Below are 56761 nucleotides of genomic sequence, written 5' to 3'. Positions count from 1 at the left end.
GGGTGATCGCGCTGGCCGGCGTCGCGGTCGCGGCACTGGTCGCCCTCGGGCTGCGGGAGGGCCCGGAGAGCGGGACCGCCGACGGGGCCGGCGCTGCCGCCGCCGGGCCGCGCCCGCCCGTGCGCCGGCAGATCCGCGACTCCTGGCAGGAACCGGGCACCCGGCTCGGCATGTGGGTGCACTTCACCACCGCCTTCCCCGCCTCGGCCTTCGGCCTGCTCTGGGGGCTGCCCTACCTGGTCGAGGGCCAGGGCATGAGCCGGGGCGAGGCCGGCGGACTGCTCACCCTGCTGGTGTTCAGCAACATGGCCTTCGCGCTGGTCTTCGGCCGGCTGGTCTCCCGGACACCCGCCGCCCGGATGCCGATCACCCTCAGCGTCATCACCGCCACCGCGCTGTGCTGGGCGCTCGCCCTGGCCTGGCCCGCCGGACACCCGCCGCTGTGGCTGCTGGTGGTCCTGCTGGTGGTGATGGGCAGCAACGGCCCCGCCTCGCTGGTCGGCCTCGACTACGCCCGCTCGTCCAACCCGGCGCAGCGGCTCGGCACCGCCTCCGGCATCGCCAACATGGGCGGGTTCATCGGCGCCATGCTCACCCTGCTGGGCATCGGCGTCCTGCTCGACGCGTTCTCGGACGGCGCCGGGTACACCGCGGACACCTACCGGTGGGCGTTCTGCTGGCAGTTCCTGCCGCTCGCGGGCGGCACGCTGATGATCCTGCGGCTGCGCCGGGCGGTCAGGCGGGCGGGCCGGCCCGCCTGACCGCCCGCCCGACCGACCGCCGGCGCACGGTCCGGGGTCTACAGTTCGCCGGCCTCGCGGAGCAGGGCGGCGATGCCGGCGGCGTCGCCGTGGATCCGGGCCCGGCCGAGCTCGCAGGTGAGCGGGCCGGAGCGGTGGGGCTCGCGGCCCGGCGGCCGCGGCGAGGCCAGCCGGCGGGCCAGGTCCACCATCTTGAGCCGACCGCAGCGCACCAGCGCCCGGCCGCCCCGGATCCCGACCCGCTCGACGCTCCGGCACTCGTAGTACGGGCCGAACGGCGGCCCGCTGTCCTCGCCGGGGCCCGGGACCACGAACGCCATCTCGCCGTGCCGGCAGTGCACCGTCCCGTCCGAGCGGAGGTGGACGCCCTCGTGGCCCTCCCGGTCGACCTCCGCCAGGATCTCCACCCGCCGGCCCACCGCCTCGGCGAGGCTCTCCGCCATCCGGTGCCGCTGCCGCCGGACGTCGGTGTCACCGCGCCGGATCGACGGCAGCAGCTCACCGGTGACCCAGTCCTGGAACGGCCGGGCGGCCGGCTTGTCGGAGCGCATGATCAAGGTGAAGAGGCCCGCCTCGCTCACCAGGTTCAGCGCCGGGTTACCGCGCCCGTAGGGTTTCCCACCTGCGGTTTCGTCATTACCCTCAGTCAGGTCTAGGGAAATCACGCGCCCGTTGACGGTCCGGGTCGCACCCGGTCCGGCGATCTTGCTGGCCTGGCTCGGGTTCGTCCTCCCCAGCACCTTGCACACGTCCGCCGTGACGAACCACGGCTCGCCGTCGATCATGACGACCCGGATCGGCTGCCCGGTGACCGGGAAGCTCGTCCTCACCAACACCATCTCGGCGTCGTTCATCCGCCGCCCCTCCTTCACTCGTGGTGACGGGCCGACCGGGACAACGAGGCCGAACGGACGGCGTACCGGCACCGTGCGGACGAACGGGAGTGCGGAGCGCGGACCCCGGCGTGCGGCCCGGGGCGTACATCCGGCCGGATGTAACGGCCGGTGGTGGGGACGATCAGGGCGTCAGTGCGAAGTTGTCCAGCACCCGGGCGGCCAGCTCGGTGTCGCCGTTGACCCGGACCGCGCCGCCCACCGCCTGCGGCCGGACCCGCCCGCAGGCGAGCCGGACGTAGGTCTCCCAGTCGAGGGTGAGCCGGACGTCCGGGGCAAGGGTGACCGAGGCGTCGACGGCGGCGCGGCCGCCCTCGTCCACCCGGACGGTGCGCTGGAACTCCAGCGGTCCGGTCACGTCGACCACGACCGCGGCGCCGGCCGGCGCCCCGGCCAGCTTGGCCACCACCCGGGGCAGGCCCTCGACCAGGAAGTCGCGGGTGACCGCGGCCGCGGGCGAGTCCAGGTTGCCCGGGACGCCCAGTGCGCGGCGCAGGTCCTGCTCGTGCACCCAGACGTCGAACGCCCGGGTCCGCAGCAGCTGGCTGTAGGGGACGTCCCGGGAGAGCGGCCCGGCCGGCCAGCGGACCAGGTCGTCGGGGCCCTGCTTGGCTCCCCGCAGGGCCCGGCTGCGCCGGATGACGGTGTACTCCAGCTCGCCGGTCAGCTCGACCGGCGTGTGGCAGCGCCGCTTGTCGACCGGCAGCTCCATGTACCGGGCGAACTCGCCGGTGACGTGCCGCAGGTCGCGCGGGAGGGAGTGGATCGGCCGGGGGTCGCCGAGCAGCTCGGACTCGACGCCGATGATGTGGGAGACCACGTCCCGGACCGACCAGCCGGGGCACTCGGTGGGCCGGTTCCACGCGTCGGTGGGCAGCGCGGCCAGCAGTTCGGATATCGACTCGATGGAGTGGAGCCACGCGTCGGTGTACGCCTGCACGGTCTGGTTCTCCGTCACGGGTATCTCCGGTCCTCCGTCAGCTTCCGTCCCACGCGGCCCGGGAGGGGGAGACTCCTGAGCTTCCGGGCGCACGCGCTACCCGCACGTTACGCTGCCGGGTGACAGCAGGGCAGCGCTTTCGGGTGATGATCGTAGGACTCTTGCCGTGGACGGTGGTACTGTGCGCGCTTCTTTGATCCAACTCGCGGTCTCCGACTCCGAGCCGGCCGCCGAACGGCGGGCCAGGGCCGCTGCGCTGGTCCGGGCCCAGGAGGGGGCGGACCTGGTGGTCCTGCCCGAGCTCTGGCCGCTGGGCGGGTTCGCCTACGAGTCCTGGGGCGCCGGGGCGGAGACGCTCGAGGGCCCGACCGTGGAGACCATGTCGGCCGCCGCCGCGGCGGCCGGGGTCTGGCTGCACGCGGGTTCGATCGTCGAGCGCGATCCGGACGGCCCGATCTACAACACCTCGCTGCTGTTCGCCCCCGACGGCGAGCTGGCGCACACCTACCGGAAGATCCACCGCTTCGGCTTCGACAGCGGCGAGGCGGTGGTGATGGGAGCCGGTCAGGAGATCGTCACCGCCGCCACCGACCTCGGCCGGCTCGGCCTCGCCACCTGCTACGACCTGCGCTTCCCCGAGCTGTTCCGGGCCCTGCTGGACGCCGGCGCCGAACTGCTGGTGGTCCCGGCCGCCTGGCCGGCCCGCCGCCGCGAGCACTGGACCCTGCTCGCCCGGGCCCGCGCCGTGGAGGAGCAGGCGTACGTGCTGGCCTGCAACACCGCGGGCACCCACGGCGGGGTCGAGCAGGCCGGGCACAGCCTGGTGGTCGACCCCTGGGGGCGGGTGCTGGCGGAGGCGGGCACCGAGGAGGAGGTGGTCACCGTGGAGTTCGACCCCGCGGAGGTGGCCAAGGCCAGGTCGGAGTTCCCCGTGCACCGCGACCGGCTGCTCGGCATCCCGGCACCGGTCCAGCGCTGACCGACCGTCCGGCGCGGACCCCGCGCCCCTGACCCTGCGCCCCCGACCGTCCGGCCCCGACCGCGGGTACCGGCCGGGGCGCCGCCCGGGGCCCGGGCCGCTCCCCGCCGTGCTTGACATGCCCGGCCGGGGTGTGCGCAACTTCTGAGAAGGTGAGCCTGCGTCGCGTTCAGGCCGGTGGAGGAGGGGGAGGTCGGGGTGCCCGAGTCGAGCATGTCCGGGTCCGGCCCCGGCCGTACCCTGCCGGGCTTCGGCGTACCGGGCTTCGGCCTGCCCGGGGCGGGCCTGGCCGGCGGCCCGGACGGCCGGGCCGCGATCAAGCGCAACAGCCTGCGCGAGCAGATCGCGGAGGCGCTGCGCGAGGAGATGATGGCCGGCCGCCTCCCGGCGGGCCGCAACTTCACCGTCAAGGAGATCGCCGACCTGTACGGCGTCTCGGCCACCCCGGCCCGGGAGGCGCTGGTCGACCTGGCCGCCCAGGGGCTGCTCCGGGCCGAGCACCACCGCGGCTTCACCGTCCCCGAGTTCGGCTGGGCCGACTTCCTGGAGATCTTCGAGGCCAGGACCCTGCTCACCGACAGCGCGATCCGCCAGCTGCTGGTCCGCGCCCCCGGCTACGACTGGAGCCGGCTGCCCTCGCTGCGCCGCCGGGCGGTCGCCGCCACCCAGGCCTCCCGGGCCGGGCAGCTGGACGTGCTGGTCGGGTGCGACCTGCGGTTCTGGCAGGAGGCGGCGGCACTGCTCGGCAACGCCCGGATCGCCGAGTACCTCGGCTGGCTGCGGGTGCAGTCGTGGATGTTCGCGGCGCCGTACCTGCGGGCGGCGGGCGACCTCGGCGGCGTCTGCTGGGACCGCCACGGCGAGCTGGTGGACCGGATCGAGGAGCGGGACGTGACCGGCGCCCAGCGCGTGGTCAACGAGTACAACGTCTTCACCGTCGAGCTGCTGGCCCGGCTGACCGGCCAGCCGCTGGAGTCGGTCTCGGTGCTGGCGCTGCTGCGCGACGCCCCGGCCACCGCGCTGTCCGGGCGCCCGCCGGCGGCGGCCGGAGCCGAGCGGGACGGGCGGGCGGAGCCGTCCGCCGGCCGGGCCGGGCCCGGCCTCGGCCGGGTGCCGCAGCCGCGCTTCGTCCCGCCGGGCCGGTTCGGGCGCCCGCTGCGGCTGCCGCAGCCGGAGAACGGGGAGCCGGCGCCGGGCCGGTAGGGTGGGCCGTCATTGTCCGCCCGCCGACGGTGCCCCGCGCACCGGCGCCCGCCCACCGGAGAGGGTGAGCCGGCCCATGGCCTGCGACCTCTGGCTCGTCCCGCTCGTGGACGTCCTGACCAACAGCCCCGAGAACCCGTTCCGGGACGACCTGGTCCGCTACAACGCGGTGCTCGCCGCCCACGGACTGCCCGAAGTCCCGGTCTACCAGTACGTACCGGGGATCAGCGGGGAGGTCGAGCCGATAGCCGCGTTCGACTACGACTCGCTGCACTTCCTGCGCCGGGCCTACATGCTGGGCCTCACCGGTTTCGAGATCACCCCGGTGGACGCGCTCGGCGGCGACTACGAGCAGCTGCTGGAGATGTTCGAGTCCACCGCCGAACAGTCCCACCTGGTCTGGCACTTCGACCACGCGGGGGCCTACGTGCCGGTCGACTTCCAGCTGCCGCTGGTGGACGACGGCCTGCTGGTGGCCGGCGGCCCGCTCGGCTCCTCGTTCGGGCTGCTGCGCGAACTCCAGGCGGTGGCACCGGTGCTGGGCATCGACGTGCTCAACCCGCCGGCCCCCACCCGCCCGCTCGGCCCGACCGAGCTGCAGCAGCCGTTCGGGCCGCCGCTGGACGACCTGCACCCGTACGCCCGCGAGCGGCACGCCTGGGCCGGGCTGTACGCGGCCGCCACCCGGAGCGTCACCCAGGGCTCCATGGTGGTCTTCGCCTGACCGGCCGGGCCCGGACCCCCGGGCCCGCCGTCGCGCGCCCCGGCCCGGCCGGGGCACGCGGCTCAGCGCAGCGGGCCCTCCGGCGGCCGCTGGCGCGGCATGGTCGGCCGGGTGCCCGGCGGCGGCAGCACCCGCACCTGGGCGCCCACCCCGATCTCGCTGCGGCCGCCCCACAGGCCCGGCGCCTGGGTGGGCAGCTGGGTCATCGAGGCGCGGAACTCCAGCATCCACTCCGAGGTCTCGCTGCGGACCATGTCCGAGACGTCCTCGCAGAACCGGCGCAGCACGCCCAGGCAGCGCTCGGCGGCCTCGCTGGCGGTGCCCTCGGTGGGGCCGAGCACCTCGCGGACGCACTCCGAGGCCCAGTCGAACTGGAAGGCCTCCAGGCGGCGCTGGAGCGCCTGCGCGGTGGAGACGTCCCGCATCCAGCCCGAGGTCAGCCCGAAGGCGCGGTCGGCCAGCAGGCAGGCCGCCGACAGCGCCAGTCCGACGTACCCCCACTCGGCCGCCCGCTCCAGCACGCCGGTCAGCGCGACCAGCGGGCCGCTCACCCCGGCGACCGCGAAGGCCGCCGCGCCGAAGCGCAGCAGCCGGGCCCAGCGGCGCTTCCAGACCCGGTCCCGGCGGTACCAGTCGATCGCCTCGACCGCCCGCTCCTCGGACCAGCGGTAGAGCTCCTCCAGCCGCTCGGCGGGCTCGCCCCAGTCCCCGAGCGGGAACTGGCGCGCACTCAGGTCGGCGCGGCGGCGCGTGGGGGCGCGCCGCGCGGTGACGGGCAGGGCGGGCTGGTCCTCCTCGCCGACGTCCTTGCCCCAGGCACTCTCCTCGGGCTGCATTTCCGGCTGGCTCACCTGTGGCGCTCCCTGTGGCGGGGTGACTGCGGCGGTCCGGAGGGTACCGGGACCGACGGTAAGTGGATCTGATGCTGCATCGGTCCGACGGCCGGTCCGGCCGGTCCGGGCCGGGCCCGGTCCGACGCCGCGTGCGGGTGCGGGCCGCCCATGGTGTCGTGTCCCGGCGCGCGGCCGGGCATCGGTCCAACAGCACTTCTTACCGCCAAATGGCTGACCGTGGGGGCGCTTCGGCGGTGATCGTTATCGGAATTCACCTCCGGAACACGAGGTGGGAGGGTTGCGGCGGGTGGCGAGATTTCACCCTTCCGAGCGAGGCGTGCGCGGCGCCGGTCACTGACCTGGGGGCCTGCCGGGGCCGCCGGACTGGAGGTTCGCACAAAAGCGGGGCCGGAATCGCCCGTCCGGTTCGGAGCTTCGGACGGAGCCGGGAGCGGCCGCCGAACGGCCACCGACTACCCTTCCAGACGTGAAGGTCCTCGTCATCGGCGGCGGCGCCCGCGAACACGCCCTGTGCCGCTCCCTGTCCCAAGATCCCGCCGTCAGCGAGCTGCACTGCGCCCCGGGCAACGCCGGGATCGCGCAGGTGGCGACGGTCCACCCGGTCGACCAGCTGGACGGGGCGGCCGTCGCCGCCCTGGCCCGGCAGCTCACCGCCGACCTGGTCGTGGTCGGCCCGGAGGCCCCGCTGGTCGCGGGCGTCGCCGACGCCGTGCGCGCGGCCGGCATCCCGGTCTTCGGGCCCTCCGCGGCCGCCGCCCGGCTGGAGGGCTCCAAGGCCTTCGCCAAGGACGTGATGGCCGGCGCCGGGGTCCCCACCGCCCGCGCCTACGTCTGCGCCACCCCCGCCGAGGCCGCCGAGGCCCTGGACGCCTTCGGCGCCCCCCACGTGGTCAAGGACGACGGCCTGGCGGCCGGCAAGGGCGTCGTGGTCACCTCCGACCGCGAGGCCGCCCTCGCCCACGCCGCCGCCTGCGGGCAGGTGGTCATCGAGGAGTTCCTGGACGGTCCCGAGGTCTCGCTCTTCGCGATCACCGACGGCGAGACGGTGCTGCCGCTGGTGCCCGCGCAGGACTTCAAGCGCGCGCTGGACGGCGACGAGGGCCCCAACACCGGCGGCATGGGCGCCTACTCGCCGCTGCCGTGGGCCCCCGCGGGCCTGGTCCAGGAGGTCCTGGAGACGGTCCTGCAGCCGACCGTGGACGAGCTGCGCCGCCGCGGCACCCCGTTCTCCGGCCTGCTCTACGCGGGTCTCGCGCTGACCTCGCGCGGCACCCGGGTGATCGAGTTCAACGCGCGCTTCGGCGACCCGGAGACCCAGGTGGTGCTGGCCCGGCTGGAGACCCCGCTGGCGGGCGTCCTGCTGGCCGCCGCCACCGGCACCCTGGACACCCTGGAGCCGCTGCGCTGGCACGACGGCGCCGCCGTCACCGTGGTGATGGCCTCCGAGGGCTACCCGGCCGACCCGCGCACCGGTGACGTGATCGAGGGCCTGGACGAGGCGGACGCCGCCGACGGCACCGGGTACGTGCTGCACGCCGGGACCCGGGCGGACCGGGACGGCCGGGTGCTCACCGCGGGCGGCCGGGTGCTGTCCGTCACGGCGGTCGGCACCGACCTGGCCGAGGCCCGCGACCGGGCGTACCGCGAAGTGGCCCGGATCGGCTTCAAGGGCGCCCAGTACCGCACCGACATCGCGCGCGAGGCGGCCGCCGGCTGACCCGCACCACCCGCGCCGACCAGGGCGCCGTCACCGGGCCACCCGTCCGGCGGCGGCGCCCTGCGGATTTCCCGGAGCCCGCCCCGGGCGCGGCCGGCGCAGGATTTCCCCTCCATCGGGTGACTCCTTGGGTATCCGGCTGACGGGACGCCGCGGACCGCCGTAGGGTGCGCTGGATCGCCGCGACCTGCTGGGAGCCGCTGCGGACGCCGCCGGTGGCGGCACCGTGCCGGGGGGATGCTGGGGGCCGCCGGTGTGCGGGCGCCGTCACCAGGACGGGTGGAAACCCGGGCGATCCGGAACACGCAACCGCACGCGGGCGTCAAAACTGTCAGAAGTGCCGCACAAGATGCACAACCGGGGGCCGGCTCCGCCGTTTCCCGTTCGGATATTGATCGTTTCCGAGAGGTCTCGGGTGCCCCGACCGATGGTCCCCCGGACCACCGGCCGACCCGGCAGCCGAGCGCCGCGAAGGGGGTGTCGCGCCGTATGGCCGCTGCTCACGCTGCCCGCGCACGTGCCCAGGCCGTGCTGAGGGTCCGTGGACTGGCCCTGGGCGCCGCCGTGCTGCCCGCCGCCCTCGGCGCGGTGCTGCTCGCCGGCCGGACCACCGGCCGGATCGGGGCACCCGGCTCGCCGGACGCGCCCTGGTGGGACGCGATCCGCTGGGCCGTCCTCGGCGTCGCCGCCGTCACCCTGCTGCTGGCCGGCCTGGTGGCCCGCTCCCAGCGGCGGGCCGAGCCGCCCGTCACCCCCGCCGTCCCGCTGCCGCAGACGGCCGCACCCGAGCTCCACCGCCTGATCGGCGAGCTCGCCGACCGGCTCGACGTCCCGGCCCCGTCCGGCATCTCGCTCACCCCGGACTGCGACAGCTGGCTGGAGGACGGCCGCCCGCCCCGCGGCGGACGCCGCGCCACACCCCCCGCCCCCGTCCTGGTGATCGGCTCGCCCTTCCTGTGGTGGATGCGCGCCGCCGAACTGCGCGCCCTGCTCGCCCCCGTGGTGGCCGGGGCCGCGGCCTCCGCCGACCCCGAGATCGCCGCCGCCCGCCGCTTCGTCCGCGGGCTGGACGCCGCCCTCGGCACCCGCCACCGCGGCCCCGCCGCCCTGATCGACCGGATCAACCGCCTGCTGCTCGCCGCCTGCCGCCACCACTCCGCCGAACTCGAGCGGGCCGTCGCCGGCTGGGCCTCCGAACAGGCCAAGGCCGTCGACTACGGCCTGCGGATCGCCGCCCAGGAACAGGTCGGCCTCGCCTACGCCGGCTGGGACCGGCTGCTCACCCGGGTCGCCCTGCCCGCCTGGCGGCTCGGCCGCCACCCCGCCCACCTGAACGCCGGCGTGGTCTCCGCCCTCACCGAACTCTCCCGCCGCGACCGCCTCGCCGACGGCTACGGCAGCCGGCTCGGCGACCGCCCCGCCTGCGACCTGCTCGAGGAGCCCGGCCTGGTGGACGAGGCCGTCTCACTGGTCGCCGCCGGCCTGCTGCACGAGCCGCCCGAAGGCGGCTGGCAGCCGCTGGACTGGGCCGACTACCCGGCCGAGGTGGTCGACCGCGGCTGGCGGGCGCAGGCCGTCGCCCTGCAGGCGGCGCTGGACGGCGCCGGCCCGGCCGGCCCCGCCGCCGCCCCCACCCTGACCCGGCTGCTGGCCCGGCTCGCCGCCGGCGGGAGCGAGGCGCTGGCCGCCGCACTGGCCGGCCAGGTGGCGCGCGCCGCCCGGGTCGCGCCCCCGCTGCCACCCGTGCGCAGCGGACGCGAACTGCTGGTCGAGCACGTGACCGCGATGGTCTGCTGCGCCGCCGTCGACACCGGGGTCGCCACCCCGGGGCTGGACTGGCTGGACGGTCCGGTGCTGGTCATGACGGGTGGCCGCCGCGGCGAGCCGGCCGCGGCGGTGGCCCGGGCGGTCGAGCAGGGCGAGGACAAGCCGCTGCGCGCCTGGCTGGAGGCGGCCGGGGTGCGGCTGGAGCGCCCGGTCCGGCTGCCCGGCTGACCGGCCCCCGCGGCCGGGGACACTCCGGGCCACCGGGTTCCCGGCCACCAATTGCTACCGTTGGGTGACACAGCGCCAGCATTGTGTGGTGTGCTGGACCGCACGCACATCCGCATGGCAATTGCCACACGGGGGGGTGTGCGACTCGCTGGTTGGGGAGGGCGCGTGGGGAGAGAACTCGACCGCCGCTGGGAGTCCGCCACGCTGGCGCACAGCGTGTCCGACCCCTTCGGGCAGGGGCCGCTGCCCTGGCTGCGCAGTCCGGACGAGTACCTGGCGGGCGTCGAGGCCGCCGTCCCCTGGTACGTCAGCGTGGACGCCCCCGGCCAGGAGCCGCTGGCCGGGCCGCGGCCGAAGCCGCCGGTCGGCACCCCGAAGAACTCCGACGACGTCGACCAGCAGATCAAGGGCTTCGCCTCGGCCGGGGTGATCCGCCCCGGCGGCTCGGTCGACTTCCGGGTCACGGTCAACCCGCCGCGGGAGTTCACCGTGGACGTCTACCGGATCGGCCACTACGGCGGCGACGGCGCCCATCTGATCACCTCCAGCCCGCTGATCGCCGGACTGGCGCAGGCCGCGCCGCTGGTGGTCGGCCGGACGGTCTCCTGCCACCACTGGTGGCAGTCCTGGCGGCTGCAGGTCCCGCCGCACTGGCGGCCCGGCGCGTACGTCGCGGTGCTGACCACCGCGGACAACCGGCACCGCAGCCACATCCCGTTCACCGTGAGGGACTTCGCGGACCGGCCGGCCCCCGCGGACGGCGCCGCCGGCACCGCCGCCGACCTGCTGCTGATCCTGCCGGACGTGACCTGGCAGGCGTACAACCTGTTCCCGGAGAACGGCAGCACCGGCGCCAGCCTCTACCACGCCTGGGACGGCGCCGGCCGGCTGGTCGGCGAGTCCGAGGCCGCCGTGACGGTCTCCTTCGACCGCCCGCACGCCGGGGCCGGGCTGCCGCTGCACGTCGGCCACGCCTACGACTTCATCCGCTGGGCCGAGCGCTACGGCTACGACCTCTCCTACGCGACCGCCTCCGACCTGCACGCCGGTCTGATCGACCCGGACCGGCACCGGGCGCTGGTCTTCCCCGGGCACGACGAGTACTGGTCCGAGCCGATGCGCAGGGCCGTCGAACGCGCCCGGGACGGCGGCACCTCGCTGGTCTTCCTGTCCGCCAACACCATGTACTGGCGGGTGGACCTGTCGGCGGGCCCCTCCGGCGAGGCCAACCGGCTGCTCAACTGCCGCAAGCGGCAGCGGGTCCCGGGCGGCGGCCCGGTGGCGGGGGTGCCCGGGGCCGCCAGCGCGCTGTGGCGGGACGCCGGCGAGCCCGAGCAGCAGCTGATCGGCGTCCAGTACGCGGGCAGCGTCCCGGCGCCGGTCCCGATGGTGGCCCGCAACACCACGCACTGGCTCTGGGCGGGCACCGGCCTGGCGGAGGGCGGCGAGCTGCCGGGCCTGGTCGCGGGCGAGGCGGACCGGTACTTCCCCAAGGTGCCGCTGCCCGAGCACACCGAGCGGATCCTGCTCGCCCACTCGCCGTACCGGGACTCCGAGGGGCGTCCCGCGCACCAGGAGACCTCGCTCTACCGGGCGCCGAGCGGTGCGTACGTCTTCGCGGCCGGCACCTTCGCCTGGTCGCCGGCGCTGGACCGGCCCGGCCACACCGACGAGCGGATCCAGCGGGCCACCGCCAACCTGCTCGACCACCTCTGCAAGGACGGCTGAGCGCCCGGCGGCCCGGGGCGGGCGGGGACGGGCCGCCGGGCCGCCGGGCGGGCCATGACAGACTCGGGGGCAGTGACCTCCCCTTCGCGGCCTGCCGAAACGCGAACCACCCCTGAGGACTGAGACGACCTTGAGCGGATTTGTCACCAAGCCCGAGCCGGTCCAGGTACCCGGCCTGGTCCACCTGCACACCGGCAAGGTGCGCGACCTCTACCGGGCCGAGTCCGGCGACCTGGTGATGGTGGCCAGCGACCGGACCTCGGCGTTCGACTGGGTGCTGCCCAACGAGATCCCGGACAAGGGCCGGATCCTCACCCAGCTGTCGCTGTGGTGGTTCGAGCGGATCGCCGACATCGTGCCCAACCACGTCATCTCCACCGAGGTCCCGGCCGGCGCCCCCGCCGACTGGAAGGGCCGCACGCTGATCTGCCGCAGCCTGGAGATGGTCCCGGTCGAGTGCGTCGCCCGCGGCTACCTGACCGGCTCCGGCCTGCTGGAGTACCGGGAGGACCGGACGGTCTGCGGCATCGCGCTGCCCGAGGGCCTGGAGGACGGCTCCGAGCTGCCCGCCCCGATCTACACCCCCGCGCTCAAGGCCGAGGTCGGCGAGCACGACGAGAACGTCTCGTACGAGGAGACCGCGCGCCGGATCGGCGCCGAGCTGGCCGCCAACCTGCGCCAGACCACGCTGGCCGTCTACGGCCGGGCCCGGGACATCGCCCGCGAGCGCGGGATCATCCTGGCGGACACCAAGTTCGAGTTCGGGCTGCTGGACGGCGAGCTGGTGATCGGCGACGAGGTGCTCACCCCGGACTCCTCCCGCTTCTGGCCGGCCGACCGGTGGCAGCCGGGCCGGGCCCAGCCCTCCTTCGACAAGCAGATCATCCGCGACTGGCTGGCCTCGCCCGCCTCCGGCTGGGACCGCCACGGCGAGACCCCGCCGCCGGTCCTGCCGGCCGAGGTCGTCGAGCAGGTCAGCGCCAAGTACGCCGAGGCCTACGAGCGCCTCACCGGCACCGCCTGGGTCTGACCGGCCCGGCACCGGGAGAGGTCCGGCCACCGCGGCCGGACCGCTGCCGCCGCCCGGTCAGATCCAGCCGTGTTCGCGGGCGATCCGGACGGCCGCGTGGCGGTTCTGCGCACCGAGCTTGGTGGCGGCCGCGGAGAGGTAGTTGCGGACCGTACCGGGGGACAGCGCGGCCCGCTCGGCGATCTCGGTGATCGAGGTGCCGTGCGCGGCGAGTTCCAGGACGTCGGTCTCCCGGGGGGTCAGCGGACTGTCGCCCGCACTGATCGCGTCCGCGGCCAGCTCCGGGTCGACGTACCGGCCGCCCGCCCGGACGGTGCGGATGATCCCGGCCAGGTCGGCCGCGGAGACCGTCTTCGGCAGGAAACCGCGGACCCCGGCCGCCAGCGCCCGCTTGAGATGGCCGGGCCGCCCGTGCCCGGTGACGATCATCACCCGGCACTCCGGGACGGTCCGCCGCAGCTCGGCGGCCACCTCGATGCCGTCCAGCCCCGGCATCTGCAGGTCCAGTACGGCGACGTCCGGCCGGTGCGCCCTGGCCATGGCGAGCGCCTCGGGGCCGGTCGCGGCCTCGGCCACCACGGCCAGGTCGCTCTCCAGCCCGAGCAGCAGGGCCAGCGCCCCCCGGATCAGGTGTTCGTCGTCGGCGAGCAGGACGCGTACGGGTGCGGTCATCGGGCGGCCACCTCCGGGGCCGGCGCGGGGCTGGTGAGCGGGAGCGTCGCGGTGAGCCGGAACCCGCCCGGGGCCGCCGCCGGGAGCGTCAGGCCGCCGCCGTGCGCGGCCAGCCGCTCGCCGAGGCCGGCCAGGCCGGTGCCGGGCTGTCCGGTGTCCTTGCGGCCGGGCGGCACACCGTCGTTCTCGACCTCCAGCACGGCCAGGCCGCCGGTGGTCCGCAGCCGGACCGTGCAGTGCCCGGCCTCGCTGTGCCGCAGCACGTTGGTGGTCGCCTCGCGGACCACCCAGCCGAGCACCGACTGCGCGACCGCGGGGAGGGCGGCCGGGTCGGGGCCGAGGTCGACCGTGCAGTCGACCCCGGCGGCGCGCAGCACCGACCGGGCGCCGGCCACCTCGGCCCGGAGGTCGGCGGTGCGGTAGCCCCGGACCACCTCGCGCACCTCGCGCTGGGACTCCTGGGCGATCCGCTGCACCTCGGTCATCTGGTCGGCCGCCTCCGGACGGCCCCGGCGGGCGAGCTGGACGGCCAGTTCGCTCTTGAGCGCGATGGTGGTGAGGTTGCGGCCGAGCACGTCGTGCAGGTCGCGGGAGAACCGCAGCCGCTCCTCGGCGACCGCCAGCCGGCTCTGCCGTTCGCGGGCGCCGTCGAGTTCCCAGACCACCGCGGCCAGCCAGGCCGAGCAGCGGCAGGTGACGGCGATCAGGGCCATCGAGAGGCCGGCGCCGGCCAGCAGGCCGGCCGCGGTCGCCGGGGCCGTCCCGGACAGCAGCAGGGCGGGGGCGGTGAGCAGCAGTGCGCCGGCGGCGGCCAGGGCGGCGGCGCCGCGGTCGGTCAGGGCGATCGAGACGGGGGCGAACCAGAGCACCAGCGAGGTGGCGACCAGCGCGGTGTGGGGCGGCGGAGCGCCGTCCGGGGCGGCCGGGCCGAGCAGCAGCACCGCCCATGCGCAGCCGACCGTCAGCACGGTGGAGGCGGCCACCCGGCCGGTGGGACGGGCGGAGCGGCCCAGGTAGTGGGCGAGCGCGGGCCGGAACAGGGCCACCGACATCACGGTGCCCGCCAGCGAGGCGGTCAGGGAGGCCGCCAGTACCGGCCGGGGCAGCGCCGAGCCCTCGGGGTTGCCGAGCAGGGCCAGTACGGCCAGCGGCTGGATCAGCGCCATCAGGTAGAGCGACCAGCGGATGTAGATCTCGGTGCGCTGCGGTTTGCCGCAGGCCCGCCAGCGCTGCAGCGGTCGCCGCAGGTCCATGTCGTCCCCTCCCACCCGCACGGTCCGGCCCTCTTCCTACCCCGGCGGGCCCGCGCGGGGCCAGCCGCGCGGGGTGCAGCAGTGGGGTGCAGCAGTGGGGTTCAGCGGCGGGGCTCCCAGCGGAACCAGCGGCGGGCGGCCCACCAGGCGGCGGCCGCCCAGAGCACGGCCAGGCCCAGCTGCGGGGCGGCCGCACCCCAGCTGCCGGCGAAACCGGTCGCGGGCGCCGAGCCGTCGGTGCCGGACCAGCCGATCCGCAGCAGCAGGAACGCCGGGGTGGTGGGCAGGGCCCGGCACAGGTCCGCGAGGCCGTCCGGCATCACCTCCAGCGGGAACATCAGGCCGGAGCCGAACTGGGCGACCAGCAGCACCGGCAGGGTGGTGACGCCCGCGCTCTCCACGGTCCGGGTGTACGCGCTGCACAGGGCCGCCAGCCCGACCAGCAGGACCACCGACAGCCCGAACCCCGCGACCGCCAGCAGCGGGTTGACCGGCACCGGCAGGTCCAGCAGCACGGCCCCCGCCACGCCGAGCGCCGCGCACTGCACCAGGGCCAGCAGCACCGACGGCAGCGCGGTGCCGGCCAGGATCTCCAGGTCCCTGGCCTCGCCGGTGCGCAGCCGCTTGAGCACCAGTTCGCCGCGGCGCGCCACGTAGGCGGCGGTCAGGTTGTAGTGGACGACGAACAGCAGCACGATCCCGGTGACGCCGGTGACCATGGCGGCGTCCACGTCCAGTCCCGGGGAGGTGGCGGCTTCCTGCTGCAGCACTCCCCGGACGGCGGCGACCAGCGGGAACGGCAGTGCGACGGCGGTGAACATCGCGGTCCGGTTGCGCAGCAGCAGGGTGCCCTCGGCCCGGCCCAGGGCGAGCAGCCGGCGGGTGGTGGTCGTGGGGGTGGCCGCGGCGGTCCCGGCCGGTGCGGTGGTGGCGGTCATCGGGCGTCTCCGATCGGCGAGGCGGCGGGGGCACCGGCGGTCTCCGGGGCACCGGCGGCCGGGGGAGCACCGGCGGACCCGGCCGCGACGGCCAGGAAGGCCTCCTCCAGCGAGGCGCTGCGGGCGTCCAGCCCGGCCAGCGTGATCCCGTGCCGGGCGGCCCAGCCCAGCAGCGTGGTGAGGACGGTCTGCAGGGCGGAGGTGCGGACCGTGATCCGGCGGCCCTCGGCGGTGACCTCGGCGCCGTCCAGCGCCGGCAGCCCGAGCGTCCCGTACGGTCCGCAGCGCTCCGGGAGCTCGAAGGTGATCCGGGCGGGGTGTTCGGCGATCACCTCGGCGACGGTGCCGCCGGTGACGATCCGGCCGTGGTGCATGATCGCCAGCCGGTCGGCCAGCTCCTCGGCCTCCCGGAGGTCGTGCGTGGTGAGCAGTACGGTGGTGCCCCGCTCGCGCAGCCGGCGGACCAGCTGCCGGACGGCGGCCCTGGCCTCGGGGTCGAGCCCGCTGCCGGGCTCGTCCAGGAACACCACCTCCGGCCGGCCCAGCAGGGCCACCGCCAGGTCCAGGCGCCGCCGCTCGCCGCCCGAGAGCTGTTTGACCCGTACGTCGCGGCGGTGCCGCAGACCGACCAGGTCCAGGGCCTCGTCGACCGGCCGGGCGCCGCTGGTCAGGCCGGCCCAGCTGCGGGCGGTCTCGGCGACCGTGAGGTCACCGGGGAACCCGCTCTCCTGCAGCATGATCCCGATTCTCGGCCGCAGTGCGGCCCGTTCCCGGTACGGGTCCAGGCCCAGCACCCGGACCCGGCCGGCGGTCGGCGCCGCCAGGCCCTCCAGCAGTTCCATGGCGGAGGTCTTGCCGGCGCCGTTGGTGCCGAGCAGCGCGAACAGCTCGCCCCGGCGGACGGTGAGGTCCAGGCCGTGCAGGGCGTCGAAGCCGCGGTCGCCGGCCGGTCCGTAGCGGCGGCGGAGCCCGGCCGCCTCGATGACGGGCGCGGGGTGACTGGTGTCGGTCATGCGTCCAGCGTTCCGCCCGCCGGGCCGCGCGGGCAGTGCGTCCCGTCACCGGCCGCCGGTGCGGATCCACGGACCGGCGGTGACAAATGTCAGACGGCGGCGGGCGGGGGACGGCGGAGGGCGCGGAAACGCCGAAGGGCCCCCTCGTCGAGGGGGCCCTTCGCACTGGAGCGGACGACGAGATTCGAACTCGCGACCCTCACCTTGGCAAGGTGATGCTCTACCAACTGAGCCACGTCCGCATGCTGTGAAGTTGTCCTGCACGGTACCGGGTACCGGTTACTGCTGCTGTGTCCGGGGACACTGCGAGCGGACGACGAGATTCGAACTCGCGACCCTCACCTTGGCAAGGTGATGCTCTACCAACTGAGCCACGTCCGCACGGCGCCTGGGCGCCGGTCGCCTCTTCGGGTCTTCCCCGTTGCGGCGACGAGAATTACTCTACAACATCGATCGGAGTGCTCGCCCCACCCTTCCCTCCGGGGAGGCCGGGTGGGGCGGCGGCCGGTCTCAGTTGGCGTCGGCGAACGCCTCGTAGACGTGCTTCGGGATGCGGCCGCGGGCCGGCAGCTCCATGCCGTTGGACTGGGCCCAGGCGCGGACCGCGGCCGGGTCGGGGGTGAGCGCGGTGCGCCGGAAGGACTTCCCGGTGCGGCTCTGGCGGCGCCCGGCCGCGACGAACGGGGCGAGGGCCTCCCGCAGCTTTTCGGCGTTGTCCGCAGACAGGTCGATCTCGTACGACTTCCCGTCGACGCCGAAGTGGACGGTTTCCGCGGCGGCGCCGCCGTCCAGGTCGTCGGAGAGCGTGACGACTACACGCTGAGCCATGGGTGTCAATCCTCTCGGGCAATTCGGCCGCCGGGTGTCGGAAGTGCCCCGGGTGCCCCGGTGGCCGGTGGAGCGGGCGTAGGAGGGCAGGCTCGCAGCCATGCCGATACGCCGCACCCGCGGCTGCCGGTCGCCCTATTCTGCACCCAAAGGGGGCTGAATACGAAGGGCTGCGGATTCCTTTTTCCGGAAATTCACGTGATGCTCGCGAGGGCGGATACCCGGCGGATAGGGGTGGTCGATCTGTCCGGAGTGCGGGTATTCGGGTGTTCTCGGCGAGGGGCGCCGCGGGGCATTAACCGGCCGGAAAACCGGCCGGTACGCGGGGTGCGGAGAGGCCCGGAACCCTTGTCGCGTAAGGGTCGATGGTCTACGCGCGTCGCTATGTCCGGGCCGCAATCACGCCCGAAAGCCCAGGTAGTCTGAAGGTCCCCCCGCCTTCACGCACGACACCACCGGGAGTGCCAGTGGCACGCGTCGTAGTCGACGTCATGCTCAAGCCGGAGATCCTCGACCCCCAGGGACAGGCGGTGCAGCGTGCGCTGCCGCGTCTGGGATTCGACGGGATCGCCGACGTCCGCCAGGGCAAGCGTTTCGAGCTGGAGCTGGAAGGGCCGGTGGACGACGCCGCCCTCGCCCGCATCCGCGAAGCCGCCGAGACCTTCCTCGCCAACACCGTGATCGAGGACTTCACCGTCCGGGTCGAGGAGGAGGGCAAGTGACCACCCGCGTAGGCGTCGTCACTTTCCCCGGCTCGCTCGACGACCGCGATGCCCAGCGCGCGGTGCGCCTGGCCGGCGCCGAGCCGGTCGCGCTGTGGCACCGTGACAAGGATCTCCATCAGGTCGACGCGGTCGTCCTGCCGGGCGGATTCAGCTACGGCGACTATCTACGGTGCGGCGCCATCTCCCGCTTCTCGCCGGTGATGGAGACGGTCATCGAGCAGGCCAGGCTCGGAATGCCGGTCCTCGGTATCTGCAACGGCTTCCAGGTGCTCTGTGAATCCCACCTGCTGCCCGGTGCGCTCACCCGCAACTACTCGCTGCACTTCGCCTGCCGCGACCAGAAGCTGCGGATCGAGAACGCCACCACGGCCTGGACGGGTGATTACTCGCAGGGCCAGGAAATCGTCGTCCCGCTGAAGAACGGCGAGGGCCGCTACGTCGCGCACGAGCATGTCCTCGACGAGCTGGAGGCCGAAGGCCGGGTGGTCGCCCGTTACCTCGAGGTCAACCCGAACGGTTCGTACCGCGACATCGCCGGTATCACCAACGCCGCCGGCAATGTCGTCGGCCTGATGCCGCACCCCGAGCACGCGGTGGAGCCGCTCACCGGCCCGACCACCGAGGGCCTGGGCTTCTTCACGTCCGTCCTGAAGCAGCTGGTGAACGCCTGATGTCCCTGGATACCGTCAAGAACGCCGAGCAGACCCCGGACTCCGTCCAGCCCTGGGCCGAACTCGGCCTCAAGGAGGACGAGTACGCGCGGATCCGCGAGATCCTCGGCCGCCGCCCCACCGGCGCCGAACTCGCGATGTACTCGGTGATGTGGTCGGAGCACTGCTCGTACAAGAGCTCCAAGGTCCACCTCAAGCAGTTCGGCGAGAAGGCCCCGGCCAGCGACGCGATGCTCGTCGGCATCGGCGAGAACGCCGGCGTGGTCGACGTCGGCCAGGGCTACGCGGTCACCTTCAAGGTCGAGTCGCACAACCACCCGTCGTACATCGAGCCCTACCAGGGCGCGGCCACCGGCATCGGCGGCATCGTCCGCGACATCCTGGCGATGGGCGCCCGCCCGGTCGCCGTGATGGACCCGCTGCGCTTCGGCGCGGCCGACCACCCCGACACCCGGCGCGTGCTGCCCGGGATCGTCGCGGGCATCGGCGGCTACGGCAACTGCCTGGGCCTGCCCAACATCGGCGGCGAGGTCGTCTTCGACTCCTGCTACCAGGGCAACCCGCTGGTCAACGCGCTGTGCGTGGGCGTCATGAAGCACGAGGACATCCACCTCGCGCAGGCCTCCGGCGCCGGCAACAAGGTCATCCTGTACGGCGCCCGCACCGGCGGCGACGGCATCGGCGGCGTCTCCGTGCTGGCCTCGGAGACCTTCGACGCGACCGGCCCGGCCAAGCGCCCGGCCGTCCAGGTCGGCGACCCGTTCCAGGAGAAGCTCCTGATCGAGTGCACCCTGGAGATCTTCGCCGAGAAGCTGGTGCTCGGCATCCAGGACCTCGGCGGCGCCGGACTCTCCTGCGCCACCTCGGAGTTGGCCTCGGCCGGCTCCGGCGGCATGCGGATCGAGCTGGACACCGTGCCGCTGCGCGACAAGACGCTCTCGCCGGAGGAGATCCTCATGAGCGAGTCGCAGGAGCGCATGTGCGCCATCGTCGAGCCCGGCAAGGTCGACCGCTTCCTGGAGATCTGCGAGAAGTGGGACGTCATCGCCACCGTCATCGGTGAGGTGACCGACGGCGAGCGCCTGGAGATCTTCTGGCACGGCGAGCAGGTCGTCGACGTGCCGCCGCGCACCGTCGCCCACGACGGCCCGGTCTACCAGCGCCCGTACGCCCGCCCGAGCTGGCAGGACGCGCTGCAGGCCGACGCCCCGACCGCCGGGCGGCTGCTGCGCCCGGCGACCGGCGAGGCGCTCAAGGAGGCCCTGCTGGCCGTCGCGGGCTCCCCGAACCAGGCCTCAAAGGCGTGGATCACCGACCAGTACGACCGCTACGTGCTCGGCAACACGGTGCTGGCCACCCCCGAGGACTCCGGCATGATCCGGATCGACGAGGAGACCAACCTCGGCGTCTCGGTCGCCACCGACGGCAACGGCCGCTTCACCAAGCTGGACCCGTACACCGGCGCCCAGCTGGCGCTGGCCGAGGCGTACCGCAACGTCGCGGCCGGCGGCGCCAAGCCGCTCGCCGTCTCCGACTGCCTCAACTTCGGCTCCCCCGAGGACCCGGACGTGATGTGGCAGTTCGCCGAGGCCACCCGCGGCCTGGCCGACGCCTGCCAGATCCTCGGCACCCCGGTCACCGGCGGCAATGTCTCGCTGTACAACCAGACCGGCGAGACCGCCATCCACCCGACCCCCGTGGTCGCGGTGCTCGGCGTGATCGACGACGTCACCCGGCGCACCCCGATCGGCTTCGCCGAGGAGGGCCAGCTGCTCTACCTGCTCGGCGACACCGCCGACGAGCTGGGCGGCTCCGCCTGGACCGAGGTCGTCCACGGCCACCTGGGCGGCCTGCCGCCCAAGGTCGACCTGGAGCGCGAGCGGCTGCTCGCCGAGATCCTGATCGCGGGCTCCCGCGACGGCATGATCGACGCGGCGCACGACCTCTCCGACGGCGGTCTGGGCCAGGCGCTGGTGGAGAGCTGCCTCAAGGGCGGCAAGGGCGCGCGGATCGTGGTCCCCGCGGAGCTCGACCCGTTCGTGTTCCTGTTCTCCGAGTCGGCCGGCCGGGCCGTGGTGTCCGTGCCGCGCAGCGAGGAGCTCCGGTTCAACGACATGTGCGGCGCCCGCGGCCTGCCGGTCGCCCGGATCGGCGTGGTCGACGGTGACGTCCTGGACGTCCAGGGCCAGTTCACCGTCTCGCTGGCCGAGCTGAAGGACGCGCACACCGGTGTGATCGAGGCCCTGATCAGCTGATCGGACCCCGACGGAGGGCGGCCCGCACCAGCGGCGGGCCGCCCTCCGCGCGTTTGCAGCCGCTCCCGGGATCCGCGGGGGCCTGCGGGTCACCGGTCCGCGCTAGCCTTCCGGACATGGCGAACCGGACCCGTAGCTACGACCCCGCGAAGGTGCGCGCCGCGCTGGCCGCGCAGACCGAGGCGCTGCGGGCCGCCGTCCGCACGCTGTGCGCCGATCCGGCGGCGGAGGAACTGCTGGCCCGGCCGACCCGGCTGGGCGGCTGGCGGGTGCGCGAGCTGCTGGCCCACCTGGCCCTGCAACTGGGCTGGGTGCCACGGCACCTGGACGACCCGCAGCAGGGCCGCGCGCCGCTCGCGCTGACCCAGTGGGTCGCCGGCGTCGCCGCGCTGGCACCGTCGCTCGACGAGGCGGCCCGGGCGCACGCCGCCGCCGACTTCGACGGCTCCCCGGCGCAGGTCGCGGAGGCGTTCGACCGGGAGGCCGACCTGCTGCTGGCCCTGCTGGTGGGCCCGGCCGACGCACTGGCGGGCCGGCGGTTCGAGATCCGGCTCGGCTCGATGACGCTCACCGACATGCTGGTGACCCGGCTGGTGGAGAGCGTGGTGCACGCCGACGACCTGGCCCACGCGCTGGGCAGCACCGACTTCCCGCACGACCGGCAGGCGCTGGCCGCCGTCACCCGGCTGCTCGCCGACTCCTTCGCCGCCCAGGTCCCGGGCGGCGCCGTCGAGCTGCGGGTGCCGCCGTACGCGGTGGTGCAGGCAGTCGAGGGCCCCCGGCACACCCGGGGCACCCCGCCGAACGTGGTCGAGGCGACCCCGCTGGTCTGGATCCGGCTCGCCACCGGCCGGGCGGACTGGGCGGACGCCGTCGAGGCGGCCGAGGTGACGGCCGGCGGCGAGCGCAGTGACCTGAGCGGCTATCTGCCGGTGCTGGGCTGACCGGCCCGCGGTGGCGGGCGGTACGGCGGGCTGCGGGCGGCGGACAGCGGGCGGTGGCCGGTGGGAGCAGGCGCTGCGGGATCGCCTGCGGGGTGCTGGACCGGGACCTGACGGGCACCGGTCAGTAAGCTCGGGGCGCCGACTGCCGGCCGGATGGCGAGGGACCGGCCGCGGGCTCTGAAGGGGGACTTGGCGTGGGTGCAGAGGGTCGGCGGATACCGCCGCTGCGGGCGGGCCGCCGCCCGGCCGGCCAGGCGCTGCTGGGGTGGCTCGGCGACGCCCGGGCCCCGCGGCTGTGCCAGGTCGTGGGACCGCCCGGCTCGGGCCGGACCCACCTGCTGTCCTGGCTGGCCGACAGCGGCGCCGGGGTGGACGCCGTGCTGCCCGCCGCCGGGACCGACCTGCGCAGTGCCGCCTGGCTGCTGGGGCGCAGTCTGGAACTGCCCGCCCGCACCCCCGGGGAACTGCTCGCCGCCCTGGCCGAGGACGACCGCCCCACCGTGATCTGCGTCCCGGACCTCGCCCGGGCCCTGGACCCGGACCGGCTGGTGGCCGGGCTGCTCGACCCGCTGCTGCGCTCGCCGCAGATCAGGCTGGTGGTCGAGGGCGGGGTCGGGGCCGTCGACGGGTTCACCGCGGTCGCCGACCCGGCCGTGCTCGACCTCGCCCTGGACCAGTGGACCGACCGGGCCCGGTTCACCGCCTGGTGCGCCACGGTCGGCGCCGACCCGGCCCGGTACCCGAGCCCCGGCGCGGCCCTCGGCGGTCCGTACGACCCGCACGACCCCGCCGACCCCGCCGGCCCGGCCGGCCCGGCCGGCCCGGACCCCGCCGCCCTGCTCGCCGACCCCCGGCTGCTCGCGCACGAGGACCCGGTGGCGGTCGCCGCCGCGCTGGGCGAGCTGCCGGGCACCCTCCCGGAGCTGTGGCGGGCCGCCGGGGCGGCGCTGGTCGGCGAGCGCGACCCCGCCGTACGGGCCGCGGTGCTGCGGACCCGGCTGATCGGTCTGGACGGCCCGGCGGCCGACCGGCTGGCGGACCCGGACGCCCCCTGGCACTGCGTGTGGGCGATGTGGCCCAACTCGGCCTTCGGCTGGCCCGGTCCGGTCTCCTCGCTGGCGCTGGGCGCGGGTTCGTACGCCGGTCAGCTGCTGCTCGCCGACCCGGGCGGGACGGTCCGCACGGTGGACGCGGCCTCCGGCCGTCCGCTGGCCCGGGTGCCGGCCCCCGGGCCGGAGCCGCTGCGCGGGCTGACCGTGACCCCGGGCGGCAGCGTGGTGCTGCTGGACGCCCGCGGCCACGGCCTGGTGGTGCCGTCCGCCGCCGAGGCCGACAGCCGCCCGGGCGAGGCGCTGGCCGGGCTGCAGGCGCTGGCCGGCGGCGGGCCGAGCGCGGTCGCCGCCGTCCCCGGCCTGCCCGGTGCGCTCCCGGCCCTCGGGGACGAGCGGGGCTCGCTGCACTGGCGGGACCCCGACGGCCGGGTGGAGGGCGCCGCGCTGCACCAGGGGCCGGTGACCGCGCTGGCCGGTGCCTTCGCGGACGGGCGGCCGGTGCTGGTGAGCGGCGGGTTCGACGGTGCGGTGCGGCTGTGGCGGCCCGGTTCCGGGGCTCCGGCCGAGGTGCTGGAGCAGCGGGCCCGGGAGGTCGCCGCCGTCGCCGCGGGCACCACGGGGGAGGGGCTGACGGTGGCCGCCGCCTGGGCGGACGGGCTGGTGCGGCTGTGGCGGCCCGGCGCGCCGCCGCTGGACCTGCGGCTGGGTTCACCGGTGTGGGCCCTGGCCCTCGCGGGGGAACTGCTCGTGCTCGGGACGGCGGACGGCATCGCCGCGGTACGGGCCGGGGCCGCCGCGCCGTAGCGGGCCGGGCTCAGGCCACCTTGGGGCCGCTGAGGTACTTGCCGTCCGCGGAGTACGGCCAGGCGTTGGGGGTGCAGCCGTTCAGGCCGTAGATCTGCTGCATCATCGCGGGCGCGGGCTTGCCCGGGCCGGGGCAGCCCTCGTGGCCGTGGCCTATCCGGTGGCCGACCTCGTGGTTGACGATCAGCGCCCGGTACTCCTCGATCGGGCCCGTGAACTGCGGCGAACCGGTCTCCCAGCGCTTGGAGTTGACCATCACCTGATCGCCGACGTCGCAGTTCACCTCGCCCTGGGTGTTCAGGCCCGCGGTGGCGCAGATCTTGTCGGTGGTCGCCGGTGAAGCGATCTTGATGGTGAAGTCGTAGGCACCGTCGGCGACCAGCTGGAAACCGGTGCGCCCGTCCGCGGTCCAGCCGCGCTTGTCGGCCAGGATGGCCTGCACCGCCCCGGCGGCGCCCTGCGGGTCGATGCCGATCCCGTTCTCCACCTCGACCCGGTAGCGCCGGATCTTGCCCTTCCCGACGGCCGGGCCGTTGGCCGCGGCGGTCACGAAGGTGCCGGTCGGGGTCCCCGCGGGCGCGGGATCCGGGGCCGGCGGCGGGGTGCTCGCGGGCTGCGCGGGCGCGGCCGCGGACGGCGACTGCTCCCCGCCCTCGCTCGGCACCGCCCGGGCCTGCCGGCTCGGCCCGCTGCTGCCCGGCGTGCCCTGCGGCAGCCCGAGGGCCACCACCGTGCCGCCCAGCACCGCCAGTGAACCCGCCAGCGCGATGCCCATCCCGAGTCGGCGGCGCTTCGGCCTGGCGCGCCTGCGCCCACGGGCCGGGGCACGCCTGGAGGAGCGGGAGTCGGGCACTACGGGCCCTCTCTCTTCGACGACGGGACGTGATGGCCGGTCAACTGCGCTGCGGAGACGGCCATCCGGGTCAGCCTCGCACGGCGTGCCGACTTTGTCTACATACTCGGTATGCCCGCCGTCGGTCCCGGCCGTCGGTCCCGGCCGTCCGTTCTTCCCCGACACTTCCTCGACGCTCCGACGCCGGCACCGGTTCCCGACCCCGCGCGGCCGACGGCGATGCCCGGGGCGCGGGCCCCGGGCATCAGGCGGTTCGGATCGGGGGACCGGCTCAGCCCAGCGTGTCGGCGGCGGTCGGCGAGGAGTCGCGCAGGAACTGCGTGCAGCGCTCGTACTCGTCCTTCTCCTCGATCGCGCCGGCCGCCCGGGCGAGGGCGTGCAGCGCGCGCAGGAAGCCGCGGTTCGGCTCGTGCTCCCACGGCACCGGGCCGTGGCCCTTCCAGCCGGACCGGCGCAGCGCGTCCAGACCGCGGTGGTAGCCGGTACGGGCGTAGGCGTAGGACTCGATGGTCCGGCCGGCCACGAACGCGTCGTCGGCCAGCTGCGCCCAGGCGAGCGAGGAGGTCGGGAACTTGGCCGCGACCTCGGCGGGTGTGGCACCCGAGGCCAGCAGCTCCAGCGGGCCGGTCTCGGCCGGCAGGTGGGTCGGCGGCGGTCCGCCGAGCAGGTTCTCGTGAATGCTCATGGGCCCCAGTCAACCACTGACCGGGTGGGGAGCGAAGACGCCGGTGCCCCCGCACGGCGGACCGTACGGGGGCACCGGCGGCAGGTGCTACTTGATGCGGTTGCCCGCCGAGCGCAGCTGCTGGGCGGCCTCCAGCACGCGGGCGGCCATGCCGGCCTCGGCCAGCTTGCCCCAGGTGCGGGGGTCGTAGGTGTTCTTCTTGCCGACCTCGCCGTCGACCTTCAGCACACCGTCGTAGTTGCGGAACATGTGGTCCACGACCGGACGGGTGAAGGCGTACTGGGTGTCGGTGTCGAGGTTCATCTTCACGACGCCGTTCTCCAGCGCGGTGGCGATCTCCTGGGCGGTCGAGCCCGAGCCGCCGTGGAAGACGAAGTCGAACGGGTCGGTCTTGCCGTACTGCTTGCCGATCGCGTCCTGCAGCTCGCGCAGCAGCTCCGGCTTCAGCACGACGTTGCCCGGCTTGTAGACGCCGTGCACGTTGCCGAACGAGGCGGCCAGCAGGTAGCGGCCCCGCTCGCCCAGGCCCAGCGCCTCGGCGGTGCGGACGGCGTCGTTGACGGTGGTGTACAGCTCGTCGTTGATCTCGTGCGAGACACCGTCCTCCTCGCCGCCGGTCGGGGTGATCTCGACCTCGAGGATGATCTTGGCGGCGACGGCCTGGGCCAGCAGCTCCTCGCCGATGGCCAGGTTGTCGGCCAGCGTCTCGGCGGAGCCGTCCCACATGTGCGACTGGAACAGCGGGTTCAGGCCCTTGGCCACGCGCTCGGCGGAGATCGCCAGCAGCGGGCGGACGTAGCCGTCCAGCTTGTCCTTCGGGCAGTGGTCGGTGTGCAGCGCGACGGTCACGTCGTACTTGGCGGCCACGATGTGCGCGAACTCGGCGAGCGCGACGGCGCCGGTCACCATGTCCTTGTTGTGCTGGCCGCCCAGGAACTCCGCGCCACCCGTGGAGATCTGGATGATGCCGTCGCTCTCGGCCTCGGCGAAGCCACGCAGTGCGGCGTGCAGGGTCTGCGAGGAGGTGACGTTGATGGCCGGGTAGGCGAACTTGCCCGCCTTGGCCCGGTCGAGCATCTCGTTGTAGACCTCGGGAGTTGCGATGGGCATGCGAATCCGCTCCTGTCGGTGTGGGGCGATCGGACGACGCTGTCCGATGCTCAGTACGCCAGTGGTACGACGTTGTGGCACCGGGCCGACGCGACTCAAGGCGGTGCGGCTTGGTGGTACCAGGATCGACGGGTCCGACGCGGCACGGGGAGAGGGTGGTCCACGACCGCGGGGCGGACACCGCTGTCATCTTCCCAGACTCCGCCCCCGGGACACCCGGCGGCCCGCCACTTGGGACGGACGGTGTGCGGGGGACCGCAGGGGCTGCGGAGGCCGCCGTAAGGGCCCCGGTAATCCGGGGGCGCTATCCTGCGCGCGTGGACACCTACAACCAGCTCGCCGTCAACGTGCTCGACGCGAAGTCGCTGATCTCCTCCCTGGGCGCGATCGGCCTGCTCGCGATCATCTTCGCCGAGACCGGCCTGCTGATCGGGTTCTTCCTGCCCGGCGACTCGCTGCTGATCCTGGCCGGCGTGGCCGCCTCGAGCGCGGCCTCCTCGGTCCTCGGCGAGGGCGCCCGGCTGCCGATCGCCCTGCTCCTGATCGGCGCGCCGATCTGCGCCGTGGCCGGTGCGCAGCTCGGCCACCTGTTCGGCGCGAAGGTCGGCCCACGCCTGTTCGACAAGCCCGAGTCGAAGATCTTCCGGCGCGAGTTCGTGGTGAAGGCCGAGGAGTACTTCGACAAGTTCGGCCCCGCCAAGGCCGTGGTCCTGGCCCGCTTCATCCCGGTCGTCCGCACCTTCCTCAACCCGGTCGCCGGCACCCTGGAGATGCCCGCCCGGACGTTCTTCGTCTGGAACGTGGTCGGCGGCGTGCTGTGGACCGAGTCGATGCTGCTGATCGGCTACTTCACCGGCGACTCGCTCGCCCCCGTGATCGACAAGTACCTGATCCCCGCGATGGCGCTGATCATCCTGATCTCGGTCTCGCCGGTCATCGTCGAGGTGCTCCGCGAGCGCAAGAAGAAGAAGGCCGCCGGGATCGAGGCCGAGGAGCAGCACCCGGTGGCCGGCGGCCGCCACCGCCGGGGCTGACCCCCGCGGACACCCGCAACGGCCGGTGCCCGCACTGTTTCACGTGAAACAGTGCGGGCACCGGCCGTTCGTCCGCGGCCCGCTCGCGCGGCCGCCGACCCGGATCAGCCCAGGTCGAGGTCGTCCAGGGTGTACGCCGTGACGTACGGCAGACCGGCCTGCTCGATCGCCGGCGCCGCACCGCGCTCCACGATCACCGCGACACCCACCACCTCGGCGCCCGCCTCGCGCAGCGCCTCGACCGCCGTCAGCACCGAACCACCGGTGGTGGAGGTGTCCTCGACCGCCAGCACCCGGCGGCCCTTCACGTCCGGGCCCTCGATCCGCCGCTGCAGACCGTGCGCCTTGCCCGCCTTGCGGACCACGAACGCGTCCAGCTTGCGGCCGCGCGCGGCGGCGGCGTGCAGCATCGCGGCCGCCACCGGGTCGGCGCCCAGCGTCAGACCGCCCACCGCGTCGTACTCCAGCCCGGCGGTCGCGTCCAGCATGACCTTGCCGACCAGCGGCGCCGCCTCGGCGTCCAGCGTGATGCGGCGCAGGTCGACGTAGTAGTCGGCCTCCAGCCCGGAGGAGAGGGTGACCTTGCCGTGCACGACGGCCTTGTCCTTGATCTGCGCCAGCAGGGCGTCGCGGTCGTTGCTGCGGTCGATGCTCATGAGCAGCCAGTCTAGGCCGTGTCTGACAATTCCCGCCGGGCGCCCGACGCCGTGCATCCTCCCCCAGCCTCCGGCCGGGAGGGGCCCCCACCTGGACGCACCGGCGAATCGCCCAAGTACGACCCAGTACGAGGGCGCTCCGCCGGCACGCCCAGCCGGGCGCCTGGGGGTACCTCCCGGCCGAAGGCTGGGGGAGCCGCGCGCTGATCCGACGCGAATTGTCAGACACGGCCTAGGCCGTGCCCCGCCGCGGGCTACCGCCGACGCAGCGCCCGGACCAGCACCACCGCGCCGCCGAGCAGCGCCACCCCGCCGCCGATCACCCACGGGATCGCACTGCGCTCGCCGGCCGAACCGGACAGCAGGGTCGGCTCCACCCCGCCCCAGCGCGACGCCGCCCGGGCCCGCGCACTGTGGGCCGGCGCCGACGGGGCGTACCGGCCCCGCGGCGGGGCGTGGTCGACCTCCTCCGCCGACCGCCCGACGATGCTGCGCCGCACCGGACCGGCCAGCACCGGCTCGGGCTCGTACGGCTGCCCGGGACCGGGGCCCGTCGGCGGCTCGGCGTCGGAGAACGAGATCAGGTCGGAGAGGTCGTCGTCCAGGTCGCGCTCGGCGGCGTGGTCCTCCAGGTAGACCACGGTGGCCGTGGGCTCCTGCGGCTCCTCGTTCCCGTCTCCGGCCGGCGCCGGCGGCTCGGCCAGCTGCGCGGCGAACGCCGCCGCGCTCCGCTGCAGCAGCCGGCGGCCGGCGGCGTCGCGGACCCCGGGGTGGATGCCGGCCAGCCGGCCGCCCTCGATCTCCACCGAGCCGGACAGCCGCACCAGCGTCCCGCCGGCCGCCTCGTGCACCGAGATCCGGACCCTCGCCGTCAGCAGGCCCTCGCCGCGCACCTCCTCGGCCGACAGCATCGCCCGGAACACCGCGCCGCCGTCGCCCCCGGCCCCGCCCGCACCCTCGCCGGAGAGCGCCTCCTCGGGCCGCCCGTCGATCCCGCAGTACCCGCCGTAGGTGATCGTGGAGCCGCCGATCCGCAGCCGCAGCCGGCCCGACAGCTCGTACTCGGAGGACTCCTCCGGCACGATCGTCAGGCCGGGGACGCACCCGGCCGCGGACGCCTGGTCGGCCAGCGCCCGCCGGACGGCCTCGACGGGCTGTGGGACGACGAACTCATGCTCCATGCTGCGAGCCTACCGACCTCACCGGCCGCTGCGGAGAGTTGCGTCGAGGTTGGACCGGCCGGGCGATCCCCCAGTACACGTACGGACCCGTCCCCGCGCCGGTCCCCGCCGTGACGGCCGGCCGGCGGTCAGCCCAGCAGGTGGTGCGGGCCCGGCCCGCGCGCCGGGCGGCGGGCCGCCAGGGCGTCCGCGGAAGCCCGCAGGCCCGCCGTGGTCAGCGACCGCGGCGCCGGGCCGTCCGCGGCCAGGGTCAGCACCGGCTCGGTCCGCCCGGCCAGGACGAAGGCGGCCGGCGGCGGCCGGCGCCCGCCGCCGCAGCCGCCGTCGGACCCGCCGCCCGGTGCGCCGCCGGGTGTTCCGGAGCCCCGGTACGGCACGGTCGCCAGGCCGGCCGCCCGGAGCGCGGCCTCCGCGGACCACAGATCGGCCTCCCGCCCGCCGGTGCGGACCGCGATCCGCCCCCCGGGGGCCAGCCGGCGCAGCGCCAGGCCGAAGAACTCCAGCGAGCCGTACCGGCCGTCCGGCCCCTGCTCGGCCAGGTCGGAGACGATCACGTCGAACCGTTCCGGCCCGCCGCGCAGCCAGTTCAGCGGCTCGGCGTTGACCAGCCGCACCCGCGGGTCGTCCAGCGCGTGTTCGTTCAGCGCGGAGAGCGCCGGATCGTGCCGGGCCAGCTCGGTCAGCACCGGGTCGCGCTCGACCACCAGCACCGAGCGCACCGACGGGTGCCGCAGCACCTCGCGCAGCGCCAGCCCGTCACCGCCGAGCAGCAGGACCCGGGCGTTCGGCCCCGCCCCGAGCGCCGGGTGCACCAGCGCCTCGTGGTCCCGGTACTCCTCCGGCCCGCAGACCACCGGCCGGCCGTCCAGGAACAGCTCCAGCGGGGTGGAGCCGGCCGGGGCCGGCCGCTGCTCCGGCACCCGTTCGCCGGCCGGCCGGAGCTGGCCGGTCAGCACGATCTCCTGGTAGCGGCTCTGGGTGGCCAGGCGCACCTGGGCGCCGTACAGGGCCTGCCGGGCGGCCCGTTCGATCGCGCCGGTGCAGGCGGCGGCGGCCGCGAGGACCGCCAGGACCAGGCCGCAGCCGGTCCACAGCAGGACCCGGGTACGGCGCGAGGGCTCGTCCCGGAACAGCCAGAGCACCACGGCGGCGCCCGCCACCGCGTTGACCGCGCCGGTCACCAGGGCGCCGGTGGCCTGGCCGAACGCGGGCAGCAGCAGGAACGGGAAGGTCAGCCCGCCCACCAGGGCGCCGACGTAGTCGGCGGCGAACAGGTCGGCGGCGGCCCGGCCGGCCTCCTCCCGGCGGATCCGCTGGATCAGCGTCATCAGCAGCGGGATCTCGGCGCCGATCAGCACACCGATCGCCAGGGTGGTGCCGACCAGGCCGGCGGTGGTGGCCCGGTAGCGGTCCAGCCAGGCCCAGCAGGAGTAGAGCGCCAGCACCGAGAGCCCGCCGACCAGCGCCAGCGCGCACTCGACCAGGGCGAAGGAGGTCGCCGGGCGGTAGGTGAGCCGCTTGGCGAGGATCGAGCCGATGCCCATCGCGAACACCATCACCGAGAGCACCACCGAGGTCTGGGCCACCGAGTCGCCCAGCAGGTAGCCGCCCAGCGCGACCAGTTCGAGTTCGTAGACCAGCCCGCAGGCCGCGCAGACGAACGCGGCCAGCAGGACTATCGGCCGGGCCGACCGCGGGCGCGCCCGCGGGCCGGTCCGTGCGCGGATCGCCCGGGCTCCCGGCCCCCCGGCCGGGGCGGTGTCCTGCGGGGCGTCGAGGTCCGGCTCGGCGGGTTTCCCGGTCGAATGGCTGATCATGAACAAACGCTAGGCGAGAACCGACACCGTTAGCTGCACCCATTCGGGGGATGGTTCGGACACTTGGTTGACGAATCGGTCGGCTGTGCCAATCACTGGCTCGTTGGGCGGTGTTCGGGCCTGCGGAAGTCCCGGGGCCCCGGTCCCTCGGCCGGCCGGCCGCCGTCAGCGCACCACCAGGGAGGACCGGGTGCACACCAGCCGCCCCTCCTGCGGGTAGGCGTGCCAGGTGCGCCAGAGCACCCGGCGCTCCTCGCTGTGCGCGACCAGGGCGGTGAACGCGCTCGGGTCGCCGGGGAACACCCCGGCCAGCGCGTGCGGATGGCCCTCGACCAGGGCCAGCAGCTCCTGCGCCCGGGCGGCGAACACGTGCGGCGGCAGCTCCTCGATCCGCGCCGCGAACTCGTACTCCCAGCCGGCGACCCGCTCGGCCACCCGGGCCGGCAGCGGGGTGCGCCGGCCGGGCAGACAGGCGACCGTCTCCAGGCACTCGCCGGGGCCCGCGGCCAGGATCACCTGGTGCGAGGCGCCGAGCAGACGCAGCTGCAGGGTGCCGCAGGCGCGGCCCTCGGCGGGGCCCTCCAGGTGATCGAGGGTCAGATCCCGGACGGCCAGGGCCGGCAGCGGTTCGCCGCCCAGGCACCAGGCGAGGTCGCCGGCGCGGGTGTCCGTGTAGGAGGTCTGCAGTGTGGTGAGCATGCTGGGGCTCCGCGTTTCAGCTCCGTGCGCGCCGGCCGAGCAGCACCGGGCCCGGGCGGTGGCGGGGGCGGTTCGGTGCTGTGCGGTCCAGGACGCGGCCGACCGTGGAAGGAAGGATTCCGGCTGGAGATTCAGCAGCAGAGAAGCACGAATTCTCCGGGTCCGTCAGGGATTTACCCATCTTTGCCAAGCATTCACCGTTCTGGGCGCAGCCTCGGCCGGGCCCTGATCACTCCTGGGGCTGACTCTGTCCTCCGTGCGCCCCATACCTACGCGCGTGCGCCGCGTGCGCCGGTCGTGCGCCGAGCGCGCCGTGGCGTGGGAGTGGGCGAAAGGGTGGCGCGCGTTTCTCCGGGGCCCCCGCGCCGACCAGGGCGGATGGACGGGACGCCGGGTCTTGTACCCGGCCACCCGGAAATAAACGACAGTCAGGTCTTCCTACGAAAAAGCCGGGAGTCCGGTCCGGTGGGACCGCCCCGGACGGCGGGTCCGTCCGGCGGCGGGTGCGCTCCGCCATCCGGGTGGCGGACCGCCGACAAGGGCCGCCGAAAAGGCCGCCGCCCGGTCCAACTGCACGCGGACGACGGGCACTTGTCCGGACGCCCGGGTCAGAGCCGGCGGAGCCGGGCGACCGCCTCCTCGAGGACGTCGTCCTGCTTGCAGAAGGTGAACCGCACCAGGCTCCGGCCGGCCTCGGTGTCGTCGTAGAAGACCACGTTGGGGATGGCGACCACGCCGCAGCGTTCGGGCAGGGCGCGGCAGAACTCCAGGCCGTCCTTCTCGCCGAGCGGGGTGATGTCGGTGGTGATGAAGTACGTGCCCTCGGGGCGGAAGACGGTGAAGCCCGCGGCCGACAGGCCGTCGCAGAGCAGGTCGCGCTTGCGCCGCAGGTCGGCGCGGAAGGAGTCGAAGTACGCGTCGGGCAGGCGCAGCGCCTCGGCGACGGCGTACTGGAAGGGGCCGGCGCTGACGTACGTCAGGTACTGCTTGGCCGTCCGGACGGCGGCGACCAGTGCCGGGGCGGCGGTCACCCAGCCGACCTTCCAGCCGGTGAAGGAGAAGGTCTTGCCGGCCGAGGAGATGGTGACGGTGCGCTCGCGCATCCCGGGCAGGGCGGCGATCGGGTGGTGGCCGCCGCTGAACACCAGGTGCTCGTAGACCTCGTCGGTGACCACCAGCAGGTCACGCTCGACGGCGAGTTCGGCGATGGCGCGCAGCTCGTCCGGGTGCAGGACGGTGCCGGTCGGATTGTGCGGGGTGTTGAGCAGCAGCAGCCGGGTGCGCGGGGTGACCAGCGCGCGCAGCTCGTCCAGGTCCGGCCGGAAGGACGGGGCGCGCAGGGTGAGCGGGACGCGCACCGCGCCGGCCATCGCGATGCAGGCGGCGTAGGAGTCGTAGAACGGTTCGAGGGCGATCACCTCGTCGCCGGGCTCCAGCAGGGCGAGCAGGGTGGCGGCGATGGCCTCGGTGGCGCCGGCGGTGACCAGCACCTCGGTGTCGGGGTCGTACGTGAGGCCGTGGAAGCGCTGCTGGTGCTCGGCGATCGCGGAGCGCAGTTCGGGGATGCCGGGGCCGGGCGGGTACTGGTTGCCGCGGCCGGTGAGGACGGCGCGGGCGGCGGCCTCGGCGATCTCGCGCGGGCCGTCGGTGTCGGGGAAGCCCTGGCCGAGGTTGATCGAACCGGTCGCGGTGGCCAGCGCCGACATCTCCGCGAAGATCGTCGTGCCGAGTCCTGCCAACCGTCGGTTCAGCAGCGGCCGCTCGCTCATACCGGGCTCCTCACGCCTCGTCGTCGTCGCCCATCCTGGGCGCCCCGCCCGGCCCGGGGCAAGCACCCGGCCCGGGACAGCCCGCCGGATCGGGACACCCGTGGCCGCGCCGCAGCATGAGCACCAGCGAGCGGACCGCGGTGGCCAGGTCGGTGCCGGGGCCCGTGCTCAGCAGCTCCCCGCCGCCGATGTCCTCCAGTGGGTACCAGCGGCCTTCCACCTCGACCACGTACCCGTCGCCGAGGCCGATCGCCCGCTCCACCGGCAGGCCGCACCTGGCCACGGACGCCGGGGGGAGCCGCACGGCGTCCTCGCGGCCGGCGAGCGCGCCGATGTCGGCGAGGGTCCAGTCGGCCGGCAGCCGGGTGAGGACGGGGACCGGGGCGGGCAGTTCGGCGACGGCGAAGCCGAGGCGGGGACGGATCCACCCGCCGTCCCGCTCGATGCCGAGGACGCCGCCGAGCAGGCCCATCGGGAGGCGGTCACCGAGGCGCTCCCAGACGAACGGCACGTGCGAGACGTGCGCGGGGAAGGCGGTGGCGCCGATCTCGGGGTGGAAGCCGGTCCGGGTGACCGGCCCGGCCTCGTGGTAGGTGTGGGCGAAGAACGCGGTGATCCAGCCGGTGACGCGGTCGCCGCCGGATTCGGACTCCCACTTGTAGAACGAGCGCCAGAAGTCCTCGTCCACGCCCCACCCGGAGGCCGTCCGGGCGATCGTCTCCAGGACCGGCAGCAGCTGGTCGAACCACGGTCCCAGCGGTTCGAACCAGCCGGCCAGCTCCCGGGTCCGGGCGGCCAGGTTCCGCCAGTCCGCGCCGGTGCCCTCCAGCCGGATCCGCGGGATCCCGCACAGCGTGAGCCACTCGAAGTCGTAGTACGGGCTGACCACGTCCATCAGGGCGATCAGGGCGGCGGTGGCCTCGACCGGCGTGGTGGTGGAGAAACGGGGCTGGAACAGCTCGGCCGCCTCGTCGCCGATCCGCGCCCGCAGGGGGCCCTGGACCAGCGGGACCGAGCGCGCCCAGTCGTCGTCCACCAGCAGCTCGTCGTCGTGGACGGTGATGGTCTGCCGCTGCCCCGGGGTGTCGGTGAACAGGCCCGCGTACCGGTCGGGGTCGAGCCGGACGTGGGTGGCGGTCTCGTGCACGATCGCGTACCAGAGCAGGTCGGGGGAGAGGCTGAGCGGCAGGTGCGCCCGGAAGCACAGGTGGGCGGCGCGCAGCAGCAGGCCGGTGCCCGGGTCCTCGGCGGGCGCGGCCGCCGGTGCGGGGCCGATCAGCCGGCCGGTGCTGCGGTGGTGCAGGACGGCGCCCGCGGGCAGGATCCGGCGCAGGAACGGCTCGGAGTCCAGCTCGACGAGCCCGTCGGCCAGCTCCGCGGCGCGCGGGTCGTCCGCGACCGGCAGGTCGATCTCCATCAGGTGTCCCCCTCCAGGCCGTGTCTGACTGGTCCCCGTGGCCGTGCTCGGACGCGCCGACGGGCCCGTCCCGTGGGGGAGGGCCCGTCGGCGAGCTGGTGGGATCAGTCCTCGTCGGAGGCGGCGTCGTCCTCGCCGCCCTCCTCGATCTCCTTCTGGAGGCCGAGGCGCTCGACGATCCACTGCTCGAACCCGACCGAGGCCTGGGTCCAGTTGGCGGTGGTGGTGACGAAGTAGTCCAGGTTGACGCCGGTGCCGACGATCATCTGGGACTCGCCGATCAGGCGGACCACGCCGTCCTCGTGGGTGTGGGTGTACACCTTGGGCCAGAGGGTCTCGCGGTTCCACTCGTCGATCAGGTCGAGGATCTCGGCCTTCTGCTCCAGCGGGTACGAGCGGTCGTAGAACGCGCGGACCGCGAACAGCTCCTTCTGGTCACCGCGGAACATGTAGTAGACGCGGAAGCCCTCCCACGGCGCGGTGAGGTCACCCTCCTCGTCCACCACGTGCTTGAGCTGCATCTGGTCGAGGAGCTGGGTGACCAGCGCCTGGTCCGGGACGACCACCGGCGGCGGACCGGCCGGACCCCCCTGGCCGCCACCCTGCGGGGGCTGGGGCGCGCCGAACGACGGGATCGAGGACGGGTCAATGCTCACGGGGGGTCCCTTCAGGGGGTGCACGAGGGTGGCTGTCGACGTGGGGCCGCCCTGCTTACCTCTCCATCCTGCCTCATCGGTGGCCTGCGGCACAGGGAACACCGGGCATCGTGATCACGTCGGACGCCCGTACCGCGGGCCGGTGCGCCGGGGCCGGCGGGGGTCAGGTCGCCCGGTGCGTCTCCAGCCACTGCACGGTGCCCCGGGCGCCGTGGTCGAAGTACTCGCCGGTCTGCCAGTGCCAGGCGTACAGGTGGCGGGTCCACGGCTCGACGGAGTACCCGTAGGTGAGGTCGTTGTTGCCCGCGCCCACGTCGCGCACCTCGTAGATCGCGGTGTCGGTGTAGCCCAGGTTGGCGAAGCACACCTCGCCCTCGTTCCAGACGGTGACGAAGTCGGTGCGGCCCGCGCAGTTCACCCGGTTGATCGCGGCCGCGTCGGCGGCCGGCAGGGCCAGCGTGAGGGCGGCGGCGCCGGCCAGGGCGAGCGCGGCGCGCCGGTGGGTGCGTCCCATCAGGGCTTCCCCTTCCTGGTTCCCCGAGGGCGGGGACCGGAGATCGGTGGCCGGGGCGTACCGGCCGGGAGGTCTCATGCTGAGCGGCCCGGCGAAGCCGCAACCAGGAAGTTCACCGGCGCCTGTCCGGCGGAACTGCCGGTGCGCGCGGGGAAACCCGGAAGCCCGGTGACTCTCGTCACCGGGCTTTGCCGGTACGGGTGTTGCGTGTGGGGAGCATGACAGTTAGCGTCCGACCCGAACCGCCGAAGGCGGTACCCGGGCGCCGCCGGCGCGGGACGAGCATCGGTAGCACGCCACCTTGGGGGGAGACGTGTCACAGGACCGCACACCGGACGGCCCGCGGCTGGGCGAGCGGCTTCGGCGCCTCAGGCTCGACCGCGGGATGACCCAGGAGGACCTCGGCGCCGCCACCAGCATCAGCGTGCGCACCATCAGCGACCTCGAACGCGGGGTGAGCTGCCCGAGGATCTCCACCATCCGGCTGCTCGCCCAGGCGCTGCGGCTCACCGAGGACCAGCGCCAGGAGTTCAACCGGCTGGCCCGGATCCAGCGCGACCGGACCGCCCGCCGCCGCCACCCCTACCCCATACCCGGCCCCCGGACGGAGGCGTACGCGTGAGGCCCGCCGTCCGCCCGGCCCGCGTCGCCCTGGCCCTCGCGGCCGCCCTGCTGCTCGCGGGCTGCGCGGGCGGACCGGGCGGCCGCGGCGCGGCGCGCCCCGCCCTGACCCCGCCGCCGATCGGCGCCTCTCCGGCCCCGCCCGCCAGCGGCCGGGCCGGGATGACCGGTCTGCCGCTGGCCGCCTACAGCGCCGACGACCGGCAGGGCGCCCGGCACTTCCAGGCCGTCCAGATCCTCACCATGCGCTGCCTGCGCGACAGCGGCTTCACCTCCGTCGCCCGGCAGACCGTCTTCGGCGACGCCGCCGCGGATCCGCCGGACGACGACGCGGCCGCCTACCCCGCCGGCCCCTTCGGCTACCTCGGCGCCGAGGTGGCCGCCGCGCAGGGCTTCCACAGCCGGCCGCGGCCGGCCCCGGCCGCCGGCGGCCCCGAGCAGCACGGCACCGAGGCCGAACGGGCGGCCGCCGAGGAGTGCTCCAAGAAGAGCGTCCAGCAGCTCGGCGTGCCCGCCACCGCCGGCACCCGGCTGCTCGGCGAGCTCTACGACGCCTCGATGCGGGCCGCCGCCGCCGACGCCAGGGTGGCCGCCGCCACCGCCGCCTGGCGCGCCTGCATGGGCGGGGCGGGCTTCCCGGTCACCGATCCGCAGGCCCTGGTCACCCGCTACCAGGCCGTCCCGCCCGGCGGCCCGGACGAACTCCCCGCCGCCCGCGCCGACGCGCAGTGCACGGCGGGCAGCAACCTCGCCGGGATCTACTTCGCCGTCCTCACCGGCTACCAGCGGCAGCAGGTCGAGCAGTACGGCGCCGAGCTGGAGAGCGTGAAGCAGTCGGTCCGCGCCGAGGCCGGGAAGGTCGCCGACGTGATCGCGGCCGACGGCCGGTAGGTCGCCCCACCGGCCGCCGGCCGCACACCGCCGCTCCCGGACCTCACTTCACCAGCGAGGGGCGCGGCTCGACCGTCAGCCGGTCGCCCTCCTGGTCCAGGTCGACCACCACGGCGTCACCGTCGTGCACCTGCCCGGACAGGATCGCCTTCGCCAGCCGGTCGCCGATCGCGGACTGCACCAGCCGCCGCAGCGGACGGGCGCCGTACGCCGGGTCGTACCCGGTGAGCGCCAGCCACTCGCGGGCCGCCCCGGTGACCTCCAGGGTGAGCCGGCGGTCCCGCAGCCGCTGGGACAGCCTCGCCACCTGCAGATCGACGATCCGGCTCAGCTCGGCGGTGCCCAGCGGCTCGAAGACCACGATGTCGTCCAGCCGGTTCAGGAACTCCGGCTTGAACGCGGCCCGGACCGTCTCCAGCACCAGCTCCTTCTTCCGCTCCTGCGGCGTCCCGGCGTCCACCAGGTACTGGCTGCCCAGGTTGGAGGTGAGGATCAGGATGGCGTTGCGGAAGTCCACCGTCCGGCCCTGGCCGTCGGTGAGCCGGCCGTCGTCCAGCACCTGGAGCAGCACGTCGAAGACCTCCGGGTGGGCCTTCTCCACCTCGTCCAGCAGCACCACGCTGTACGGGCGGCGCCGGACCGCCTCGGTGAGCTGACCGCCCTCCTCGTACCCGACGTAGCCGGGCGGGGCACCGACCAGCCGGGAGACCGAGTGCTTCTCCCCGTACTCGCTCATGTCGATCCGGACCATCGCCCGCTCGTCGTCGAACAGGAAGTCCGCCAGCGCCTTCGCGAGCTCGGTCTTGCCGACCCCGGTCGGGCCGAGGAACAGGAACGAGCCGGTCGGCCGGTCCGGGTCGGCGATGCCCGAGCGGGTGCGCCGCACCGCGTCCGAGACCGCCTGCACCGCCTCGCGCTGGCCGATCAGCCGCCGCCCCAGCTCCTCCTCCATCCGCAGCAGCTTGGCGCTCTCACCCTCCAGCAGCCGCCCGGCCGGGATGCCGGTCCAGGACGCGACCACGTCCGCGACGTCGTCCGGGCCGACCTGCTCCTTGACCATGGTGGCGCTGGCGCCGTCCGCGGCCCGGTCCTGCGCCTCGGTCAACTCCTGCTCGGCGGACGGGATCTCGGCGTACATCAGCTTGGACGCCCGCTCGAAGTCACCGTCCCGCTGGGCCCGCTCCAGGGCGCCGTGCAGATCGTCGAGGCGCTCCTTGAGCGCACCGACCCGGTTGAGCGACTTCTTCTCCTGCTCCCAGCGGGCGCCCAGGGTGCTCAGGTGCTCCTGCTTGTCCGCGAGATCCCGCCGCAGCCGCGCCAGCCGGTCGACCGAGGCCGGGTCCGACTCCTTCTCCAGCGCCAGCTCCTCCATCCGCAGCCGGTCGACCGAGCGCTGCAGCTCGTCGATCTCGACCGGCGAGGAGTCGATCTCCATCCGCAGCCGCGAGGCCGACTCGTCGACCAGGTCGATCGCCTTGTCGGGCAGGAAGCGCGAGGTGATGTACCGGTTGGACAGGGTGGCCGCGGCGACCAGCGCCGCGTCCGAGATCTCCACCTTGTGGTGCGCCTCGTAGCGGCTCTTGAGGCCGCGCAGGATCGCGATGGTGTCCTCGACGCTCGGCTCGCCCACCAGCACCTGCTGGAAGCGGCGCTCCAGCGCCGGGTCCTTCTCGATCCGCTCGCGGTACTCGTCCAGCGTGGTGGCGCCGACCATCCGCAGCTCGCCGCGGGCCAGCATCGGCTTGAGCATGTTGCCCGCGTCCATCGCCGAGTCACCGCCGGCGCCCGCGCCGACCATGGTGTGCAGCTCGTCGATGAACGTCACCACCTGGCCGTCGCTGGCCTTGATGTCGTTCAGGACCGCCTTCAGCCGCTCCTCGAACTCACCCCGGTACTTGGCACCGGCCACCATGGCGCTCAGGTCCAGCGCGACCAGCCGCTTGCCGCGCAGCGACTCCGGCACGTCACCGGCCACGATCCGCTGCGCCAGGCCCTCGACCACGGCGGTCTTGCCGACGCCCGGGTCGCCGATCAGCACCGGGTTGTTCTTGGTCCGGCGGGAGAGCACCTGGACCACCCGGCGGATCTCCTGGTCCCGGCCGATCACCGGGTCGAGCTTGCCGTCCCGGGCGGCCTGGGTCAGGTCGGTGCCGTACTTCTCCAGCGCCTTGTAGGTGCCCTCCGGGTCGGCGGAGGTCACCCGGGCGCTGCCCCGGACCTCCTTGAACGCGGCCAGCAGCGCCTTGGCGGTGGCGCCGTGCTGCTTCAGCAGGTCCGCCACCGTGCCGCCCTCGGCGGCGAGGCCCACCAGCAGGTGCTCGGTGGACAGGTACTGGTCGTCCAGGTCGGCGGCGCGCCGCCCGGCCTCCTCCAGCACGGCCATGGTGTCGCGGGCCAGCTGCGGCGCGGCCACGGTCGAACCCTGCGCGCTGGGCAGCTCGGCGAGCCTGCGCCGGGCGCCGGCCAGCACCGCGGGGACGTCGGCCCCGACCGCCTCGAGCAGCGGCCGGGCGAGGCCCTCGGGCTGCTCCAGCAGCGCCAGCAGGATGTGCACCGGCCTGACGTCCGGGTTACCTGCGGCGCCGGCCTGCCGGATCGCGGCGGACAGGGCGTCCTGCGTCCTGCTGGTGAACTTGCTGGCATCCAATGCTGTCGTGCCCCTCTCTGTGGCGTACGGATCCCTCGGCGCAGCCGCACCCGGGACCCTTCTCGTCTGCTAGATACAGCATGCACTAAGTTGAGTCTATTCCGCTCAACTTTCAGGTGAACTCTGTCGCGGCCCTTGGACGGGTCGGACCGCTCAGCCCCGCCGGGGCAGCTTCCGGGTCAGCCCGAGCAGCTCCCGGGCCGGGCCGGCCGGGCGCTGGCCCGCGGGCCAGACCGCCCGCAGCGGCCGGTGCAGGTCGATCCCGGACAGCGGGACCTCGACCAGCCGCCGGGTGGCCAGCTCCTCCATCACCGCCAGCTCGCTCAGGCACACCGGGCCGGCGCCGGTCATCGCCGCCGCCTTGAGCGCCGTCGAGGAGGCCAGCTCCAGCCGCGGCGCCGAGCCGCCGCCGAACGGGGCGAGGGCCTGGTCCAGCACCTCCCGGGTGCCCGAGCCGGGCTCCCGCAGCACCAGGGCGGTGGCCGCCAGCTCCGGCCCGGTGAGCGGCGCCCGCCGCCGCGCCCACGGGTGCCCGGGTGCGACCACCACCACCAGCCGGTCGGCCGCCACCACCGCACCCGCCAGCCCCGGCGGGGTGTGCGGGCCCTCCACGAAGCCCAGGTCCGCCTCGCCCGCCAGCACGTGCGCCGCGACGTCGGCGGAGTTGGCGGTCCGCAGCGTCACCGCGGTCCCCGGGCTGCTCTGGTGCAGCGCCAGCAGCCAGCCCGGCATCAGGTACTCGGCCACCGTGAGGCTGGCCACCACCCGCAGCCGGGCGTCCCGCCGCCCGCGCAGCGCGTCGATCCCCGCGTCCAGCGCCTGCGCCGCCTCGACCACCCCGCGGGCCCACTCGACCACCAGCCGGCCGGCCTCGGTCGGCCGGGAGCCGCGTGGCGAACGCTCCAGCAGGGCCACCCCGATCTGCCGCTCCATGCCCTTGATCCGGGCGCTGGCGGCGGGCTGGCTGATCCCCAGCTCGGCCGCCGCCCGTCCGACACTGCCCAGCCGCACCACGGTGAGCAGCAGTTCCAGGGCGCCGATCTCGGGAACGTGCGAGGAGAGAGCCATAGAGCCAGGTTATGCCCTCATAGTCCGCGGGCGGCTACCGGCGGCCGGGCCCGCCCGGCACGGTGGTCCCATGGCCAGTCCCGTCCTCACCCAGCCCTGCCCCGCACCCCTCGCACCCGGGCCCGACCCGGCACCCGTGGCCGCCGCCGCGCCCGCCCGGCCCCGCCGGATCCACCTCGGCGGCCTCGGCCCCAACTTCTACGCCGCGGTGATGGGCACCGGGATCGTCGCCAACGGCGCCGCCGCACTGCCGGTGGCCGTCCCGGGCCTGACCGTCTTCGCCCGGGCGGTCTGGGTGCTGTCCTGCGTCCTGCTGGCGGTCCTGGTGGCGGCCCGGGCCGTGCACCTCACCCGCCACCGGGCCGCCGCCCGGGCGCAGCTGCTGGAGCAGCCCGCCACCGCGGTGTTCTACGGCTGCCCGCCGATGGCCCTGCTGGCCGTCGGCTTCGGCACCCTCACCGTCGGCGCACCGCTGATCGGCACCGGCCCGGCCGTCGCCGCCGACCTGGTGCTGTGGAGCACCGGCACCCTGTACGCCCTCGCGGTGGCGGCCGGCATCCCGGCCCTGATGATCACCCGGCACCGGGTCTCCGTGCTGCGCGCCGACCCGACCTGGTTGCTCCCGGCGGTCGCCCCGCTGGTGGCCGGGGCGCTCGGCCCGGCCCTGGTCCCGCACCTGCCGGCCGGCACCCCGCGGGTCGCGATGCTCTACGGCTGCTACGCGCTGTTCGGCGCCGGGCTGCTCGGCGTCCTCGCGGTGCTGCCGGTGGTGTTCGCCGGGCTGGTGCACAGCAAGCTGCCGGCCCTGGTGCTGACCCCGACCCTGTTCCTGGTGCTGGGGCCGCTCGGCCAGTCCGCCACCGCGGTCAACCAGCTCGCCGACGCGGCCCGGCCGGCCGTGCCCGGCCTCGGGCCGTCCGCGCTGCACCTGGCGGTGCTGTTCGGCGCGCCCGTGCTGGGCTTCGGGGTGCTGTGGCTGCTGCTCGCGGCGGTCCTGAACCTGCGGGCGTGGCGGGCCGGCATGCCGTTCGGGATGACCTGGTGGGCGTTCACCTTCCCGGTCGGCACCATGGTCACCGGCGCGGCGGGCCTGGCCCGGCACACCGGGTTCGCCGGCTTCTCGGCTCTCGCGGCGGTCCTGTTCGCCCTGCTGGTGGCCGCCTGGGCGGTCACCGGTGTACGCACGGTCGGTGCCCTGGCGGGCGGGCGGCTGCTGGCCGGCTGAACCGCCCGGCGCGGACCGCCGGGCCGGGGCGGGCGCCGCGAACCGCGGAATTCCCGGCTCCGCCCGGGGGGAATCCGGAACTGCCGGCGGCCCATTTCGGGATGGTCCGGATGCGGACGGCCGGATTCGAATTCCGCGCCCCTTCCGCCGCCGGGTGCGACGCCGCCGGGATGCGCCGCGGCCCCCCGCTGCCGGTGGTTTTGCGCTCCCAATTCCGGATCCCGGCGCCGGTGGCATACGACCTCATGTCATGCACACGGCATATTGGCCGGACCTCGGCCGACCCATCAGAACCGACCACGATCGAACATCGCATGCTGGCCGGACACCCGGCCGGTGCGGGCCGCCCTGCGTGGTTCTGTTGGAATCGGCCACCCCGGGCCGATCCGGAAGATACGCGCGTAGACCCCGCCTGCGGGCGCCGAATTTCCGGCCGGACGCCCCCGCGGGCGCAGTCCGGGAGGGTACGGTTCCACTTCGCCGCACTCCCCGGCGCCGCCCCGGAAATGTGCGGGGGCCGTGAAAACCGCCCCCCGGAGAAACCGGCCAATGCCGCCCGCGGCTGCAGGTTTCTGCACTTGCGGGAACCTGCAACAGGAGAGCACTTGTTCCCCGCGCGTCACACTGTGAAAGTGGAGCCACGCCAGGTCGCCGGGCAGCCGCAGCCCGATGAAGGTGACTTGCTCCCCGCCGGTACGGACAGGTGTTGCTGCACCTGCGGACCGGAGCGGGAGCGCCGGCCGGGACGTCATGTGTGGTGATGACCCCCGGACCCGGAGTCGGCGAGGCGTTGCTGCTCCGCCTCACCGGAAGTCTGCCGTGGCCGTGGTGTGACACCAGCGGGTCTCCCGGGGTTTCAGAGCGCAACTGCGCACTGGCCCCGGGAGGCACGCAGGTACCGAGGGCTCCAGGCATTCCCAGGACCGGGCCTTGCAGACCGCGAACAGGTCCGGATGTCCGGCGGGGAGTGCTCGACATGGTTGCCGATCCGAACGCCGCCCCCGACGACGCCGTGTTCGACGAGGCCGCCCGCCGCTGCTACCTGGACATCCTGGCCGAGGGCGGCCGGATCCCGTTCCACCGGGTGACCGCCGACCGCCAGGCCGCCGTCGAGCAGCTGGTGCAGATCGGCCTGGTGGTGCCCAACCCGCTCGACTGCCTCTACACCGCCGTCAGCCCCCGCACCGTCACCGAGCGCCTCAGCACCGAGATGCGCGGCGAGGCCACCCGCCTGCTGCTGCGCGCCGAACGGCTGCCGGCCGCCCTGGACAGCCTGGCGCGGGCCTACGACGCGTTACCGGGCCGCAGCGCCCTCCAGCAGCCGGAGCCGGGCGGCGCCACCTACGTGGAGGGCCACGACGCGATCCGGCACCGGATCGCCCAGCTGGTCTCCGAGTGCCGCAAGGAACTGCTCAGCGCCCAGCCCGGCTTCCGGCCGGCCTCCGCCCTGGCGCTCGCGCTGCCGCAGGACCTGCTGCTGCTCGGCCGGGGCGGCGAGCTGCGGGTGCTCTACCAGCCGGTCAACCTCTCCGCGCACCACGCGATCGACTACGCGGCCCGGGTGACCGAGCACGGCGCCGGGGTGCGCGTCCTGGACGAGCCGTTCCGGCGGATGCTGATCGTCGACCGGCTGGTGGCGGTGCTGCCCGCCTCCGACGACCACAGCCGGGCCGTGTTCCTCACCGATCCGGCGTCGATCTGCTTCCTCGCCGCCGTCTTCGAGCGGGACTGGGAACGCGCCGACATCGTCCGCTGGCGGGAGAGCGACGCCCAGCGGGTCACCCGCACCGCGACCGACCGGGTCGGGCGGCTGCTGACCAAGGGCCTCACCCAGCGCGCGGTGGCCACCCGGCTGGGGCTGAGCGAGCGCACGGTGGCCGGCCACATCTCCCGGCTGCGCGAGCGCCACGGCGCGCAGACCCTGTTCCAGCTCGGCTGGCTGATGCGGGGCGGGAGCGGCCGCCCGTGACCCGGACCGTGCACGAACCGGTGGGGCGGCCGTTCGGCCGTCGCCGGGTGCAGCGTACGGTGGCGGGTCGGCTGGGGTCGCGCGGGCGGACGGTGGCCGGGCGGACCGCCCGGGCGGCCGGTCCGGGCCGCGGACGGACGCTCTTCCAGCCCGTACGGCGGATGCGGAGTGGTGCGAAGTGAACGAGCTGGTGGCGGGTTCGCTGCCGACCGAGACGGAACGGGCGCTCTACCAGGAGATCCTGGCGCAGGGCGGGCGGGTGATGTTCCGGGACGTCGCGGACGGGCACGCGGCCGCGGTGCTGCGGCTGATGGAGCTGGGCCTGCTGGTCCACCACGACGCCGACGCCTCGCTCACCGCCGTCAACCCGCGCGCGGTCGGCGAGCGGATCAGCGCGGACCTGCGCTCGGCCGGTACCAGGATGCTGGTCCAGGCCGAGGAGATGCCGACCCTCCTGGAGGAGCTGACCCGGGCCTACGACGCGACGCCGCGGCGGGTGGACCGCTCCAGCGAGGTGCAGCACGTCGACGACTTCCGGCAGATCCGGCACCGGATCCTGCAGATCGAGGCGGAGTGCCGGGAGGAGACGCTGGCGGCGCAGCCCGGCGGGGCCAGGCCGGCCGAGCACCTGGAGCAGTCGCTGGAGCGCACCCGCGGGTTCCTGGAGAACGGCGGCTCCAGCCGGACGATCTACCAGCCCGGTGCGCGGCTCGACGAGGCGACGGTCCGGTACGCGGCCCGGGTGACCGAGCTGGGCGAGCGGATCCGGGTGCTCAGCGAGCCGTTCACCCGGCTGATCGTCTTCGACCGCCGGGTGGCGGTGCTGCCGGCCGCCGCGGACAACCGCAGCGCCGCGTTCATCGAGGATCCGGCGGTGGTCAGTTTCCTGGTCGGGGTCTTCGAGCGGGACTGGGCGCGGGCCGAGCGGGTCCAGTGGCGTTCCGTCCACCAGGAGGCGGACGGTCTGCCGGTGCACGAGCAGGTCGGGAGGCTGCTCGCACAGGGGTTGACGCAGCGCAGCATCGCGGGCCGGATGGGCCTGAGCGAGCGCACCGTGGCGGGGCACATCTCCCGGCTGCGGGAGCTGCACGACGCCGAGACGCTCTTCCAGCTGGGCTGGCAGATGCGCGGGACGGAGGCGGCGTCAGGTGAGTGACGGCGGCGGCCCGGTGTCAGCCGGTCGCGATCTCCGGGGACCAGTAGCCGTGCGGGCGGGTGCTCGGCGCGGGCTGGCGCGGGATCGGGAACTGCTCGCCGGGCGCCGTCCAGAAGCCCTCGCGCAGCGAGAGCGCCATGCCGGCCCAGTCGAGGGCGGTCTCGACCGTGTGGTGCAGGGCCTCCTGGGACCAGGTGTCGTCGAAGACCAGCGGCAGCACGGGGGAGACCTGCTCGATGGTGGCGATCAGCGGGTTGTGGGTGATCGCCTCGTCGACCAGCAGCACGATCGGCTTGCGCAGCGCGGACGCCCAGCCCAGCTCCAGGCTGACGCCGGCCGACAGCGGCGCTCCGACGTAGGCGAAGATCAGGTCGGCGGTCTGCATGGCGCGGAAGTCGGACGGCACCCGCGGCTCGGGCGCGCGGCCCGCCACCGTCCAGGCGTCGCTGTGGTGCCCGCTGTACACGGCGGCGCCGCTGCGCAGCAGCGTGGTCCGAAGGGTCGTCAGCCGGGTGCGGCTGGCCAGGGTCACCACGCTGTCGGCCGGGCCGGTGAGCCGCATCAGCGGCGCGGCCAGGAAGACCCGTGCGCGCCGGCCCTCGGGGGTCTGGGCGGCGCGATGACGCAGGTAGGGCTCACTCATGTCGACTCCGGGAGAAGGAGGGGCGGAGACCGCACCCCCATAAGGAAGTGTGGTTGACGCGGGAAAACGCGATCAATATCGGTGAGGTGGAAATTATTTGCCGAGTTCATGTCACTCGGCGGCGCCCCCGTGCTTCCCCCTCGCCGACCTATGTGGAGAGTGCACTGATCGTCTCTGTCGTTACGGTCCGTCGTCCACTGGCACTCGATGTCATCTCGCTGCCTGGCAGAGAGATGACACACCCCCCGGTCGTTCTATCGGTCAGGAGGGTGGCAGGATTTATCCTGTTCCGATAGTCATACTTCCTGTAACTCATGCTCCGTACCGAAGGGAGTGCTCTCGTGCGTAACGCGCGTCGCCTCATCGCCTCAGCCATCCTTGTGAGCGCTGCGCTCTTCATCGGAGCGGGCAGCGCCAGCGCCGACAGCGTCTGGCAGTTGAAGAACCGTCCGACCGTGGTCTCGTCGGAGCAGGACAGCGTCTGGGAGTAGTACCCGTCAGTCGAGGGCCGGGGCCGACTCGTCGTCGGCTTCCGGGTCGTCCGTCTCCTGCGCGAGCTTCCAGCCCAGCTGGAACAGCGTGTCCACGCCGTATTCCTCGCGCATCTCGGCGATATGACGGGCCAGCGTACGTTCGCTCAACCCCAGGTTGCGGGCGATGACCCGGTGCCCGACGCCCTGGAGCATCGAGCGGATGATCTGGCGGCGCAGGCTGGAGAGCACCTGCGGTGGCACCTCGCGGTTCCCCTGGAACGGGATCGCGCGTTCCCACAGCGAGTCGAAGGTCTGTATCAGATAGCTGATCACTGCTTCGTCGGTGACGAAGCAGGCCTGTGTCATGTCCTTGCTGCCGGGAATGATCGCCACCTTGCGGTCCACCACGATCAGGATGTTGAACGGCTCGTCCAGCGTGCGGATGTGACTGCCGGCCTGCGTCATGGTCTCGACGTACTCGAGGGTGGGACTGGAGTATCGGGCGCTCGGCTGATAGATCGTTCTGGTGGTGCCGCCGCGGCGCAGTACGCCGAGATCACGGTTGATAGCCGTGCGTACGGTATCCGGGCGCCGGCCTCCGCCGGGCTGCGCGGTGAGGAGTTCCTGTGAGCAGCCGTCGACCAGTATCGCCAGCCGCTGATTGATCGGGACTTTTCCCTGGACGTACTCGATCTTTCCGCTGGATTCGACCTGGCCGCTCAGCTCGCTGAACGCGTCGCCGAGCTCCCGCAGTTCGTCGGTGAGGGCGACCGAGCGGGCCAGCAGGTGGGCCGCCTCCCGCTGCCAGGCCGCACTGAGCGAGGTCGACAGGCGCTTGGGGTCCACCGCGATCACCGCCGGCGGGTCGTCCAGGTCCCGCACCAGCAGGCCGAAGTCGAGCAGCTCCTGGACCTCCGCCTGCACGGTGCTCTGCTCGGCGGCGGTCAGCCGGCCGCCGGTGCGGATCGCGGAGAGGTAGAGCGCGCGTGCGGGGGCGGAGAGCAGCGACGCCGGATCCATCGAGGCGGAGTCCCCGAATGCCTTCATGTGCAGCTCCCCTCCGCTCTGTTCCCTGACCTGTGCTTGGCGAGCTCTGCGGATCAGTACGGATCATAGGCAGAACCGGCCGGTCGGGGACTTGCACTTCGCTAGTTCCCTGCCGGTCGAGCGGTGGACCCAACTCTCCCAGCACGGCCCGAACGCCGGCACCCCCCATGCGGAGGGTACCGGCGATGGGCGGGGAACAGGGAACTACCGCTTGGGCCGCCACACCACCAGCGCGCTGGACTGCTGGACCTGCTGGTACGGGACCAGGTCGCGGCGGTAGGAGGCGTGCACCGCGGCCTCCCGCTGCTGGAGCGCGCTGGCGGCGCCGTCCAGCGCGTCGGCCAGCTCGGCGACCCGTGACTGCAGGGCGGTGACCTGGTTCTCCAGCTCGATGATCCGCTTGATGCCCGCCAGGTTGATGCCCTCGTCCTGGGACAGCCGCTGCACCTCGCGCAGCTGCTGGATGTCCCGCGCCGAGTAGCGCCGGCCGCGCCCGGCCGTGCGGTCGGGGCAGACCAGGCCGAGCCGGTCGTACTGGCGCAGGGTCTGCGGGTGCAGACCCGAGAGCTCGGCCGCCACCGAGATCACGTAGACCGGGGTGTCCTCGGTCAGCACGTAGTGGGTGGGGCCGGGGGCCCGGCGGGGGGCGCCGCCGGGCAGGCCCTCGCCGAGTCCCGGGCCGATCGGGCCGTCAGGAGTGATCATCCGGTCACGCTCCCTCCGCCGCCCGGAACAGGGCGGCTCGCGGGTCGTCGGAGGCCGTGGCCTCGCGGTACTGCTCCAGTGCGGTCAGCGCGTCGCCCTCGACGTGCTTGGGTACCACGACCTCCACGGTGACCAGGAGGTCGCCGCGGGTGCCGTCCTTGCGGGTGGCGCCCTTGCCCCGGGCCCTCAGGGTGAGGCCGTTGGCGCTGCCGGCGGGCAGCTTGAGCTTCACCGGGGGGCCCTTGAGGGTCGGCACCTCGATGGTGCCGCCCAGCGCCGCCTCGGGGAAGGTGACCGGCACGGTGACCGTCAGGTTGTCGCCCTTGCGTCCGAAGACGGGGTGGGCGTCGACGTGCACGGTGACGTAGAGGTCGCCGGGCTGGCCGCCGCGCTCGCCCTGGGCTCCCTTGCCCTTGAGCCTGATCCGCTGGCTGTCCTGGACCCCGGCCGGGATCCGGACCTGCATGGTGCGGGCCGAGCTGGCCCGGCCGCTGCCGTGGCAGACGGTGCACGGGTCGTCGACGATCATGCCGCGGCCCTTGCAGTCCCGGCACGGCTCGGAGAGCGCGAAGGCGCCCTGGCCCCGGCTGACGGTGCCCGCGCCGACACAGGTCGGACAGACCCGCGGGGTGGTGCCGGCCTTGGCGCCGGTGCCGCTGCAGGTGCGGCAGGCGGCCTGGCTGGTCATCCGCAGCGGGACGGTGGCGCCGTCCACCGCCTCGTCGAAGCCGAGCGTGACCTCGGTCTCCACGTCGGCGCCGCGGCGCGGCTGGGGCTGCCGCCCGCCGCGGTTGAACAGCCCGCCGAACACGTCGCCGAGCCCGCCGCCGCCCGCCTGGCCGGCGCCGGTGAACAGGTCGCCGAAGTCGAAGCCCTGGCTGCCGTTGCCGCCCGGGCCGGCCCGGAAGCCGCCCGCGCCGAACAGCGACCGCGCCTCGTCGTACTCCTTGCGGCGCTTGTCGTCCGACAGGACGTCATACGCCTCGGAGATGTCCTTGAAGCGGTCCTCCGCCTTGGTGTCGCCCTTGTTGGCGTCCGGGTGGAACTCCCGGGCGAGCTTGCGGTAGGTCTTCTTGATCTCCGCGGAGCTGGCGTCCTTGGGCACGCCGAGGACCTTGTAGTAGTCCTTCTCCACGTAGTCCTTGGTGCTCATGGCTGCCGCCACCTCCCGAAGTGCGTCCATACGGCGCTGCGGAGCCGTCCGTCGTACTCGACGACGTACGACTCCGCAGCGCACAGATTGTCAGTTGTCGCCCGCACCGTCAGCCTTGTCGGACTCCGAGTCCTCGGAATCCGGCGTGGCCGTGGTCTGCGTGCCCGGCTGGGGCTCGGCCACCGCGACCATCGCCGGGCGGATGACCCGCTCGCCGATCCGGTAACCCGGCTGCAGGATCTGCACACAGGTGTCCTCGGTGACGTCCGAGGAGTAGCTGTGCATCAGCGCCTCGTGCAGCGTCGGGTCGAAGGGCTCGCCCTCCTTGCCGAACTGCTGCAGGCCCAGCTTGGCCACGACGGTCTCCAGGTTGTCGGAGACCGACTTGAAGCCGCCGGTGACCTCGCCGTGCTCGCGGGCCCGGCCGATGTCGTCCAGGACCGGGATCAGGGCCTCCAGGATGTTGGAGACCGCGATCTCGCGGACCGTCAGCCGGTCGCGCTCGACCCGCTTGCGGTAGTTCTGGTACTCGGCCTGAAGGCGCTGCAGGTCGGCGGTGCGCTCGGCGAGCTCCCGCTTGGCGGTGGCCAGCTCCTCCGAGGTGCCGCCGGCGGCGGCCTCCTCGGCGGCCTTGATCACGGCCTCCTCGGCGGCGGAGTCGTCGCCGGGCTGCTCGCCCTGCGGCTTCTCCGTCATGCGGCACCACCCTTGGGCTTCTCGTCGTCGACGATCTCGGCGTCGACCACGTCGTCCTCGGCCTTGGCTGCACCCTCGCCGGCCTCGGCGGCGCCGCCCGCGGCGTCGGCGTTCGCGTAGAGCGCGGCGCCGAGCTTCTGCGCGGTGGTGGAGACCTTCTCGGTGGCCTCGCGGATCGCGGTGATGTCCTCGCCCTTGAGGGCTTCCTTCAGCTCGCCGATCGCGGTCTCGACCTCGGTCTTGACGTCGGCCGGGAGCTTGTCGGTGTTGTCCGCGATGAACTTCTCGGTCGAGTAGACCAGCTGCTCGCCCTGGTTGCGGGTCTCCACGGCCTCGCGGCGCTTGTGGTCCTCCTCCGCGTACTGCTCGGCCTCGCGCATCATGCGCTCGATGTCGTCCTTCGGCAGCGCGGAGCCGCCGGTGACGGTCATCTTCTGCTCCTTGCCGGTGCCCAGGTCCTTCGCGGCCACGTGCATGATGCCGTTGGCGTCGATGTCGAAGGTGACCTCGATCTGCGGCAGGCCGCGCGGCGCCGGCGGCAGGCCGGTCAGCTCGAACATGCCGAGCTTCTTGTTGTACGCCGCGATCTCGCGCTCGCCCTGGTAGACCTGGATCTGCACGGACGGCTGGTTGTCCTCGGCCGTGGTGAAGATCTCCGAGCGCTTGGTCGGGATCGTGGTGTTGCGCTCGATCAGCTTGGTCATGATGCCGCCCTTGGTCTCGATACCGAGGGACAGCGGGGTGACGTCGAGCAGCAGGACGTCCTTGACCTCGCCCTTGAGCACGCCGGCCTGCAGGGACGCGCCGATGGCGACGACCTCGTCCGGGTTGACGCCCTTGTTGGCGTCCTTGCCGCCGGTCAGCTCGCGGACGAGCTCGGCGACGGCGGGCATCCGGGTGGAGCCGCCGACCAGGACCACGTGGTCGATCTCGGACAGCTGGATGCCGGCGTCCTTGATGACGTTGTGGAACGGGTGCTTGCAGCGCTCCAGCAGGTCGGCCGTCAGCTGCTGGAACTGGGCCCGGGTGAGCTTCTCGTCCAGGTGCAGCGGGCCCTCGGCGGAGGCCGTGATGTAGGGCAGGTTGATCGAGGTCTCGGAGGACGAGGACAGCTCGATCTTGGCCTTCTCGGCGGCCTCGCGCAGACGCTGCAGGGCCATCTTGTCCTTGGACAGGTCGACGCCGTGGCCGGCGTGGAAGACCTTCACCAGGTGGTCGACGACCTTCTGGTCCCAGTCGTCGCCGCCGAGGTGGTTGTCGCCGTTGGTGGCCTTCACCTCGACCACGCCGTCGCCGATCTCCAGCAGCGAGACGTCGAAGGTGCCGCCGCCGAGGTCGAAGACCAGGATGGTCTGGTCGTCCTTGTCGAGGCCGTAGGCGAGCGCGGCCGCGGTGGGCTCGTTGACGATGCGCAGGACGTTGAGGCCCGCGATCTCACCGGCCTCCTTGGTGGCCTGGCGCTCGGAGTCGGAGAAGTACGCCGGGACGGTGATCACCGCGTCGGTGACCGTCTCGCCCAGGTACGCCTCGGCGTCCCGCTTGAGCTTCTGCAGGATGAAGGCGGAGATCTGCTGGGGGTTGAAGTCCTTCCCGTCCAGGTTGATCTTCCAGCCGGTGCCCATGTGGCGCTTCACCGAGCGGATGGTGCGGTCCACGTTGGTGACCGCCTGCCGCTTGGCGACCTCGCCGACCAGCACCTCGCCGTTCTTGGCGAAGGCGACGACGGACGGCGTGGTCCGAGCGCCCTCGGCGTTGGTGATGACCGTGGGCTCACCGCCCTCAAGAACACTGACGACGGAGTTCGTCGTACCGAGGTCGATGCCGACCGCGCGTGCCATCGTAAATACCTCCATGGAAGAAGTTGAGCTGTACGGACTCAAGGATGCACGACGGCCCCTCGAGCGTCAACAGCTATGAGTCCGTGTCGCTCAACTTTACTGCGTCCTTATCTCGCCGCCCCGGCGTGACCGGGGCTGGTCCGGTCGGGTGAGTCTGTCCTTAGTGACTGCCGCCATACCTTGAGCGTCTTATGGATCAGTGGTAAGGAGCGGTAGTGTCCGGCCCGTTGGGTCGGTAAGTTACCGATCAGTACAATCGGGGGGACCCCTTTACCCGTCCCCCCGTTTCAGACCGTGTGGGACACCAGCCGCTGGAGACGGAGAGCCGATGCAGCTAGCAGCGATCGTCATCTCGCTGGTCACGACTGTGATCGGCATCGCGCTCGCCGCCAGGGCGGCCGCGTACATCTACAAGGTGGTGAAGACCGGCCAGCCGGACGCCACCCGCACCGGGCAGCCCGTCCAGCGCGTGAAGACCGTGGCGGTCGAGTTCCTCGGCCACACCAGGATGAACCGCTGGGGCGTCGTCGGCGTCGCGCACTGGTTCGTCGCGGTCGGCTTCTTCACCCTGGTCAGCACCCTGGTCACCGCCTTCGGCCAGCTCTTCGACGCCGAGTGGGCGATCCCGCTGATCGGCCACTGGCTGCCGTTCGAGGTGTTCACCGAGCTGGTCGGCACCTTCACCACCCTGGGCATCGCCGTCCTGATCGTGATCCGGCTGCTCAGCCTGCCGTCCCGGTCGGGCCGCAAGTCCCGGTTCGCCGGCTCGATCGCCTGGCAGGCCTTCTACGTCGAGTACACGATCCTCGGCATCGGCCTGTGCATCATGATCCTGCGCGGCCTGGAGGGGGCGCTGGCCGGCGTCGACTCCTACGAGGCCGCGTACCTGGTCTCCTACCCGCTGGTGGCGGCCTTCCGCGGCCTGTCCCACGGGACGCTGGAGAACCTGATCTACCTGTTCGCGATGCTGAAGATCTCGATCTCCTTCGCGTGGGCGACCACCATCGGCATCAACCCGTCGATGGGCGTGGCCTGGCACCGCTTCCTCGCCTTCTTCAACATCTACTTCAAGCGCGAGGAGGACGGCTCCACCGCCCTCGGCGCGCTGCGGCCGATGACCAGCGGCGGCGCCCCGATCGACTTCGAGGACCCGGCCGACGACGCCGTCTTCGGCGTCTCCCAGGTCGAGCACTTCGCCTGGAAGGGCATCCTCGACTTCTCCACCTGCACCGAGTGCGGCCGCTGCCAGTCGCAGTGCCCCGCCTGGAACACCGGCAAGCCGCTCTCGCCCAAGCTGCTGATCATGAGCCTGCGCGAGCACGCCTTCGCCAAGGCGCCGTACCTGCTCGCCGGCGGCGGCAAGGACATGGAGGGCGAGGAGAAGGCCACCGCCGAGCAGCTGGCCGGCGTGCCCGCCGCCGCCCTCGCCGAGGCCGAGCGCCCGCTCATCGGCACCGCCGAGGAGGGCGGGGTCATCGACCCCGACGTGCTGTGGTCCTGCACCACCTGCGGCGCCTGCGTCGAGCAGTGCCCGGTGGACATCGAGCACATCGACCACATCGTCGACATGCGCCGCTACCAGGTGATGATCGAGAGCTCCTTCCCGACCGAGGCCGGGACCATGCTCAAGAACCTGGAGAACAAGGGCAACCCGTGGGGCATGGCCACCAAGGCCCGCCTGGACTGGGTCAAGGAGCTCAAGAAGGAGACCGGCATCGAGGTGCCGGTGATCGGCGAGGACATCGACCCCGCCGAGGTCGAGTACCTCTACTGGGTCGGCTGCGCCGGCGCGCTGGAGGACCGGGCCAAGAAGACCACCAAGGCCTTCGCCGAACTGCTGCACACCGCGGGCGTGAACTTCGCGATCCTCGGCAAGGAGGAGTCCTGCACCGGTGACTCCGCCCGCCGCCTGGGCAACGAGTTCCTGTTCCAGATGCTCGGCGCGCAGAACGTCGAGACGCTGAACGCCGCGCTGGAGGACGCCCCGGTCAAGCGGATCGTCGCCACCTGCCCGCACTGCTTCAACACCATCGCCAACGAGTACCCGCAGCTGGGCGGCCACTTCGAGGTCATCCACCACACCCAGCTGCTGCAGCACCTGATCGACGAGGGCCGGCTCGTCCCGGTCAACCCGGTCGAGGGCCTGATCACCTACCACGACCCCTGCTACCTGGGCCGCCACAACAAGGTCTACAGCCCGCCGCGCGAGATCATGGACAAGGTCCCGGGCCTGCGCCAGCAGGAGATGCACCGCCACAAGGAGCGCGGCTTCTGCTGCGGCGCCGGCGGCGCGCGGATGTGGATGGAGGAGCGGATCGGCAAGCGCATCAACAACGAGCGCGTGGACGAGGCGCTGTCGGTCAACCCCGACATCGTCTCCACCGCCTGCCCGTTCTGCCTGGTGATGCTCTCCGACTCGGTCAACGGCAAGAAGAACGAGGGCGCCGCCAAGGAGCACCTCAAGGTCGTCGACGTCGCCCAGCTGCTGCTGGAGTCGGTCAAGGCCGAGCCCGTCCCGGCCGAGCCCGAGCCCGTCGAGGCCTGATCCGCCGCGCCGGTACGGGAGACTGATCCCGCGTCACACCACGGCCCCGCCTGCCCCGTCCGGCAGCGGGGCCGCGGTGCGTCCCGGGCCGGCGCCGGCGGGCGGGCCGCGGCGCGGCGCCTGCGGTGCCCTAGCATTTCGGCCATGACTGATGGCGGGGGAATACCGGACGGCAGCGGTACCGGGGGCTTCCCCGGCGGGAGCACGGCGCCGGGCGGCGCCCGGGCGGCCTACCTGCCGCCGGTGACCAGCGCGACGCCCGACTGGGCGGCGCTGGCCGAGGACAACGAACGCGAACACCGGCGCCGCCGCCTGCTGAGGACCGGCGGCGCGGCCCTCGGCGTGGTGCTCGTCGGCGCCCTGGTGGCCACCGCCGTGCTGGCCGCCCGGCCCGGCGGGGACCGGCACCCCGCGGCCGCCCCCGCCTCCGCACCCCCGCTCACCCCGGACGGCGGCAGCGGCACCGGCAGCGCCCCGCCCGGCGCCTTTGCGACCGGCTCCGCGAGCGCCGCACCCGCCGCCTCCGCCGGCGGCCAGGCCGGCCCGTCCGGCGCCGCACCGACGCCGGGCCCCCGGACACCCACCAGCACGAACCCGTCCACAGGACCTGCGGCGCCCGGCGGTCCCGCCGCCCCGGCCCAGCTCGACGACCGCACCGGCGGCCACGGCATCACCCTCGCCCCGGCGGCCGCCGTCGGGCCGACCGACGGCCACAGCGGGCCGACCCTGGTGCTGCACGGCGGCGCCGACGGCTACGGCCAGAGCGCGGGCCCGGTGGTCGACACCGGCCGCAGCTTCACCGTCTCCGCGATGGTCCGCAACAACGCCCCGACCGGCGGCCGGGCCGTCGTCACCCAGGGCAGCGACAGCTACTACTCCTTCTACCTCGGCCGCGACTACTGGGACAGCCACAACCAGTGGGTGTTCAAGGTCCAGACCGCCGCCGGAGCCCAGGACAACACCACCTACCAGGCGTTCTCCCGCGGCAACGCCACCACCGGCCAGTGGACGCTGCTGACCGGCGTCTACGACGCGGCCACCAAGAAGATCCAGCTGTACGTCGACGGCCAGCTGGCCAACACCACCCCCGTCACCGGGATCTGGCAGGCCGGCGGCCCGCTGCAGATCGGCCGGGTCCGCTACAAGTCCGCCTGGACGGACTTCTGGGACGGGGCGATCGGCGACGTCCAGATCTGGGACCGGGCCCTTCCCGCCGGTGCCGTCGCGCAGCTGAAGGGAACCGGCGGCACCTCGGCCGGCGTCCCAGCCACCGCTGCCTGGCTGCTGCCCTGACCCGGCGCGCCCCGGCCGGGGCGCAGGCCCTCCCCCCGGGGTGCGGGCGGGATGCACCGAGAAGCCAAATATAGTAATCGCCAGACCCGTGACATGCGGGTTGCCGACCGTCCCCGGACAGTCGGCGCAGCGCACGTCAGTCGCGAGCCGTCAGCCCTGGGGCCCGGCCCGCGGACACGCCGGAACTTGGAGAAGCGCAGTCCATGACCGAGGCCATCATGCTGGTCGGTGGCAAGGGCACTCGCTTGCGCCCGCTGACCACCCACACGCCGAAGCCGATGCTCCCCGTCGCCGGCGTCCCGTTCATCGCGCACCAGCTGGCCCGCGCCGCGGCCGCCGGGGTCACCCGGGTCGTGCTCGCCACGTCCTACCTGGCCGAGGTGTTCGAGGACCACTTCCAGGACGGCAGCCCGTACGGCAT

Annotated in this window: 48 protein-coding genes, 2 tRNA genes and 1 pseudogene (2 of these 51 cut by a window edge); 22 read left to right on the top strand and 29 right to left on the bottom strand. The window is 73.9% G+C overall.

Annotated features, from left to right (window positions below; translation table 11 throughout):
- Positions 1 to 761 carry the 3' portion of an MFS transporter gene (locus AC2TEW_RS01310; RefSeq protein WP_484621383.1) on the top strand. 598 nt of this gene lie to the left of the window's left edge, so 761 of the gene's 1359 nt are visible here — the last part of the coding sequence; its start codon lies off the left edge, out of view; it ends in the stop codon at positions 759 to 761.
- A gap of 38 nt (positions 762 to 799) precedes the next feature.
- Here the strand turns inward: AC2TEW_RS01310 and AC2TEW_RS01305 are convergent, their stop codons facing one another.
- On the bottom strand, positions 800 to 1615 hold the full coding sequence (locus AC2TEW_RS01305; RefSeq protein ID WP_484621382.1) for a BRO-N domain-containing protein: 816 nt from the start codon (positions 1613 to 1615) through the stop codon (positions 800 to 802).
- A gap of 163 nt (positions 1616 to 1778) precedes the next feature.
- Positions 1779 to 2612, bottom strand: a complete 834-nt coding sequence (locus AC2TEW_RS01300; RefSeq protein WP_484621381.1) for a maleylpyruvate isomerase family mycothiol-dependent enzyme — start codon at positions 2610 to 2612, stop codon at positions 1779 to 1781.
- A 163-nt stretch (positions 2613 to 2775) separates the two neighbouring features.
- On the opposite strand from AC2TEW_RS01300, the gene AC2TEW_RS01295 reads away from it, so the two are divergent.
- The 3 genes from AC2TEW_RS01295 to AC2TEW_RS01285 all read left to right on the top strand — a co-directional run bounded on the left by AC2TEW_RS01295 (position 2776) and on the right by AC2TEW_RS01285 (position 5500).
- Positions 2776 to 3573, top strand: coding sequence for a carbon-nitrogen family hydrolase (locus AC2TEW_RS01295; RefSeq protein ID WP_484621380.1), 798 nt, complete (start codon positions 2776 to 2778; stop codon positions 3571 to 3573).
- A gap of 198 nt (positions 3574 to 3771) precedes the next feature.
- Positions 3772 to 4776, top strand: a complete 1005-nt coding sequence (locus AC2TEW_RS01290; RefSeq protein ID WP_484621379.1) for a GntR family transcriptional regulator — start codon at positions 3772 to 3774, stop codon at positions 4774 to 4776.
- Between the two features lie 76 nt (positions 4777 to 4852).
- Positions 4853 to 5500 (top strand): putative DNA-mimic protein, encoded by a 648-nt coding sequence (locus AC2TEW_RS01285; RefSeq protein WP_033821605.1) that lies wholly within the window; start codon positions 4853 to 4855, stop codon positions 5498 to 5500.
- A gap of 62 nt (positions 5501 to 5562) precedes the next feature.
- Here the strand turns inward: AC2TEW_RS01285 and AC2TEW_RS01280 are convergent, their stop codons facing one another.
- Positions 5563 to 6351 carry an SLATT domain-containing protein gene (locus tag AC2TEW_RS01280; RefSeq protein ID WP_484621378.1) on the bottom strand — a complete coding sequence of 263 codons (789 nt, stop codon included), beginning with the start codon at positions 6349 to 6351 and terminating at the stop codon, positions 5563 to 5565.
- Positions 6352 to 6820: 469 nt separating this feature from the next.
- Here AC2TEW_RS01280 and purD point away from each other — a divergent pair, with 469 nt between their 5' ends.
- From purD to AC2TEW_RS01260, 4 genes are all read left to right on the top strand, one after another.
- The gene (gene purD, locus AC2TEW_RS01275) at positions 6821 to 8071 is read left to right on the top strand and encodes a phosphoribosylamine--glycine ligase (protein WP_484621377.1); all 1251 of its coding nucleotides are present in this window, start codon (positions 6821 to 6823) and stop codon (positions 8069 to 8071) included.
- Positions 8072 to 8560: 489 nt separating this feature from the next.
- Positions 8561 to 10066, top strand: coding sequence for a hypothetical protein (locus AC2TEW_RS01270; protein WP_484621376.1), 1506 nt, complete (start codon positions 8561 to 8563; stop codon positions 10064 to 10066).
- Positions 10067 to 10231: 165 nt separating this feature from the next.
- Positions 10232 to 11794, top strand: coding sequence for a N,N-dimethylformamidase beta subunit family domain-containing protein (locus AC2TEW_RS01265; RefSeq protein WP_484621375.1), 1563 nt, complete (start codon positions 10232 to 10234; stop codon positions 11792 to 11794).
- A gap of 130 nt (positions 11795 to 11924) precedes the next feature.
- Positions 11925 to 12824 carry a phosphoribosylaminoimidazolesuccinocarboxamide synthase gene (locus tag AC2TEW_RS01260; RefSeq protein WP_484621374.1) on the top strand — a complete coding sequence of 300 codons (900 nt, stop codon included), beginning with the start codon at positions 11925 to 11927 and terminating at the stop codon, positions 12822 to 12824.
- A 57-nt stretch (positions 12825 to 12881) separates the two neighbouring features.
- Here the strand turns inward: AC2TEW_RS01260 and AC2TEW_RS01255 are convergent, their stop codons facing one another.
- The 7 genes from AC2TEW_RS01255 to AC2TEW_RS01225 all read right to left on the bottom strand — a co-directional run bounded on the left by AC2TEW_RS01255 (position 12882) and on the right by AC2TEW_RS01225 (position 17528).
- The gene (locus AC2TEW_RS01255) at positions 12882 to 13496 is read right to left on the bottom strand and encodes a response regulator (protein WP_484621373.1); all 615 of its coding nucleotides are present in this window, start codon (positions 13494 to 13496) and stop codon (positions 12882 to 12884) included.
- Entirely contained in the window at positions 13493 to 14749 is a 1257-nt protein-coding gene (locus tag AC2TEW_RS01250) for a sensor histidine kinase (RefSeq protein ID WP_484621372.1), read from the bottom strand. Before AC2TEW_RS01250 ends, AC2TEW_RS01255 begins: the two co-directional genes overlap by 4 nt.
- 101 nt (positions 14750 to 14850) lie before the next feature.
- Positions 14851 to 15687 (bottom strand): ABC transporter permease, encoded by an 837-nt coding sequence (locus AC2TEW_RS01245; RefSeq protein WP_484621371.1) that lies wholly within the window; start codon positions 15685 to 15687, stop codon positions 14851 to 14853.
- Positions 15684 to 16700, bottom strand: a complete 1017-nt coding sequence (locus AC2TEW_RS01240) for an ABC transporter ATP-binding protein (RefSeq protein ID WP_484621370.1) — start codon at positions 16698 to 16700, stop codon at positions 15684 to 15686. Before AC2TEW_RS01240 ends, AC2TEW_RS01245 begins: the two co-directional genes overlap by 4 nt.
- 166 nt (positions 16701 to 16866) lie before the next feature.
- A tRNA-Gly gene (locus AC2TEW_RS01235) sits at positions 16867 to 16942 on the bottom strand.
- A 66-nt stretch (positions 16943 to 17008) separates the two neighbouring features.
- A tRNA-Gly gene (locus AC2TEW_RS01230) sits at positions 17009 to 17081 on the bottom strand.
- A 129-nt stretch (positions 17082 to 17210) separates the two neighbouring features.
- Positions 17211 to 17528 (bottom strand): histone-like nucleoid-structuring protein Lsr2, encoded by a 318-nt coding sequence (locus AC2TEW_RS01225; protein WP_033817889.1) that lies wholly within the window; start codon positions 17526 to 17528, stop codon positions 17211 to 17213.
- 467 nt (positions 17529 to 17995) lie between these two features.
- Here AC2TEW_RS01225 and purS point away from each other — a divergent pair, with 467 nt between their 5' ends.
- The 5 genes from purS (at position 17996) to AC2TEW_RS01200 (ending at position 23979) form a co-directional block, all read left to right on the top strand.
- A complete protein-coding gene (purS, locus tag AC2TEW_RS01220) occupies positions 17996 to 18250 on the top strand; it encodes a phosphoribosylformylglycinamidine synthase subunit PurS (RefSeq protein WP_033817888.1) in 255 nt (84 codons plus the stop codon).
- Positions 18247 to 18924, top strand: a complete 678-nt coding sequence (gene purQ, locus AC2TEW_RS01215; RefSeq protein WP_484621369.1) for a phosphoribosylformylglycinamidine synthase subunit PurQ — start codon at positions 18247 to 18249, stop codon at positions 18922 to 18924. Before purS ends, purQ begins: the two co-directional genes overlap by 4 nt.
- Positions 18924 to 21179 carry a phosphoribosylformylglycinamidine synthase subunit PurL gene (purL, locus tag AC2TEW_RS01210; RefSeq protein ID WP_033817886.1) on the top strand — a complete coding sequence of 752 codons (2256 nt, stop codon included), beginning with the start codon at positions 18924 to 18926 and terminating at the stop codon, positions 21177 to 21179. Before purQ ends, purL begins: the two co-directional genes overlap by 1 nt.
- Before the next feature lie 116 nt (positions 21180 to 21295).
- Positions 21296 to 22123, top strand: a complete 828-nt coding sequence (locus AC2TEW_RS01205) for a sterol carrier family protein (RefSeq protein ID WP_484621368.1) — start codon at positions 21296 to 21298, stop codon at positions 22121 to 22123.
- Positions 22124 to 22317: 194 nt separating this feature from the next.
- The gene (locus tag AC2TEW_RS01200; protein WP_484621367.1) at positions 22318 to 23979 is read left to right on the top strand and encodes a WD40 repeat domain-containing protein; all 1662 of its coding nucleotides are present in this window, start codon (positions 22318 to 22320) and stop codon (positions 23977 to 23979) included.
- Between the two features lie 10 nt (positions 23980 to 23989).
- Here AC2TEW_RS01200 and AC2TEW_RS01195 read toward each other — a convergent pair whose 3' ends face one another.
- The 3 genes from AC2TEW_RS01195 to fbaA form a co-directional block, all read right to left on the bottom strand.
- On the bottom strand, positions 23990 to 24754 hold the full coding sequence (locus AC2TEW_RS01195) for a DUF3152 domain-containing protein (protein ID WP_484621366.1): 765 nt from the start codon (positions 24752 to 24754) through the stop codon (positions 23990 to 23992).
- Between the two features lie 349 nt (positions 24755 to 25103).
- Positions 25104 to 25517, bottom strand: a complete 414-nt coding sequence (locus AC2TEW_RS01190) for a DUF3151 domain-containing protein (protein WP_033817882.1) — start codon at positions 25515 to 25517, stop codon at positions 25104 to 25106.
- An 87-nt stretch (positions 25518 to 25604) separates the two neighbouring features.
- Positions 25605 to 26627 (bottom strand): class II fructose-bisphosphate aldolase, encoded by a 1023-nt coding sequence (fbaA, locus tag AC2TEW_RS01185; RefSeq protein WP_033817881.1) that lies wholly within the window; start codon positions 26625 to 26627, stop codon positions 25605 to 25607.
- 317 nt (positions 26628 to 26944) lie between these two features.
- Between fbaA and AC2TEW_RS01180 the strand changes: the two genes are divergently transcribed.
- The gene (locus AC2TEW_RS01180; RefSeq protein ID WP_484621365.1) at positions 26945 to 27661 is read left to right on the top strand and encodes a DedA family protein; all 717 of its coding nucleotides are present in this window, start codon (positions 26945 to 26947) and stop codon (positions 27659 to 27661) included.
- 104 nt (positions 27662 to 27765) lie between these two features.
- Here AC2TEW_RS01180 and pyrE read toward each other — a convergent pair whose 3' ends face one another.
- The 8 genes from pyrE to AC2TEW_RS01140 all read right to left on the bottom strand — a co-directional run bounded on the left by pyrE (position 27766) and on the right by AC2TEW_RS01140 (position 36370).
- The gene (gene pyrE, locus AC2TEW_RS01175; RefSeq protein WP_484621364.1) at positions 27766 to 28317 is read right to left on the bottom strand and encodes an orotate phosphoribosyltransferase; all 552 of its coding nucleotides are present in this window, start codon (positions 28315 to 28317) and stop codon (positions 27766 to 27768) included.
- Between the two features lie 254 nt (positions 28318 to 28571).
- Positions 28572 to 29498 (bottom strand): SRPBCC family protein, encoded by a 927-nt coding sequence (locus tag AC2TEW_RS01170; RefSeq protein WP_484621363.1) that lies wholly within the window; start codon positions 29496 to 29498, stop codon positions 28572 to 28574.
- A gap of 128 nt (positions 29499 to 29626) precedes the next feature.
- A complete protein-coding gene (locus tag AC2TEW_RS01165) occupies positions 29627 to 31315 on the bottom strand; it encodes a spermine/spermidine synthase domain-containing protein (RefSeq protein WP_484621362.1) in 1689 nt (562 codons plus the stop codon).
- A 165-nt stretch (positions 31316 to 31480) separates the two neighbouring features.
- A complete protein-coding gene (locus AC2TEW_RS01160; protein WP_033818281.1) occupies positions 31481 to 32014 on the bottom strand; it encodes a DUF2617 family protein in 534 nt (177 codons plus the stop codon).
- A gap of 608 nt (positions 32015 to 32622) precedes the next feature.
- Positions 32623 to 33783 (bottom strand): pyridoxal phosphate-dependent aminotransferase, encoded by a 1161-nt coding sequence (locus tag AC2TEW_RS01155; protein ID WP_484621361.1) that lies wholly within the window; start codon positions 33781 to 33783, stop codon positions 32623 to 32625.
- A gap of 10 nt (positions 33784 to 33793) precedes the next feature.
- Entirely contained in the window at positions 33794 to 35200 is a 1407-nt protein-coding gene (locus tag AC2TEW_RS01150) for a DUF4419 domain-containing protein (protein WP_484621360.1), read from the bottom strand.
- A 104-nt stretch (positions 35201 to 35304) separates the two neighbouring features.
- Positions 35305 to 35856: a type III secretion system chaperone family protein gene (locus AC2TEW_RS01145; protein WP_484621359.1), complete on the bottom strand. Its 552-nt coding sequence runs from the start codon at positions 35854 to 35856 to the stop codon at positions 35305 to 35307.
- Between the two features lie 163 nt (positions 35857 to 36019).
- Positions 36020 to 36370: a beta/gamma crystallin domain-containing protein gene (locus AC2TEW_RS01140; RefSeq protein ID WP_484621358.1), complete on the bottom strand. Its 351-nt coding sequence runs from the start codon at positions 36368 to 36370 to the stop codon at positions 36020 to 36022.
- Between the two features lie 313 nt (positions 36371 to 36683).
- On the opposite strand from AC2TEW_RS01140, the gene AC2TEW_RS01135 reads away from it, so the two are divergent.
- A complete protein-coding gene (locus AC2TEW_RS01135; RefSeq protein WP_484621357.1) occupies positions 36684 to 36992 on the top strand; it encodes a helix-turn-helix domain-containing protein in 309 nt (102 codons plus the stop codon).
- The gene (locus tag AC2TEW_RS01130) at positions 36989 to 37882 is read left to right on the top strand and encodes a hypothetical protein (RefSeq protein ID WP_484621356.1); all 894 of its coding nucleotides are present in this window, start codon (positions 36989 to 36991) and stop codon (positions 37880 to 37882) included. Before AC2TEW_RS01135 ends, AC2TEW_RS01130 begins: the two co-directional genes overlap by 4 nt.
- A gap of 43 nt (positions 37883 to 37925) precedes the next feature.
- Here AC2TEW_RS01130 and clpB read toward each other — a convergent pair whose 3' ends face one another.
- Complete coding sequence (gene clpB / locus AC2TEW_RS01125) at positions 37926 to 40529, bottom strand: ATP-dependent chaperone ClpB (RefSeq protein WP_484621355.1); 2604 nt, start codon at positions 40527 to 40529, stop codon at positions 37926 to 37928.
- Between the two features lie 153 nt (positions 40530 to 40682).
- Complete coding sequence (locus AC2TEW_RS01120) at positions 40683 to 41597, bottom strand: LysR family transcriptional regulator (protein WP_484621354.1); 915 nt, start codon at positions 41595 to 41597, stop codon at positions 40683 to 40685.
- A 70-nt stretch (positions 41598 to 41667) separates the two neighbouring features.
- On the opposite strand from AC2TEW_RS01120, the gene AC2TEW_RS01115 reads away from it, so the two are divergent.
- The 3 genes from AC2TEW_RS01115 (at position 41668) to AC2TEW_RS01105 (ending at position 45947) form a co-directional block, all read left to right on the top strand.
- Positions 41668 to 42822, top strand: a complete 1155-nt coding sequence (locus AC2TEW_RS01115; protein WP_484621353.1) for a TDT family transporter — start codon at positions 41668 to 41670, stop codon at positions 42820 to 42822.
- 976 nt (positions 42823 to 43798) lie between these two features.
- On the top strand, positions 43799 to 44791 hold the full coding sequence (locus AC2TEW_RS01110; protein WP_484621352.1) for a LuxR C-terminal-related transcriptional regulator: 993 nt from the start codon (positions 43799 to 43801) through the stop codon (positions 44789 to 44791).
- Positions 44792 to 44969: 178 nt separating this feature from the next.
- The gene (locus AC2TEW_RS01105; protein ID WP_484621351.1) at positions 44970 to 45947 is read left to right on the top strand and encodes a LuxR C-terminal-related transcriptional regulator; all 978 of its coding nucleotides are present in this window, start codon (positions 44970 to 44972) and stop codon (positions 45945 to 45947) included.
- Positions 45948 to 45963: 16 nt separating this feature from the next.
- Here the strand turns inward: AC2TEW_RS01105 and AC2TEW_RS01100 are convergent, their stop codons facing one another.
- From AC2TEW_RS01100 to dnaK, 6 genes are all read right to left on the bottom strand, one after another.
- On the bottom strand, positions 45964 to 46590 hold the full coding sequence (locus AC2TEW_RS01100) for a TIR domain-containing protein (protein ID WP_051811775.1): 627 nt from the start codon (positions 46588 to 46590) through the stop codon (positions 45964 to 45966).
- A gap of 497 nt (positions 46591 to 47087) precedes the next feature.
- On the bottom strand, positions 47088 to 48110 hold the full coding sequence (locus AC2TEW_RS01095; RefSeq protein WP_484621350.1) for a helix-turn-helix domain-containing protein: 1023 nt from the start codon (positions 48108 to 48110) through the stop codon (positions 47088 to 47090).
- Between the two features lie 204 nt (positions 48111 to 48314).
- Positions 48315 to 48815, bottom strand: coding sequence for a heat shock protein transcriptional repressor HspR (locus tag AC2TEW_RS01090; protein ID WP_233288916.1), 501 nt, complete (start codon positions 48813 to 48815; stop codon positions 48315 to 48317).
- Positions 48816 to 48819: 4 nt separating this feature from the next.
- On the bottom strand, positions 48820 to 49968 hold the full coding sequence (gene dnaJ, locus AC2TEW_RS01085; protein ID WP_484621349.1) for a molecular chaperone DnaJ: 1149 nt from the start codon (positions 49966 to 49968) through the stop codon (positions 48820 to 48822).
- A gap of 90 nt (positions 49969 to 50058) precedes the next feature.
- Positions 50059 to 50664, bottom strand: a complete 606-nt coding sequence (gene grpE, locus AC2TEW_RS01080) for a nucleotide exchange factor GrpE (protein ID WP_484621348.1) — start codon at positions 50662 to 50664, stop codon at positions 50059 to 50061.
- Positions 50661 to 52502, bottom strand: a complete 1842-nt coding sequence (gene dnaK / locus AC2TEW_RS01075) for a molecular chaperone DnaK (protein WP_033818292.1) — start codon at positions 52500 to 52502, stop codon at positions 50661 to 50663. Before dnaK ends, grpE begins: the two co-directional genes overlap by 4 nt.
- A 328-nt stretch (positions 52503 to 52830) precedes the next feature.
- Between dnaK and AC2TEW_RS01070 the strand changes: the two genes are divergently transcribed.
- From AC2TEW_RS01070 to manB, 3 genes and pseudogenes are all read left to right on the top strand, one after another.
- Positions 52831 to 55047: a (Fe-S)-binding protein gene (locus tag AC2TEW_RS01070; RefSeq protein WP_484621347.1), complete on the top strand. Its 2217-nt coding sequence runs from the start codon at positions 52831 to 52833 to the stop codon at positions 55045 to 55047.
- Positions 55048 to 55191: 144 nt separating this feature from the next.
- A complete protein-coding gene (locus tag AC2TEW_RS01065; protein ID WP_484621346.1) occupies positions 55192 to 56340 on the top strand; it encodes a LamG domain-containing protein in 1149 nt (382 codons plus the stop codon).
- Positions 56341 to 56543: 203 nt separating this feature from the next.
- Positions 56544 to 56761 (top strand): annotated as a pseudogene (manB, locus tag AC2TEW_RS01060) (mannose-1-phosphate guanylyltransferase) (its annotated part continues 847 nt past the right edge of the window); the annotation flags it as partial.

The sequence above is a fragment of the Kitasatospora sp. NEAU-CNBT7 genome, from assembly GCF_057220535.1.
This window is presented reverse-complemented; position numbering and strand designations above follow the sequence as displayed.

Coding starts and splice junctions, on each gene's coding strand:
- AC2TEW_RS01305 (WP_484621382.1), bottom strand. CDS start 1,615: ATGAACGACGCCGAGATGGTGTTGGTGAGGACGAGCTTCCCGGTCACC.
- AC2TEW_RS01285 (WP_033821605.1), top strand. CDS start 4,853: ATGGCCTGCGACCTCTGGCTCGTCCCGCTCGTGGACGTCCTGACCAAC.
- AC2TEW_RS01270 (WP_484621376.1), top strand. CDS start 8,561: ATGGCCGCTGCTCACGCTGCCCGCGCACGTGCCCAGGCCGTGCTGAGG.
- AC2TEW_RS01255 (WP_484621373.1), bottom strand. CDS start 13,496: ATGACCGCACCCGTACGCGTCCTGCTCGCCGACGACGAACACCTGATC.
- AC2TEW_RS01250 (WP_484621372.1), bottom strand. CDS start 14,749: ATGGACCTGCGGCGACCGCTGCAGCGCTGGCGGGCCTGCGGCAAACCG.
- AC2TEW_RS01245 (WP_484621371.1), bottom strand. CDS start 15,687: ATGACCGCCACCACCGCACCGGCCGGGACCGCCGCGGCCACCCCCACG.
- AC2TEW_RS01240 (WP_484621370.1), bottom strand. CDS start 16,700: ATGACCGACACCAGTCACCCCGCGCCCGTCATCGAGGCGGCCGGGCTC.
- AC2TEW_RS01225 (WP_033817889.1), bottom strand. CDS start 17,528: ATGGCTCAGCGTGTAGTCGTCACGCTCTCCGACGACCTGGACGGCGGC.
- purL (WP_033817886.1), top strand. CDS start 18,924: ATGTCCCTGGATACCGTCAAGAACGCCGAGCAGACCCCGGACTCCGTC.
- AC2TEW_RS01205 (WP_484621368.1), top strand. CDS start 21,296: ATGGCGAACCGGACCCGTAGCTACGACCCCGCGAAGGTGCGCGCCGCG.
- AC2TEW_RS01195 (WP_484621366.1), bottom strand. CDS start 24,754: ATGGGCATCGCGCTGGCGGGTTCACTGGCGGTGCTGGGCGGCACGGTG.
- AC2TEW_RS01190 (WP_033817882.1), bottom strand. CDS start 25,517: ATGAGCATTCACGAGAACCTGCTCGGCGGACCGCCGCCGACCCACCTG.
- fbaA (WP_033817881.1), bottom strand. CDS start 26,627: ATGCCCATCGCAACTCCCGAGGTCTACAACGAGATGCTCGACCGGGCC.
- pyrE (WP_484621364.1), bottom strand. CDS start 28,317: ATGAGCATCGACCGCAGCAACGACCGCGACGCCCTGCTGGCGCAGATC.
- AC2TEW_RS01170 (WP_484621363.1), bottom strand. CDS start 29,498: ATGGAGCATGAGTTCGTCGTCCCACAGCCCGTCGAGGCCGTCCGGCGG.
- AC2TEW_RS01165 (WP_484621362.1), bottom strand. CDS start 31,315: ATGATCAGCCATTCGACCGGGAAACCCGCCGAGCCGGACCTCGACGCC.
- AC2TEW_RS01160 (WP_033818281.1), bottom strand. CDS start 32,014: ATGCTCACCACACTGCAGACCTCCTACACGGACACCCGCGCCGGCGAC.
- AC2TEW_RS01155 (WP_484621361.1), bottom strand. CDS start 33,783: ATGAGCGAGCGGCCGCTGCTGAACCGACGGTTGGCAGGACTCGGCACG.
- AC2TEW_RS01150 (WP_484621360.1), bottom strand. CDS start 35,200: ATGGAGATCGACCTGCCGGTCGCGGACGACCCGCGCGCCGCGGAGCTG.
- AC2TEW_RS01140 (WP_484621358.1), bottom strand. CDS start 36,370: ATGGGACGCACCCACCGGCGCGCCGCGCTCGCCCTGGCCGGCGCCGCC.
- AC2TEW_RS01120 (WP_484621354.1), bottom strand. CDS start 41,597: ATGGCTCTCTCCTCGCACGTTCCCGAGATCGGCGCCCTGGAACTGCTG.
- AC2TEW_RS01115 (WP_484621353.1), top strand. CDS start 41,668: ATGGCCAGTCCCGTCCTCACCCAGCCCTGCCCCGCACCCCTCGCACCC.
- AC2TEW_RS01110 (WP_484621352.1), top strand. CDS start 43,799: ATGGTTGCCGATCCGAACGCCGCCCCCGACGACGCCGTGTTCGACGAG.
- AC2TEW_RS01100 (WP_051811775.1), bottom strand. CDS start 46,590: ATGAGTGAGCCCTACCTGCGTCATCGCGCCGCCCAGACCCCCGAGGGC.
- AC2TEW_RS01095 (WP_484621350.1), bottom strand. CDS start 48,110: ATGAAGGCATTCGGGGACTCCGCCTCGATGGATCCGGCGTCGCTGCTC.
- AC2TEW_RS01090 (WP_233288916.1), bottom strand. CDS start 48,815: ATGATCACTCCTGACGGCCCGATCGGCCCGGGACTCGGCGAGGGCCTG.
- dnaJ (WP_484621349.1), bottom strand. CDS start 49,968: ATGAGCACCAAGGACTACGTGGAGAAGGACTACTACAAGGTCCTCGGC.
- grpE (WP_484621348.1), bottom strand. CDS start 50,664: ATGACGGAGAAGCCGCAGGGCGAGCAGCCCGGCGACGACTCCGCCGCC.
- dnaK (WP_033818292.1), bottom strand. CDS start 52,502: ATGGCACGCGCGGTCGGCATCGACCTCGGTACGACGAACTCCGTCGTC.
- AC2TEW_RS01070 (WP_484621347.1), top strand. CDS start 52,831: ATGCAGCTAGCAGCGATCGTCATCTCGCTGGTCACGACTGTGATCGGC.
- AC2TEW_RS01065 (WP_484621346.1), top strand. CDS start 55,192: ATGACTGATGGCGGGGGAATACCGGACGGCAGCGGTACCGGGGGCTTC.